General features: G+C 48.5%; 42 protein-coding genes and 1 CRISPR repeat array (1 of these 43 only partly in view). Of the genes, 16 read left to right on the plus strand and 26 right to left on the minus strand.

Translation table 11 applies throughout. From position 1 onward, the window contains the following. A CRISPR array of direct repeats spans nt 1-4005; the repeat unit is 32 nt; unit sequence GTCGCGCCCCCTGCGGGCGCGTGGATTGAAAC (it extends 2325 nt beyond the left edge of the window). Between the two features lie 226 nt (nt 4006-4231). Continuing rightward, complete coding sequence (locus AC56AD_RS08395; protein WP_012508388.1) at nt 4232-5686, plus strand: DUF4403 family protein; 1455 nt, start codon at nt 4232-4234, stop codon at nt 5684-5686. 89 nt (nt 5687-5775) lie between these two features. Here the strand turns inward: AC56AD_RS08395 and AC56AD_RS08400 are convergent, their stop codons facing one another. Then, nucleotides 5776-6879 carry an IS5 family transposase gene (locus AC56AD_RS08400; protein WP_012508389.1) on the minus strand — a complete coding sequence of 368 codons (1104 nt, stop codon included), beginning with the start codon at nt 6877-6879 and terminating at the stop codon, nt 5776-5778. 69 nt (nt 6880-6948) lie between these two features. Between AC56AD_RS08400 and AC56AD_RS08405 the strand changes: the two genes are divergently transcribed. Continuing rightward, on the plus strand, nt 6949-8595 hold the full coding sequence (locus AC56AD_RS08405) for an IS1634-like element ISPph1 family transposase (protein WP_012508390.1): 1647 nt from the start codon (nt 6949-6951) through the stop codon (nt 8593-8595). A 406-nt stretch (nt 8596-9001) separates the two neighbouring features. On the opposite strand, the gene AC56AD_RS08410 is transcribed toward AC56AD_RS08405, so the two are convergent. The 15 genes from AC56AD_RS08410 to AC56AD_RS08480 all read right to left on the minus strand — a co-directional run bounded on the left by AC56AD_RS08410 (nt 9002) and on the right by AC56AD_RS08480 (nt 26937). Next, nucleotides 9002-12157, minus strand: coding sequence for a PAS domain S-box protein (locus tag AC56AD_RS08410; RefSeq protein ID WP_012508391.1), 3156 nt, complete (start codon nt 12155-12157; stop codon nt 9002-9004). A 36-nt stretch (nt 12158-12193) separates the two neighbouring features. Further along, the gene (locus AC56AD_RS08415) at nt 12194-12952 is read right to left on the minus strand and encodes an SDR family NAD(P)-dependent oxidoreductase (RefSeq protein WP_012508392.1); all 759 of its coding nucleotides are present in this window, start codon (nt 12950-12952) and stop codon (nt 12194-12196) included. A gap of 19 nt (nt 12953-12971) precedes the next feature. Next, nucleotides 12972-13544 (minus strand): 3'-5' exonuclease, encoded by a 573-nt coding sequence (locus tag AC56AD_RS08420; protein WP_012508393.1) that lies wholly within the window; start codon nt 13542-13544, stop codon nt 12972-12974. A 21-nt stretch (nt 13545-13565) separates the two neighbouring features. Further along, complete coding sequence (locus AC56AD_RS08425) at nt 13566-13931, minus strand: DUF3127 domain-containing protein (protein ID WP_012508394.1); 366 nt, start codon at nt 13929-13931, stop codon at nt 13566-13568. A gap of 63 nt (nt 13932-13994) precedes the next feature. Continuing rightward, on the minus strand, nt 13995-14864 hold the full coding sequence (locus AC56AD_RS08430; protein ID WP_012508395.1) for a glycosyltransferase family 2 protein: 870 nt from the start codon (nt 14862-14864) through the stop codon (nt 13995-13997). Nucleotides 14865-14886: 22 nt separating this feature from the next. Beyond that, entirely contained in the window at nt 14887-16158 is a 1272-nt protein-coding gene (locus AC56AD_RS08435; protein WP_012508396.1) for a hypothetical protein, read from the minus strand. Further along, nucleotides 16159-16557 carry a DoxX-like family protein gene (locus tag AC56AD_RS08440; RefSeq protein WP_012508397.1) on the minus strand — a complete coding sequence of 133 codons (399 nt, stop codon included), beginning with the start codon at nt 16555-16557 and terminating at the stop codon, nt 16159-16161. 49 nt (nt 16558-16606) lie between these two features. Beyond that, nucleotides 16607-19711 carry an efflux RND transporter permease subunit gene (locus AC56AD_RS08445; RefSeq protein WP_012508398.1) on the minus strand — a complete coding sequence of 1035 codons (3105 nt, stop codon included), beginning with the start codon at nt 19709-19711 and terminating at the stop codon, nt 16607-16609. Beyond that, nucleotides 19708-20811 (minus strand): efflux RND transporter periplasmic adaptor subunit, encoded by a 1104-nt coding sequence (locus tag AC56AD_RS08450; RefSeq protein ID WP_012508399.1) that lies wholly within the window; start codon nt 20809-20811, stop codon nt 19708-19710. Before AC56AD_RS08450 ends, AC56AD_RS08445 begins: the two co-directional genes overlap by 4 nt. 94 nt (nt 20812-20905) lie before the next feature. Next, a complete protein-coding gene (locus tag AC56AD_RS08455; protein WP_012508400.1) occupies nt 20906-21637 on the minus strand; it encodes a PhoU domain-containing protein in 732 nt (243 codons plus the stop codon). A gap of 154 nt (nt 21638-21791) precedes the next feature. Continuing rightward, nucleotides 21792-22451 (minus strand): phosphate signaling complex protein PhoU, encoded by a 660-nt coding sequence (phoU, locus tag AC56AD_RS08460; RefSeq protein ID WP_012508401.1) that lies wholly within the window; start codon nt 22449-22451, stop codon nt 21792-21794. An 18-nt stretch (nt 22452-22469) separates the two neighbouring features. Further along, on the minus strand, nt 22470-23330 hold the full coding sequence (gene pstB / locus AC56AD_RS08465; RefSeq protein ID WP_012508402.1) for a phosphate ABC transporter ATP-binding protein PstB: 861 nt from the start codon (nt 23328-23330) through the stop codon (nt 22470-22472). An 11-nt stretch (nt 23331-23341) separates the two neighbouring features. Further along, a complete protein-coding gene (pstA, locus tag AC56AD_RS08470; protein ID WP_012508403.1) occupies nt 23342-24688 on the minus strand; it encodes a phosphate ABC transporter permease PstA in 1347 nt (448 codons plus the stop codon). Between the two features lie 52 nt (nt 24689-24740). Further along, nucleotides 24741-25904, minus strand: a complete 1164-nt coding sequence (locus AC56AD_RS08475; RefSeq protein ID WP_012508404.1) for a PstC family ABC transporter permease — start codon at nt 25902-25904, stop codon at nt 24741-24743. A 220-nt stretch (nt 25905-26124) separates the two neighbouring features. Continuing rightward, nucleotides 26125-26937, minus strand: a complete 813-nt coding sequence (locus AC56AD_RS08480) for a phosphate ABC transporter substrate-binding protein (RefSeq protein WP_041526790.1) — start codon at nt 26935-26937, stop codon at nt 26125-26127. A gap of 254 nt (nt 26938-27191) precedes the next feature. On the opposite strand from AC56AD_RS08480, the gene AC56AD_RS08485 reads away from it, so the two are divergent. Together AC56AD_RS08485 and AC56AD_RS08490 are read left to right on the plus strand one after the other, a co-directional pair. Further along, nucleotides 27192-27416 (plus strand): hypothetical protein, encoded by a 225-nt coding sequence (locus AC56AD_RS08485; protein ID WP_012508406.1) that lies wholly within the window; start codon nt 27192-27194, stop codon nt 27414-27416. A gap of 118 nt (nt 27417-27534) precedes the next feature. After that, a complete protein-coding gene (locus tag AC56AD_RS08490; protein WP_012508407.1) occupies nt 27535-28197 on the plus strand; it encodes an HAD family hydrolase in 663 nt (220 codons plus the stop codon). Nucleotides 28198-28347: 150 nt separating this feature from the next. On the opposite strand, the gene AC56AD_RS08495 is transcribed toward AC56AD_RS08490, so the two are convergent. The 4 genes from AC56AD_RS08495 to AC56AD_RS08510 all read right to left on the minus strand — a co-directional run bounded on the left by AC56AD_RS08495 (nt 28348) and on the right by AC56AD_RS08510 (nt 38952). Beyond that, nucleotides 28348-36783, minus strand: coding sequence for a choice-of-anchor I domain-containing protein (locus tag AC56AD_RS08495; protein ID WP_190273981.1), 8436 nt, complete (start codon nt 36781-36783; stop codon nt 28348-28350). A 353-nt stretch (nt 36784-37136) separates the two neighbouring features. Then, entirely contained in the window at nt 37137-37400 is a 264-nt protein-coding gene (locus tag AC56AD_RS08500) for a hypothetical protein (RefSeq protein ID WP_012508409.1), read from the minus strand. Between the two features lie 72 nt (nt 37401-37472). After that, nucleotides 37473-38135, minus strand: coding sequence for a GNAT family N-acetyltransferase (locus tag AC56AD_RS08505; protein WP_012508410.1), 663 nt, complete (start codon nt 38133-38135; stop codon nt 37473-37475). Between the two features lie 25 nt (nt 38136-38160). Further along, a complete protein-coding gene (locus tag AC56AD_RS08510; protein WP_041526488.1) occupies nt 38161-38952 on the minus strand; it encodes a lysophospholipid acyltransferase family protein in 792 nt (263 codons plus the stop codon). A 199-nt stretch (nt 38953-39151) separates the two neighbouring features. Here AC56AD_RS08510 and AC56AD_RS08515 point away from each other — a divergent pair, with 199 nt between their 5' ends. Then, complete coding sequence (locus AC56AD_RS08515; RefSeq protein WP_012508412.1) at nt 39152-40612, plus strand: SLC13 family permease; 1461 nt, start codon at nt 39152-39154, stop codon at nt 40610-40612. A 116-nt stretch (nt 40613-40728) separates the two neighbouring features. Here the strand turns inward: AC56AD_RS08515 and AC56AD_RS08520 are convergent, their stop codons facing one another. Beyond that, nucleotides 40729-41802 carry a metallophosphoesterase gene (locus tag AC56AD_RS08520; protein WP_041526489.1) on the minus strand — a complete coding sequence of 358 codons (1074 nt, stop codon included), beginning with the start codon at nt 41800-41802 and terminating at the stop codon, nt 40729-40731. Between the two features lie 502 nt (nt 41803-42304). Here AC56AD_RS08520 and AC56AD_RS08525 point away from each other — a divergent pair. From AC56AD_RS08525 to AC56AD_RS08535, 3 genes are all read left to right on the plus strand, one after another. Next, entirely contained in the window at nt 42305-42664 is a 360-nt protein-coding gene (locus AC56AD_RS08525; RefSeq protein WP_012508414.1) for a hypothetical protein, read from the plus strand. A 206-nt stretch (nt 42665-42870) separates the two neighbouring features. After that, entirely contained in the window at nt 42871-43188 is a 318-nt protein-coding gene (locus AC56AD_RS08530) for a DUF6794 domain-containing protein (RefSeq protein ID WP_012508415.1), read from the plus strand. Nucleotides 43189-43431: 243 nt separating this feature from the next. Further along, nucleotides 43432-44013 carry a helix-turn-helix domain-containing protein gene (locus AC56AD_RS08535; RefSeq protein ID WP_012508416.1) on the plus strand — a complete coding sequence of 194 codons (582 nt, stop codon included), beginning with the start codon at nt 43432-43434 and terminating at the stop codon, nt 44011-44013. 169 nt (nt 44014-44182) lie between these two features. Here the strand turns inward: AC56AD_RS08535 and AC56AD_RS08540 are convergent, their stop codons facing one another. Continuing rightward, on the minus strand, nt 44183-45235 hold the full coding sequence (locus tag AC56AD_RS08540) for an NEL-type E3 ubiquitin ligase domain-containing protein (protein ID WP_012508417.1): 1053 nt from the start codon (nt 45233-45235) through the stop codon (nt 44183-44185). A 174-nt stretch (nt 45236-45409) separates the two neighbouring features. Further along, a complete protein-coding gene (locus tag AC56AD_RS08545) occupies nt 45410-45955 on the minus strand; it encodes a pyruvoyl-dependent arginine decarboxylase (RefSeq protein ID WP_041526792.1) in 546 nt (181 codons plus the stop codon). Nucleotides 45956-46351: 396 nt separating this feature from the next. On the opposite strand from AC56AD_RS08545, the gene AC56AD_RS08550 reads away from it, so the two are divergent. Then, nucleotides 46352-47506 carry a hypothetical protein gene (locus tag AC56AD_RS08550; RefSeq protein WP_012508419.1) on the plus strand — a complete coding sequence of 385 codons (1155 nt, stop codon included), beginning with the start codon at nt 46352-46354 and terminating at the stop codon, nt 47504-47506. 72 nt (nt 47507-47578) lie between these two features. Here AC56AD_RS08550 and AC56AD_RS08555 read toward each other — a convergent pair whose 3' ends face one another. Continuing rightward, a complete protein-coding gene (locus AC56AD_RS08555; protein ID WP_012508420.1) occupies nt 47579-47731 on the minus strand; it encodes a DUF2934 domain-containing protein in 153 nt (50 codons plus the stop codon). A gap of 310 nt (nt 47732-48041) precedes the next feature. Here AC56AD_RS08555 and AC56AD_RS08560 point away from each other — a divergent pair, with 310 nt between their 5' ends. The 7 genes from AC56AD_RS08560 (at nt 48042) to AC56AD_RS08590 (ending at nt 56959) form a co-directional block, all read left to right on the plus strand. Then, complete coding sequence (locus tag AC56AD_RS08560; RefSeq protein ID WP_012508421.1) at nt 48042-49613, plus strand: CHAD domain-containing protein; 1572 nt, start codon at nt 48042-48044, stop codon at nt 49611-49613. Further along, on the plus strand, nt 49610-50359 hold the full coding sequence (locus AC56AD_RS08565; RefSeq protein ID WP_012508422.1) for a ParA family protein: 750 nt from the start codon (nt 49610-49612) through the stop codon (nt 50357-50359). Before AC56AD_RS08560 ends, AC56AD_RS08565 begins: the two co-directional genes overlap by 4 nt. A 156-nt stretch (nt 50360-50515) precedes the next feature. Further along, entirely contained in the window at nt 50516-51988 is a 1473-nt protein-coding gene (locus AC56AD_RS08570) for an alkaline phosphatase (protein WP_012508423.1), read from the plus strand. Between the two features lie 70 nt (nt 51989-52058). Then, a complete protein-coding gene (locus tag AC56AD_RS08575) occupies nt 52059-52769 on the plus strand; it encodes a response regulator transcription factor (RefSeq protein ID WP_012508424.1) in 711 nt (236 codons plus the stop codon). Beyond that, a complete protein-coding gene (locus AC56AD_RS08580; RefSeq protein ID WP_012508425.1) occupies nt 52759-54585 on the plus strand; it encodes a sensor histidine kinase in 1827 nt (608 codons plus the stop codon). Before AC56AD_RS08575 ends, AC56AD_RS08580 begins: the two co-directional genes overlap by 11 nt. A gap of 82 nt (nt 54586-54667) precedes the next feature. Then, nucleotides 54668-55729, plus strand: coding sequence for a glycosyltransferase family 2 protein (locus tag AC56AD_RS08585; RefSeq protein WP_012508426.1), 1062 nt, complete (start codon nt 54668-54670; stop codon nt 55727-55729). Between the two features lie 33 nt (nt 55730-55762). Continuing rightward, nucleotides 55763-56959, plus strand: coding sequence for a glycosyltransferase family 2 protein (locus AC56AD_RS08590; protein ID WP_012508427.1), 1197 nt, complete (start codon nt 55763-55765; stop codon nt 56957-56959). A 6-nt stretch (nt 56960-56965) separates the two neighbouring features. Here AC56AD_RS08590 and AC56AD_RS08595 read toward each other — a convergent pair whose 3' ends face one another. Together AC56AD_RS08595 and AC56AD_RS08600 are read right to left on the minus strand one after the other, a co-directional pair. After that, nucleotides 56966-57259: a type II toxin-antitoxin system RelE/ParE family toxin gene (locus AC56AD_RS08595; protein WP_012508428.1), complete on the minus strand. Its 294-nt coding sequence runs from the start codon at nt 57257-57259 to the stop codon at nt 56966-56968. Further along, complete coding sequence (locus AC56AD_RS08600; RefSeq protein WP_012508429.1) at nt 57256-57462, minus strand: addiction module protein; 207 nt, start codon at nt 57460-57462, stop codon at nt 57256-57258. Before AC56AD_RS08600 ends, AC56AD_RS08595 begins: the two co-directional genes overlap by 4 nt. Nucleotides 57463-57671: the final 209 nt, after the last annotated feature.

Raw genomic sequence — 57671 nt, forward strand, 5'->3', positions numbered from 1 at the left:
CGCGCCCCCTGCGGGCGCGTGGATTGAAACTGCCTTCTGTGCGGGAAAATGGCAACAATGGTGTGTCGCGCCCCCTGCGGGCGCGTGGATTGAAACCGGTACATACTTTTTGAGTGTATCGACCTGCAATGGTCGCGCCCCCTGCGGGCGCGTGGATTGAAACAAATAACATTATCTGTTCTGTATACAGACCTTTAGTCGCGCCCCCTGCGGGCGCGTGGATTGAAACTGCATCAATCACACCGGCATAATAAAGAGGTCTAGTCGCGCCCCCTGCGGGCGCGTGGATTGAAACACCGCTCTCATATCTCTATGAACTAAGCAAAGGAAGTCGCGCCCCCTGCGGGCGCGTGGATTGAAACATATTTGGCTTTGCCGGTGTATGGTTTTGCATAGTCGCGCCCCCTGCGGGCGCGTGGATTGAAACATCTTTTGCCGACGAGGAGCAGACGTCCCCTGCGTCGCGCCCCCTGCGGGCGCGTGGATTGAAACTTCCACATGTGCGACGACGGAAAAGCCTCTCTATGTCGCGCCCCCTGCGGGCGCGTGGATTGAAACACCTGCGGGCATTCTCATGCAACAAAAGGATTTGTCGCGCCCCCTGCGGGCGCGTGGATTGAAACGCGTTCAGCCCTACCATCTTTGCGCTGGAATGCAATGTCGCGCCCCCTGCGGGCGCGTGGATTGAAACCGCGCGTCATCCCAACTCTCCTGCATGTCATCAAGTCGCGCCCCCTGCGGGCGCGTGGATTGAAACGCAATGGTTACCAAGCTCCATATAGTCGTTTGGTGGTCGCGCCCCCTGCGGGCGCGTGGATTGAAACGTGTGTGGTCATAATGCCGTTTTCCATCAACCACGTCGCGCCCCCTGCGGGCGCGTGGATTGAAACAGCACTTCCGCTGCCCGTTCAATTGTCATCTCACTGTCGCGCCCCCTGCGGGCGCGTGGATTGAAACTTGCTGATGGTGAGGGCGCACCAGAAGTTTACAGGTCGCGCCCCCTGCGGGCGCGTGGATTGAAACCATAATCACTCCTGTTTGATTTTTGCCATTCTGATAGTCGCGCCCCCTGCGGGCGCGTGGATTGAAACAAAATACGGGGCCTTGGTTATGATCCTTGGGGTTCGTCGCGCCCCCTGCGGGCGCGTGGATTGAAACTTGCCGAGTATGATGCAAAACGGGGAGGTACAGGTCGCACCCCCTGCGGGCGCGTGGATTGAAACTGCTTGGATTGTCGTAACTGACCCATCAGGAAAGTCGCGCCCCCTGCGGGCGCGTGGATTGAAACACAAAAGACAAGGGCACTCTTGTATCATTCCTACGTCGCGCCCCCTGCGGGCGCGTGGATTGAAACCAAAAGATATGTTTCGGCAACTCGCAATAATGCAGGTCGCGCCCCCTGCGGGCGCGTGGATTGAAACCTCATAGCCGCATACGTGAGGAGTGCTGTTATCGTCGCGCCCCCTGCGGGCGCGTGGATTGAAACGAGTGCTGATTGGTGCTTTATAATCGGCGTCATGGTCGCGCCCCCTGCGGGCGCGTGGATTGAAACAACTCTCTTTCAAGGGCGTCTATAGTTGCCATTGTCGCGCCCCCTGCGGGCGCGTGGATTGAAACCCCGGTATCATACGGCTTATCACCTCACTGTAAAAGTCGCGCCCCCTGCGGGCGCGTGGATTGAAACACCCGTTCCCGTGCATCAGCCATTGGTCTCCTCGTCGCGCCCCCTGCGGGCGCGTGGATTGAAACAACAAAATTCCAACGGATTCTCAATTTGCAGCGAGTCGCGCCCCCTGCGGGCGCGTGGATTGAAACAGGATTTGCCCTATGGAATCATGGGAGTGGCAAGTCGCGCCCCCTGCGGGCGCGTGGATTGAAACAGTCACAATCGACGACTCGCTTATTGCCCTAAAGTCGCGCCCCCTGCGGGCGCGTGGATTGAAACCACCGCTGCATACGATGATGCTCTAAAAGCTAAGTCGCGCCCCCTGCGGGCGCGTGGATTGAAACAAAGCAATATTGTCAGGCCCTGTGCTTAATGATGAGTCGCGCCCCCTGCGGGCGCGTGGATTGAAACCATAACAGGGAATTATGCTGAGATGCAACGTCAAAGTCGCGCCCCCTGCGGGCGCGTGGATTGAAACTGGCTACATACACCCTTGCAGCATCTTACAAGAGTCGCGCCCCCTGCGGGCGCGTGGATTGAAACTCGTGAATGTTCATTGCTTAACACTTTGCATTTTGTCGCGCCCCCTGCGGGCGCGTGGATTGAAACTGTCCTGACAAAATCCATAGCACCAATTACAACCCGTCGCGCCCCCTGCGGGCGCGTGGATTGAAACTTGAAGAGATCATCACATCGACAGACCCGTCAAAGTCGCGCCCCCTGCGGGCGCGTGGATTGAAACCTGCATATTTCACCTCGCTTTTTGATTTAATTTTTGTCGCGCCCCCTGCGGGCGCGTGGATTGAAACCATTGCAGGGCGTTTTGTATCTGTTCCAGAGAGAAGTCGCGCCCCCTGCGGGCGCGTGGATTGAAACAATCTTCCCCATCAAAAGATTGTGCGTGATGCCGTGTCGCGCCCCCTGCGGGCGCGTGGATTGAAACTGCAGAGATATTTCGCTCTATGCATAATGCACTGAGTCGCGCCCCCTGCGGGCGCGTGGATTGAAACAAAACTATCGTCCTTGTGATGATGGTCCTCTTTGGGTCGCGCCCCCTGCGGGCGCGTGGATTGAAACCAGTTTTTGCGGTTTGCTGTAGACCAGATATTCTCAGTCGCGCCCCCTGCGGGCGCGTGGATTGAAACCGCTTCATGACGCCGATTATAAAGCACCAATCAGCACGTCGCGCCCCCTGCGGGCGCGTGGATTGAAACGATTGCTGGATTAAAGCGAATCCGAATATCGGAGTGTCGCGCCCCCTGCGGGCGCGTGGATTGAAACCTGAGAGGGGAAATACCATCAATATTCCCGCAAGTCGCGCCCCCTGCGGGCGCGTGGATTGAAACAGTCGAAGATTGGGAGTCTTTTGCTGTACTCGTGAGTCGCGCCCCCTGCGGGCGCGTGGATTGAAACAACAAACAGCGCCTCGATGAAATCACCGGCGATAGTCGCGCCCCCTGCGGGCGCGTGGATTGAAACATCCACATAGACAGCAAGATGCTCAGCGGATTCACGTCGCGCCCCCTGCGGGCGCGTGGATTGAAACCGAGATATTGCGCGTCGTTTGGGGATATGCTCAACTGGTCGCGCCCCCTGCGGGCGCGTGGATTGAAACAGGAGTCGCTGATCAAGAATCGAATACTCTCTTGTCGCGCCCCCTGCGGGCGCGTGGATTGAAACTGTTGATTGGGCAAGGGATTATTTTTCGACCGCCGTCGCGCCCCCTGCGGGCGCGTGGATTGAAACCCCTATCAACGACACACTTCCTCCTATCCATGTCGCGCCCCCTGCGGGCGCGTGGATTGAAACTGCCGGGAGGTGGCCGCATGAACGAGTCGCAGGTCGCGCCCCCTGCGGGCGCGTGGATTGAAACCAATCCTCTTTTGATGCAGCATTGATTCGCCGAAGTCGCGCCCCCTGCGGGCGCGTGGATTGAAACAGTCTGACCGCTTTGCGAACGGTATCTACATTAGTCGCGCCCCCTGCGGGCGCGTGGATTGAAACACGATCTCCGTCTTTGCCCTCTCACGGCTAAACCCGTCGCGCCCCCTGCGGGCGCGTGGATTGAAACTATTTGAGTGTCCATTTGTTTGTATTGCATTGCTGTGTCGCGCCCCCTGCGGGCGCGTGGATTGAAACATGGCGATTTCTTCGGCTTGCTTGCCGTGCGCTGTCGCGCCCCCTGCGGGCGCGTGGATTGAAACCCGTTGGCGGCAAATTAAGCATCGTAAACCCGTAAGTCGCGCCCCCTGCGGGCGCGTGGATTGAAACCGGGAGTTGTGCGGCCTTGAGCGTAGAGCGCGTTCTGTCGCGCCCCCCGCAGGCGCGTGGATTGAACTTTACCTTTCAAAAACAGATACAATTTAGGACAACAATCCTCATGAGAGGAGGGAACACCACTGCGATAAGAAGGAAAAATTATTTGGAGGGTCAAACATTCCTTTACACTGCTTCAATTCCGCTTCGTTATGCGTTTTGCAATCTATTGGCATGAAATATCGTTACGCATGGTAGTCCGCTTTTTCTGCAGGCAGCATTTCAGGAATAGGCAAACAACCGAGCGCAATGAAAAAGCCAATCATCATAACTGCGGTTGTTGTTGCGCTGCTTGCCGCCAGCTTCTATTTTTTATTGAGGAAGAGTTCTGCCATTCCACCCGTGGCGATAACAGAAACGGTGAATATCGATATCCCTCAGTCCACCTTTAATATTCCGATCCGACTTGAAATCAAAAGCCTTTCTGATTACCTGAACGCCAAAATCACCGGTCAATTCCTGAACACAACTCTCTTTCTTCAGGAATCAAGAAAAGAAAAAATTGCCCTGACGCTCACGAAAACAGGGCAGATTACCATCAGATCAAAAGGCCGTGAGTTGGTTTGCACCCTTCCCTTGACTGTTAACGCAACGCTTCTCGACAGCCGATTTGGAAAAACACTCTCAAAACTGGTTAAACCATTTCGCACGACTATTATCCTGACTCTCTCAACACCAATAGCTCTTGACCGGGACTGGAAACTGAAAACCAATTTCAAAATTAGACACTATCGATGGGCAAGCGAACCGGTGCTCAAAATCGGGCCTTTCAGAAAAAACCTGAGGGAAACACTCGATAATGCCATCAGGCAGAACAACCACCGCTTGACTTCCATGGTCGATAAAGAGATCAACAAGGCTGCATCATTAGAGAAGACGGTTGCCGGTGTCTGGCATGACCTGCAAGAACCCATTCTTATTTACAGGAACCCTGCGCCAATATGGATGCGCTTTTCCTGCAATGATATCAAGGGGGATATATCGCTGCAGCAGCAGGATATCATCTGCCTTGCCAGTGTAAAAGCGAAAATGCTGATTGTCACCGATACCACAACAGTGCTAAAACAGCACCCCTTGCCTGATTTCAAAAAAATACCGGTGGAAGAGCTGCAGCGGAAGTCCGATGTTTTTATCTATGCCAACACCTCTTTTCATGAAATTAATCAGCAACTGAACGAACTGCTGAAAGAAGCAGAGATTTCTTCAAAGGGCTATACCATCACCATCAAGGCAATAGAAGCCTATGCTTCCACAGAGGGACTCAGCGTGGCTGTTGACACGGAGGGTGATCTCAAGGGGCGATTTTTTCTGACTGGCCATCCCGTATTTGACCTCGCAACCAAGAGACTGAATATTGTGGATTTTGACTTTGCAGTCAACAGCAACAGCATTCTTGTGAACAGGGGGGATGAGATACTGCATGATCTTCTCAAAAAACGAATCGCGTCGAAGCTGAATCTTGGCATGGAAACGCTGATAGCGAAATTACCCTTCATCGTTCATCAAGCCATTGCCAAGGAGAAGACAGGCAAAACAATCGACCTTATCATGAACAATCTGGAGATCAAACAGTGCGATATTCTTATGGGTAAAGAGGGAGTGCACTTTATCATCAATGCGAGCACTGAAACAACTCTGACACTCAAGGGCACCTCTAAAAACTGCTTTTTGATATATCATCTGAACCAGCAATCCCTGCATTGATCAACGAAATGGTTATCTGATCAAAAGATTACTGTTCTTTGTTAAGTTTTGAACGTAAACAGCCTTGATTTGCTTACAATTGGGCGCAGTTATCCCATGACCTTCGCATACTGGTCATTTAAAAATACGGCATAAACCGTTTTCTTGAGCTGTACACAACGCATCATGTTATAGGTCAAATTCGTCAAGCCGATTTTTGCTGCTGCTCTAAAAAGACCGATTGTACGAACATGCATGGCATCCATACTGTTCGTCATAAAGCCGAAAATATGCTCAACGCGAGCTCTTGTCTTTGATTTCTGGCGATTGGACGCTTTCTGTTCATCCGTTAGCGGGTGATTTTTGAAACCTTTTTCATTGATCTGCCCTGACATGCCACACCACGAAATACTTTCGTCCTGACCGATATAAGCGCTGTCTGCATACAGTATCTGACCGGCATCCTCTTTATCAATCAAGGTTTCAAGTTCTTGGGAGTCATGAGGTGAAGCACTGCTTACGGCATATGTTGTTATGAGTTTTGTTGCGCTGTCGATTTTAACATGATTTTTGTAACCATAAAAAACGATGTGGTTCTTTTTGACCCAGCGAGCATCGACATCTTTCTGCCGTAGTTTATGGGGTTTTTCTTTCCAAACTTCAGGAGTTATTCCTGCTTTTATCTCTTTGTTTTCCTCACGGGTATTGCGTTGCCGGGGAGCCTCGACAAAGCTGGCATCAACAATCTGGCCTGTGTTAGCAAAAATACTTTGGTCATCAAGCGCTTGATTGAAACGATAGAACAGTGGTGCAATAACCTCTTCCAGAATAAGGGTTTCACGAAACTTCCAGATGGTCTTGCTATCAGGTACTCTATCACTGGATTTCAGGCCAAGAAAGCGTTTGAAAGTGAGTCTGTCAGTGATCTGATATTCCATTTGGTCATCCGAGAGGTTATACAGACTCTGCAAAATAAGAAGTTTAAACATCATGATTCGATCAAATGGGGGCCGACCTTTATGCGTGCTATTCTGAGTCTTATTGAAGACAACATCAAGAAGAGGTTCGAATATCTTCCAATCGATATGTGCTTCAAGTTTGACCAAGGGATCTTTGAGTTTTGTAAGTTTTTCAACGGAAGTTCCAGGCCTATTTTTCGTTAACTCCTTATAAGCAGTATTATTACAAGGAAAAGATGCGGAAATTGTAGTCACTAAAATATTTGGAATATTATTTTTTATATCATATATTTAAGCGTTTAGCAAACCTATGATATAGTCACAATGTACGTAGATTCCAGCAAGACCACCATTAATGGCAAAACCTACCAGCGCCATCTTTTTCGTGAATCCTATCGTGAAGATGGGAAGGTGAAAAATCGCACGTTGGGCAAGATCTCAAAATGTTCGGAAGGAGAGATTGCCGCCATTAAACTTGCCCTGAAGTACAAAGACAATTTGGCAGCCCTGTTGCATATTGAGGATGTTGAACTACATGAGGGGCTTCGTGTTGGTGTGGTATATGCACTCAAAACGCTTGCCGAGAGGCTTGGTATCAGCAAGACGCTTGGTAATACCCGCCAGGGAAAGCTTGCATTGTGGCAGATTATGGCTCGATTGATCGGGCAGGGTTCACGCCTCGGTGCGGTCAGGATGGCAGCACGTTATGGCGCCTGTGATGTCCTTGAATTAGAACGCTTTACAGAAGATGACCTCTATGCCAACCTGGCTTGGCTGACGGAGCATCAGGAGCGCATTGAGCAGCAGTTATTCAAGCACAATTCAGCGGGTGCTGGCCCGGAATTGCTGCTCTATGATGTTACCTCATCATATCTTGAAGGGATGGAGAATGTGCTTGCTGCTTTTGGTTACAACCGGGATGGCAAAAAGGGGAAGAAGCAAATCGTTATTGGCTTGTTGTGTACCGCAGATGGCGATCCGGTTGCCGTCCGGGTCTTTGCAGGCAATACCGGCGACAAGTCAACCGTTGCAGAGCAGATTCGCACCATTGCCAACACTTTCGGCATTGAAGAGGTAACGATGGTTGGCGACAAGGGTATGATCAAAACGCCGCAGGCCAAAGAGTTGACCGATGCGGGATTTCATTACATCACCTCACTCTCGAAACCCGAAATCAGAACCCTGCTGAAGGCAGAGGTACTGCAAATGGATTTTTTCGATTCAGAGCTGTATGAGGTTGAAAATAAAACCGATGGCGTTCGATATGTGCTGAGAAGAAATCCGGTTCGCGAGGCCGAGATGGCAAAGAATCGCCAGGAACGGGTGAAAAAAATCCAGCGTTATGTGGACGAGAAAAACAGCTATCTCGCTGGTTCCCTCAAGCGCGACAAGGATGTTGCAGAACGCTCTCTTCAGAAAAAGATCAGCCAGTACAAGCTCAATGATGTGCTGGAACTGACCCATCAGGAGAGGGTGTTCACGGTAACGGTCAATGAAGAAATCCTGAAAGGAGTCGCTCTGCTGGACGGCTGTTATGTGATCAAAACCGATGTCAAGAAAGAGCTGCTTTCGACTGAACAAGTCCATGATCGGTACAAAGATCTGGCCAAAGTGGAGCATGCATTTCGGACGTTCAAGCAAAGTCATCTTGAAATCAGACCGGTTCATGTGCGAACCGAAGCGAGCACTCGTGGCCATGTCTTTGCCGTTATGCTTGCCTATAAAATCGAGAGGCAGTTATCAGAACTCTGGAAAAAATGTGAATGCACGGTACCGGAAGGAATTGATGAACTTGGCGCAATACGCAGCACAATCGTCACCCTCAAAGGATCAAGCTGTCAGAAAATTCCCCAGTCGAAAGGATTGGCTGCTGAGTTACTTGCCGCTGCCGGGATTACCCTTCCTTCGATTATTGATGCCAAAAATGTTGATGTAGTCACAAGGAAAAAACTGGCCCCGAAGCGTAAATAAAATTGAAATAAGGCGTTATAGGGATTTCTCGTTCTTTTATTGCTGGAACTTCCGTTTCAAGCAAAAAATGCTCGTCAAACATACCTAACGGGTTGATGTTTTTCATGATAAAGGGCAAGTTGATATTATTGCTCTAATATACGAAATATTGCACTCATCTCATGACGCTAACACTATATATTTTATAAAGATATATCATTCATGATTAAATAGAGGTGCCCTTTTGTCATCCCTTGCTTATGAAAACAATGAGTATGGCAATCGCTCCCTTGATGCCCTGGTTCATCGGTTGCGCCTTAAAAAAAACGGTCTCAAATTCACCCTGCCTGTTAAAACCATCCATGGTTCGGGGTACTGCTTTTCGGCTTCAATAAAGGTCATATGAGCCTTCCCTCTCTTGCCTCCTTCACTCAGCAAGCGGCCTGGTAGTAGCCCCCGAAGGCTCGCATTCGTCGGGATTGAGGATGGTATCGACGATGGTAATCAGCGATTTCATGGTAAAGGGTTTCTGGATAAAATTGACGCCACTGTCAAGAAGCGTGTTGTGGATAATGACGTCGTCCGTGTAGCCTGACATAAAGAGCGTTTTGAGTTCAGGACGAAGAGCCTGAAGCTGTCTGGAGAGTTCGGAGCCATTCATTTCCGGCATGATTACGTCCGTCAGCAACAAGTCAAGAGTTCCCTTATAGTTTGCCTCCTTCCGAAGCGCTTCTGCAGGTGACTCCGCTGTAAGTACAGCATAGCCGTTACGTTCAAGCATGGATTTGCAGAGCTTGAGAATAGCCGGTTGATCTTCTACAAGCAGAATGGTTTGATGGCCATGATGCCTGAATTGCTCCGCTTGTGTCTGCTGCTCCACCTGCGGCTGAAGGTTGTAGCGGGGCAATTGAATGGTGAAGATGGTTCCTTGTCCCGGTTCGCTCTGGCATTCAATCGTGCCATTGTTTTGTTTGACAATCCCGTAGACCGTTGACAGACCAAGACCGGTACCTTTTCCCTGCTCTTTGGTGGTGAAAAAGGGCTCAAAAATGTGATGAAGATCGTCTTTGTCAATACCTCCACCGTCATCACGTATGGAGAGCCTCACATAGTCAACAGGCGACTCCCCGGAATTTCGGGCATTCCTTCCGATATCGGGAAGAGCGAGGCACTCGGTTTTCAGTGTTATGGTACCGTTACCAGTTATGGCGTCACGAGCGTTGACACAGAGATTGACAAGAATCTGGTCGATCTGTGACGGATCCATCTTCAAATGGGAGTTTTTACAGTCCGGAATCCATACAAGCGCAATATTTTCCCCGATAAGGCGCCGCAGCATGGGCAGCATATGCTCAATGACACTGTTCAGCTCAAGAATTTTTGGAATGACGATTTGCTTGCGTGCAAAGGCGAGGAGTTGACGGGTCAGATCGGCAGAACGGGCTCCCGCCTGTCGGATGGCCTCAAGATCAGCATAGGCTTGCTGGGAGGGGTCAAACAGTTCAATGGCCATTTCAGAGTGACCGAGAATCACCGTAAGCATATTGTTGAAATCATGGGCAATCCCTCCGGCAAGCCGTCCTATCATCTCCATTTTTTGGGACTGCTGAAGCTGAACTTCAAGTTGTGCTCTCTCCTCTTCGGCCAGGCGACGTTCCGAAATATCAATGCTGGTACCAATAATTCTACAGATCGTGCCGCTCTCATTGCGGACAGGGTTCAGCACGGTCTCCCACAACGTCTCTTTACCTTTGAAGGGCAGCAACTCTTCATACCGAATCGGATGACCCTCTCGAATGCACTCATCATAGTGGCGCATAACCAATTCGGCAAAATGAGGAGAAAGAATCTCTTCCGGTTTTTTCCCGCTGATCTGCTCACTCTTGATACCTGTCAGTTTTTCATGCATCGGGTTAATGCCCTTGAAGAGGTAAGAACGGTCGGGCAAAACATCGACAACAAAAATAGAGTAATTGACATCGTCATAGATCGTTTTGAGAAACTGCCTGCTTTCGAGTAACTCCTGTTGATATGCTTTGCGCTCCGAAATATCACGAATCAAACCAATCATTCCGGAAGAGTCCTGATCCCGGTAAGAGCGTACATGAACTTCCCCGTAAAAAAGGGATCCGTTTTTTTTTCTGAACCGTCCTTCGAATACCTGATCGGTAAAATAATCCCGCAATGTATTGGCTAATATGGCCAAGGCTCTCGAAACTTCCTCTTCAGCAAGATATTCAGTAAAAAGATGCCGGATCACCTCACTGGCGCTGTAACCAAATATCTTTTCAACAACAGGCGAAACATACGTTAAGGCTCCTTTATCGTCGGTAACAAAAACCATCTCGGCGATTTGTTCTGTAATGGAACGGAACTTTTTTTCGCTGTCACGCAGGGCATGTTCGATCTGCGTTCGCTCGGTAATATCGTTAATGATTGAATAAATCAGGGGTTTGCCATGATATGGAATGGCGCAACTGAACACCTCCACGTCGCGGATTGATCCATCGGCTAAAATATGACGATGACAATGGTGAAAAGAGCCTTGCTCTTTCTCTGCCGCCCTGAACCTTTCAAGATTACGTTTCACCGTTTCAGGCGAGCTCATTGTGACCCGCCGGAAAGGCATCTGCCTCAGTTTTTCAAGCGGCCACCCATAAAATGTCGCAGCCGCCTGATTGGCATCAACAATCTGGCTTGTATCGGGATCAAGAACCAGTATGACCGAGGAGTGTTTCTCAAAGAGATTCCGGAAGCGATTTTCGCTTTCCTGCAGTGCCTCTTCCTGTACCTTGCGATCAGTAATGTCAAGAACGATTCCAGCATAGCGCAACACCTTGCCGTCAGCATCTTTAAAGGGAGTTCCCTTGGCCATAAGCCAGCGTATTGCTCCATCAGGATCACGAACCCGCCATATGTTATTGAATTCGACGCCATTTCTTATATCTTCCCCGGTGATTTGCGCAATCCTTTCCCGGTCTTCAGGGATGATGGTGTTCAGCCAGTTTTCATGGGTTGCCTCACAGCTATAGGGCTCAAGGCCGTACATTCGCCATAACTTATCTGGCCAGAAGTTGGTATCCGTGATGACATCATACTCCCAGATGCTGGTATTGGTTGCAGCCATAATGAGGTGCATCCGTTCATTGCTTGCCAGAAGTGCATGGTTGAGTTTGTGCAGATCGTGCTCTCTCTTTTTTTTATCGGTGATATCGACAATCGTACCGATAAGGTGCGAAACCGTGCCATCTTCATCATGCTCAACTTTTCTGCATCGGCATTCAATCCAGTGCATAACGCCATCTTTTGAAATCATCCGGTATTCGATCGTTAAGCTCTCTTCTCTTCCCTGATGCAGCGCTTCCAGGGCATGAAAAAAAAGCTGATGATCATCGGGGTGGATAATCAGTTTCATGAAGGCGGTGTCGAACAGGGTGTCGATTGGGGAGTAGCCAGTAACCTCGCAATATCTGGGGCTCAGGTAAAGCTGGTCTGTTTTCAGATTCCAGTCCCAAAAGCCTTCACGTGCAACACTTAAAACGAGGTTCAGTCTCTCCCGATCCTGGCTCATATCCTGGCTCATATCTTCTCTCTTGTCTAAACTGTATATGATATCCGTTTAAAGCCTTGCGCCTCCGGAAATTTCAAGAATCTGGCCGGTAATGAAGTCGGCATCAGCGGAAGCAAGAAAGAGGGCGCAGCGAGCGACGTCGTCTGGCGTTGCGACCCTGCCCAGCGGGTAGCGTTGTGCGCACTCCCGGCGAAGCATCTCCCACCGTTCGGGGCCCAATGCCGCAACAAAGGCTGGCACCTCAACAAGGGCTGGCGCAAGGGCATTGGCCGTTATACCGTAGCGCCCAAGCGACAGGGCAAGCGAACGGGTAAAGGCGTAAATACCACCTTTGGCTGCTGCATAGGAGAACTGGTTCGGACTCCCCCGGTAGACCAGTGAGCTCATGTTGACGATTTTGCCGAAACCTTGGGGCTTCATCAACCGGGCAGCTTCACGGCAGGAGATGATGCATGATTTAAGGTTCAGGTCGAGATTGGCGCTCATTCTGAGGTAGTCAATCCCTTCTACATCGGCTGCCGGTTCGCAGTCTCCACCGGCAATGTTCACCACAATATCAAGCCTCCCGTAGCGTTCTCCTGTCTGGCGGTAGAGCGCCAGAATTTCTTCCTCCTGCGTTACATCCGCTATCACCGACATGCCGCTTCCACCTTTGCGTTCAAGCTGTTCAAGGGTTTCTGCGCATCCGGTCGCATTGATGTCGCTGACAATCACAACTGCGCCTTCCCCTGCAAAACAGAGTGCCACTGCCCTGCCAATTCCTCCTGCGGCTCCCGTGACGAGCGCAATTTTCTCAAAAAGTCGCATAATCTTTGCCGTTTATCGGTTACCGGATAACTCCCCTTCTTTTCAATTCCCAGAAACATTTCGCCGTGGCCTGAATATCACTGGCTGCATTATGTGCTTCGTTAAATACGGTACCGAAAAGTTGGAAGTAGAGTTCAGAGAGTTTGGGCCATTTGTTGCCATACGGCCCTTTGATGGCACAAAAATCGGTCGTACTCTCCATCGTACATATTTTTCTTTTTGAGGGGAGGCTGTTTGGCATCCCGGCCCTTATCAATTCACTGCCCACAATCTTCTCATCAAAACTGATATTGTGGGCCACAAGCACCTCGGCATCGGCGACAAGTTCATAGAAAGATTGCAGCACCTGCCCGAGCGGTTTTCCTTCAAGCAGGGCTCTCTGTGTTGATATACCATGAATCTGTACGGCGCTTGATGGAATGACAAAGCCTTCCGGTTTAATGATTGCGTCACCGGAAAAGAGCTGATTGCCTTCAGCATCGAAGGATAAATAAGCCAACTGCACCAGCCTTGGCCAGTTGTCGACGTCGGTCACCGGTGCACGCCAGTTACGCGGCAGACCTGTTGTTTCGGTATCGAAAAAGAGATACATGGAGTTGATGCTGTCTGAAGTTCAAAAGGGACAATCGTCATTGGAGATAACGCTCTCTCCTTCCCGCTCGTAAGCCGGGGGTGCATAAGAGGGCGCATCCTGAGCATAGGAGGCTCCCCCGTCATTGACACCCTCAACCTTCCATCCTTTGACATCGGTATACCACTTCCCGTTGAACTCACGACTCTCGATATCGAAGGAAATCGTGAGCCTGGATCCCACCTTGAGGAGGTTTCTGTCGTACTTCTCCCCCCAAAGGGAGATGCAGATTTTCTTCGGATACTGCCCGTCAGTTTCGACAATAATATCCTGTTTTTTCCAGGTTCCATTTTTTCCTGTACCGCTCTGTTCAGGAAGAATTGCCGCCAGCTTTGCTGTGAGTTGCATAAATGTTCGTATTGATAAAAATCGTTAGTGTAAATACCTTGCTCTCTCTTTTTCCTCCGTCGTTCAGGATGCATTCCGCATATTTTTTCGCTCGGAGGCTGAAGAGGCAAAAAGTTTGAAACCCATGAGACTGGTCATCGACTGTACAGCACAATTGATTTTTCCGATAAACAGATCGAGATCCGTAACGCCGTGGCTTTCGTCGGCTGCAGCCTGCTCCATGAACTCCATGAACTGCTGATAACGAAGATCTCCTATCCTTGACGACCATGAGAGATCGGAGATACGGAAAGCACACAAGGATTCGTCAATAACAAACAGGTCGCCATGCCGGAGCATCTGTATCCAGAAATCGAGATCAATGGTGTAGGGAACAACCGCACTGTAACCGCTGATTTTGGCAATCAGCTCGGCGGGATAAAGGCCGCAGACTGGTTCACCGATAATGTTGGTTCCCATACGAACCATTTTCCGGATTACCTCTACCTTATCCATGCGACCTCCATCAACAAAATTGACCTTTTTGATGAGGGTCTTTCCTGAAGGATCAATAATGGTCCTCTGACTGCTGACCAGGCTTACCCCGGCATTACGGGGATCGTCAAAAACCGCTACCTGCTTTTCAAGACAGTGCGGAAAAAGGATATCGTCCCCGCAGACCAGTTTGACATACTTCCCCCTGACCTGGCTGATTGCTTGGTTCCAGTTTGCCTCCGGCCCGATGTTTTCAGAATTTCTGAAAAGCTTGATTCGGGAATCGGCCAATGAAGCTGCGATATCATAGGAGCCGTCGGTCGAGTGATCATCATAAATTAAAAGCTCAAAATCGGTAAACGTCTGTGACAATATCGATTGTATGGTCTCGCCAATAAAACTGGCGCTATTGTACATCGGTATTGTTACCGTTACATATGGTCGATTCAAAAAACCCATACTGTTCTCCTCCACCAAGAGATTATGTTATTTCCTGCCGAAGGTTGATTGAAAGATAAGAGACCGTGCATCCATAGAGTGTGCCGGCAACACCGAGCAAAAGGTTGTTTTCCAGAAAAAAGGCAAGAAGAATTGCCGTTGCGGAGAGCAGGAGCAGTGTGAGCTGGGTGAAGGCTCTTTTCATGACAGGCTCACCCAGCAGCGCTGAGAGTGCACGCTCGCTTCTGAGGGTTTCAAGTGAATTGGAACGGATAATTGAGGGTATGACAATGTAGATCATGCCTATGAAAGAGAAGGTTATCCATCCGAGCAGTGCCGCATGGGTATGGGAGTGATAGATCCACATCCTGTCGAAACGCAGGGGTGGGATGGTGCCAAAATGAATCCCCTTGAGAAAGAAGATATTCATGATACCATAGGCGCTTGTCGCAAAAAGAAGGGCAAGACCGCTCAACAAAAAGGCAAGTGCCGGATGGGGAAAATTTTTATGGAAAAAGTTGTACAGGTAGAGGGTGAAACCGCCGAAGAGCGCCATGACACCAAAGAGCAGAATATGGCTGATCAGCATCATACCCAGATAATATTCGGCAAGAATAACAATCAGAAAGAGCAGAACTCCACCAACAAAAACATAAAACCAGAGGCTGAAAAGGCGTTTGACCAGCTCCCGTTTGGATGAGCGACTCCAGGCATAGGTATAGAGAAAGCCCATTACACTGATGCTGAGAGGAAAAGAGGAGCCAAGAAAATAGGAGGACTGGGTTACGAAAAACGGAATGAGCCATTGATCGGGAAAAGCCTCTTTGAGACCAAGGGTGAAGAGTCCAATATTGGCAACAAGCAGAAAAAGAACATCAAAAATATAGTAACGCACCGAAACCTCTTTCCATATTTTCGAAACCGAAAGGGTGGTGAAAATTTCCCTGAGCGGTGCAACCACCGCAATGATCAGCACCAACCCGGTGAGTGCTTTCAGCAATGGCCACTCCATGGCGATGGCAACCGTAATCATGACAAGAGCGATCAGAATCAGAATGATATAACGCAGTTGCCTGAAGGGATCGACCTTCAGTTCGGGATAGATTGCTGCTGTGAGGTAGCGATTGAGAATCAGAATGGCAAGATTGCCGAATCCGATAAAGAAGATATAGGGGTGGAGCTTCAGAAGGAAGAGATTGGCCATCAGAGCGCCTGCCGCACCAAAAAGAGAGGCGAGGGCGATGACCGTTACTGAAACAGAGAGAAAAAGCCGGGCAACAGTATTTAACTCTCCATCAAAATGGCGCAGATTCATTCAGGTGAGATGGTTTAATTTTTTTAGCTCCAGCAAGGCAATCGCCGAGAGTGCAAGCAAGGAAATATTCAGTGTCAGGGGATTGAACGGCAAGGTGAACAGCTCCGGTTCAAACAGGGCAACAAAAAGAAGAAGCCCTGTCAGCGCTGCAATATTGAGCAAGAAAACCCATTGCGAGCGAGCAACAAGCAGAAAAAGTCCGAAGAGAATTTCAGCAGCCCCTATCCAGAAAACAGCCTCACAGGCCCACTGATAAACAGGAATCAGGTGACCAAGCAGATCAATTTCACCCTTGCTCTGACAGGCAATTTTTGGCACAGCACCCTGATAGACCCATGAAAAGGCAAGAGCCAGACGGCAAATCAACAGTGACGGTGTCTGGTTTACAAAAAAGCGCATTGCTTCCCCCTTTCATCAACGGAATTATACATATACATAAATACTACATTCACGGCTTGCGTTTCAGTCTGGCTAACTTCCGGCTCATTCGGTCAAACCAGACATAGACTACAGGAATCACCAACAGGGTAAGAAACATCGAGCTGGCCAAACCGCCGACAAGAGCAACAGCAAGACCGGATTTCCATTCAGAGCCGGAACTTCCCGAAAGTGCAATCGGCAGAAGTCCAAAAATCAGGGTCAGGGTGGTCATGAGAATCGGGCGTAACCGCTCCCTGGCAGCTTCAATAATCGCCACAGAAAGCTCCATACCCTCAAGACGGAATTTATTGATAAAATCGACCAGAAGTATTGCATTTTTTCCTACAAGTCCTACCAGCATAATAATACCGAGAATCGTGAAGATACTGAGCGATTTGCCGGTAAGGGCAAGGGCAAAAAGGGCTCCGATAAGGGCCAGCGGAATGGAAAACATGACCACCATCGGCCAGATCCAGGAATCATAGAGCGCTACCATGATAAGATAAACAAAGATAATTGCAACAAGAAAGGAGAGCAGAAGAGTTGAATTCGACTCTCCCTGCCGTTTCAAATCAGATTCATAGGCGTAGGAAACCGTTGAGGGCATGAAACCACTTTTTTTCATATTCCCCATAATGCGCTCAATCTCCTTGCCGATGCTGCCAACAGGACGCCCGATAACCTGTGCCTTTACCCAAACGGCATTGTTGCGATCCTTACGCTGCAACTGGGTATAACCCCGATCCTGCTCAAAGGAGACAAACTGTCCAAGACGAACCAGATCGCCCTCGGGCGTACGGAAGGTAATTTCGGAAAGGGTGGCGGTACCTTGACGGTAGTATTTGTCGAGCATAACCCTGATATCATATTCGTCACCTCCATCCCGGAATTTACCAGCTTCATCTCCGGCATAGGCTGTGCGGAGGGCTGCTCCAACATCGGCAATGGTGAGGCCGAATGATGCCATTTTTTCGCGGTCAACGACGATGCGCATCTCCGGACTCCCTACCTGTGAGGTAAGCTTGACGTCGGCTGTGCCTGCAATCGTTTTGACGCTGTCTCGCAACGCTTCAGCCACCCGTGTTACCTGACTTCTGAGGGGCCCGCTGAGAATAACAGCAACTGGTGTCTCATTGGCGGTTCCGAAGATACCAATCGGGTTGATGCTTGCCTTGAGCCCCGCAATATCCTGCAGGTTGATGCGGATTGCCTGCATGATGGCATCGGTCGATCGGCTTCGTTCCTCCTTGGGGGAGAGCCTGACGTTGATTTCTGAAATATTGTCTGCACTCTGGTTGAAAAACCCTTCGTTCGACGCACCAACATTGACCATCACTTTTTTAACTTCGGCCATTGCGGTAAGACGACGTTCCACACTTCTTGTCACCCGATTGGTCTCTTCAAGGGGTGTCCCTGGTTCAAGTTCCAGCATGACAGCAAATTCTCCACGGTCGGAGACGGAGATAAACTCTCCTCCGATAAAGCCGAAAAAGGGAAGAAGAAAAGAGGAAAAAAGCAGAATGATTGCGCTGAAAAAAACTTTCCGTGGATTGCGGAGACTCCATTGCAGAAGATTGAGATAGCCCTCCCTCAATCGCTGGAAGCTGTTTTCAAAAGCGATGGCGAAACGTTCGAAGATGTTCTTGCCTGAAAACTTTTCAACTTTGGAGAAGCGTGATGCAAGCAGTGGCGTCAGGGTGAAGGAGACAAAAAGACTGACGAGGGTTGATATGACCATGACTACGGAAAACTCGCGCAGGATATTGCCGACAATACCGCTTACCAGTGAAAGCGGAAGAAAAACGACCACATCGACAAGGGTGATGGAGAGTGCGGTAAAGCCAATCTCGTTTCTGCCGGTAAGGGCTGCATGGCGTGGCTCTTCACCGCGTTCAAGATGGCGATAAATATTTTCAAGTACGACAATGGAGTCGTCCACCAGAACTCCCACTACCAGCGAAAGGGAGAGGAGGGTCATGAGATTGAGGGAAAATCCGAAAGCATACATCCCGATAAAGGTGGTCACCAGCGATGTCGGAATGGAGACAAGGACAATCAGGGAGTTGCGCAGACTGTGCAGAAAGAGCATCATGACCAGTGCAACAAGAAGAATGGCGAGCATCAGGTCATGCTGTACGGCAGTAACGGCCTCAAGCGTAAAGGTAGAGGCATCCTGTGCAATATCGAACGAAAGGTTCTTGCTGTGGTAGAGCGCTGTAAGGCGGGAGAGCGTTGCCCTTGTCAGGCGGCTGACATCAACCGTGTTGGCATCGCTCTGTTTCATGACCATAATGCCGACAGCACTGCGTCCGTTCACCCTGGTAAGGGTTGTAATCTCCTTGAAGCCATCCTCGACTTCGGCAACATCACGAAGTGTCACGGTTCCGGTAGAGGAGGAGCGGAGCACCAATGCTCCCAGCTCTTCAAGGCTCGTGAATTTACCGGCAAGCCTCACCACAAATTGCTTGTCGCTATCATCAATTTTACCGGTTGGGAAATCAATATTGGCCTTTCCGACCTCTTTAAGCACATCGGGAATGGTGAGACTGTAACTTTGAAGCCGTTCAAGATCGATATTGACCTTGATTTCACGCTCACGTCCTCCGAGCAGATAAACCTGGCCTACTCCCGCTATGCTTGCAAGCTGGGGCTTGATATCATCCTTGAGGAGTTGATAAAAATCGGTATCCGGTAACGATGAGGTTGCTCCGATACGCAGTACCGGAACCTCATCAAGCGCAAAACGGGTAATGACCGGAGCCTTTGCCTCATCGGGAAAACTGTCGCGCACCTCGTTGATCTTGCGCTGTGCGTCCTGCAATGCCTTTTCAATATTGGCAGAGTTGGAAAACTCGATGGCAACGACCGACAGACCTTCGGTTGAGGTCGAGGTTATGGAGGAGATTTTTTCGATAGCGGAGACAGCCTCCTCAACCGGTTTGGTCAATGAGGTCTCAACTTCACCCGGCGAAGCCCCTGGATAACGGATGGATATGGTAACAACAGGTGGCGTCATTTTTGGCAGCAGTTCGTACTGCAGTTGCCTGTAGCTGAAGAGGCCGAGAATACCAAGCACGGTGAAGATAACGACAATGAGCGTCGGTCGTTTTATGGAGAGCTCTGTCAGTGTCATGGCGCTGCAGGGTTCTTCTTCTGGTCAATAACAACCACTTCAGAGCCGTCATGAAGCTCGTTCTGGCCGCTGATGACCACACTCTCGCCCACCGAGAGTCCACCAAGAACCTCAAGCTGCTTCTGCAACTCCATTCCTGCAACAAAAGGGGTCAAAAAAGCCTTGCCGTTGCGGACAACAAAGAGTTCGGGTTTTCTGATTCCGGAAACAAGTGCAACACGCGGAACAAGAATGGCCTGACGCTCACCCGTGCCTTTCAGGAGTACCCTGGCAAACATGCCGGACCTGAACATGCTCTCTGCAGAGTTCTGCAGCACAACTTCAACCCTGAAGGTGTGGTCACGACCCGCCTTGTCGCTCACTGAACTTACTTTGCCACTGAAAACTTTCCCTCGATAAAGATCGCTGGTAACGGTCAGCAGTGTGCCTGGCACAAATTTGATGATCTCCCGCTCAGGCACAAAAATAATGACCTTGAGTTTCGAGAGGTCTACCATCTGTGCAACCTTCTTTCCCTCTTGAACCAACTCCCCTTGCTCAATAAATCGAGCAGTTACCACACCTGAAAAAGGGGCTTTCACTCGGGTATCGCTCTGTTTTCGGGTGGCCGCTATAAACTCGGCTTCCGCCTCTTCGAGTTGCAACTGCACGCTTTCATAGGCTGAAAGTGCTACAGCGCCTTCACTGTAGAGATTTTTGTAACGTTCAACGTCTCGCTTCGCCTGACGGTAGTGTGCATCGGCTTTCCTTTGCCGGGCGGTGGTTAGTTCATCATCAAGAGTAAACAAAGCCTCTCCGGCCTTTTTCGAGCTCCCCGGTTCAGCCGAAACCTTGCGAACGAGACCTGCAGATTCAGAAAAGATATCAGCCTCTCTGAGGGCCTCAACGGTACCGACCGTACTGAAACTGTCCTGGACTGCCGCTTTGGTGATGAGGGCAACCGAAACAGGAATACGTTCATCCGCTCTTTTTGCTGCTCCTTTTGATGGTTCGCGATGCTGAGAGTACCAGAAAAGTGCCAGAAAAAGAGTGGCAAGGAGAACGACTGCAGCGAGTTTGTGCTGTTTCAGCATACCGGCTATCGTTATCGGGTTTTTCATGGATAAATATTCATCGGATAATCAAGGACAACATGCACGATAAAAAAAAGCGAACCGAAGCACGCTTTTTTTTATCGCTGAAAAGAGAGGCATTTCAGCAGAAATGGCTCGCAATGGAACAGGAGATATCCGCAGATGTCTTGACATGTTCAACAATGGAAAGGATACCGGTCAGATTCGTAATATTCTGGTCGTTAACCGATGCTTTGATTTTTGCGACAGCCGCATCGTAAAGAGTCTGAATCTCCTGCATCATCATCAGGGTTTCGCTGGCATGTTTTGAGTTGCTGCTGACATAGGCCTCAACTGCTTTCTTGATCATTTCAGCCGTAATATCACCCATCGGTTTGAGTCCATACTCATCCTTGTGCAGCTCCTGAACATTGGCAAACTCCACATAACCGGTTTTGTCGGCAATATTGAGTGCGAGCTGGGCCAGTTTTTCAAGCTCCCGAAGGATCATCCGGGCATAGTTGACCGCCTTGAGATCTTCTGCACCAAGATTCTGGAATGAAGCATAAGCCAGCGTCAGGTATTCAACCTCGAACTTCCCTTTCCGGATATAGGCTTCATCAAACTTGAATGCTGAAGCAGCAAGCTCGATATTTGCTTTTGTTGATGCCCGTATACTGAGCATCAGGTTGTTTTCGACATTTGAAGAGAGTTTGGTCAGCTTCTGCTTGAGTGATTCAAGCTGCACATGAACCGTCCCCTGCGGTTTCATGGAAAGAGCAAACTTCAGAGGATCAATCTGGATGGTAAAAGCTTTCGGGGTTTCTGCTGTTTTCGGTGAATCGCCGAAAAATTTGCCTAACAGGTTCGCCATAGGGTTCAAACACCATGCTTATGTTTAAAAAATACAAGGTGTCGTTAATTTAGCAGACCTGCAAGATTAAATGCAAGAAAAAAAACTAAAACCCGCGGTATCTCATCATCGGCACCTCGCCTCCTGATCTCTTTGTGAGCCACAGAAGTGACTTTTAATAAAATCCTCCCCTGTGGCGAACAATTTCACCCGTCACCAAAAATATCACCTCATTGGCTATGCGACTTGCATGGTCTGCCATGCGTTCGATATACCTTGATATGCTTAACGCCGCTATGAGCTGGTCAACATCAGAGTCTGGCCCTTTCATCAAGGCAATCACTTTTTTAAAGACGGAGCGATGCATCACATCGACCTCTTCATCAAGAGCGCACACATGGCCTGCAAGTATACGGTCTTTGGAGACAAAAGCTTCAATTGAATTTTTAACCATCTCGCCGGCGCGCATACCCATCTGCTCAAATTTAAATAATTCGAGCATCTCCGGACTGATTTCCGGCATCCGTTCAATAATATGAACTGCGAGGTCACCGATACGCTCAAGATCATCGTTGATTTTAATAATGGTAACAATGGTGCGAAGGTCTCTTGCTACCGGCTGCTGCAAGGCAAGAAATGCAAGACAGCGCTCCTCAAGGTTGACCTCGGCCAAATCAATTTCATCATCTACCATCCTGATCTTGCGCGCACCCTGTTCGTCCTGATATTTTACAGCATGCAGGGCATCAAGCAAATTCCCCACTACTTTATCGGAGAGTTGAACAAGAACCTGGGAGAGTTCTTTGATAAGCTCATGGACCGGACGTTCTGACATGATCGTGTAATGGTTTCGTTAGCTGAATCTTCCGGTTATATAGTCTTCTGTCATCGAATCTTTCGGATTGGTAAAGAGCTGCGCGGTCGAAGCATGTTCAACAAGAACACCCTCATAGAAAAACATGGTGGAATCCGAAACCCGCGAGGCCTGCTGCATGTTGTGCGTGACGATCATGATGGTATAACTGCCGCGTAACTCCTGAATAAGATCCTCGATTTTGGCTGTGGCTTTGGGATCAAGAGCCGAGGTCGGCTCGTCAAGCAAAAGCACCTCCGGCTCAACAGCAAGCGTACGGGCAACACAGAGTCTCTGCTGCTGGCCGCCGCTCAGACCAAGTGCATTTTTGTCGAGACGGTCACAGACCTCATCCCAGATCGCCGCTTTTCTCAGGCTGCGCTCGACAATTTCCATCAGTTTTTTTTTGTCGGTCACACCATGCAGACGAGGGCCATAGGCGATGTTGTCAAAAATAGACTTGGGAAAGGGGTTTGGTTTCTGAAACACCATACCGACCTTCTTGCGAAGCAAAACCTCGTCGGTGAATTTTCCATATATTTCTTCACCATCAAAAAGCAAGGCTCCGGTTGTGTGGCAACTCGGTATAAGATCGTTCATCCGGTTTATGGCGCGTAAAAATGTACTCTTGCCGCAACCGCTCGGGCCGATGATTGCGGTAACATATTTCGACATAATATCGGCGCTGACCTTCTTTACGGCCTCGAACTCACTGTAATAAATGGAAAATTCCTTGGCCGAGATATGAATAGTATCTTCCCCGGATATTTTTTTTCGTTCCGGGGGAAGATAGATTTCTCGTGTTGCCTTCTGCAGCGGCAAACTCCCGGAAGTCTCTTTGGCATCAACTGTCATGAGCATTGATATTTTGTTTAGCCTTTTAATTTTTTGGAAATACGAGCCCGAAGCACAATTGCCGACAAGTTCAGTAACAGAACAATACTGACCAGCGCAAGCACCATTCCGTACTGCACGTGCCGTATCTGACTGGCAGCCTCATGTTCACTGGCAAGATTATAAATGTTCCAGGAGAGTGCGGGGGTTGGAGAAGATAACACATCTGCAAGCCCTATAGCCGAACCAACACTGACGGCTGCGGTAAAGATAATCGGAGCTGTCTCACCAGCAGCCCTGCCGAGGCTGATAACACCTCCGGTCAGAATGCCGGGAAGTGCGGCAGGCAGAATAACCGTCGCAATGGTATTCCATTTTGTAGAGCCGAGGCTGAGCGATGCCTCCCTGTAGGTTTTGGGTACGGCGAGGATTGCCTCTTCGGCTGCACGGATAATGGTAGGCAGAATCATGATTGCCAACGTCAACGCACCGGCGAGCACACTTTTTGATTCAGAAACCTTCATCGTGTTGATGAAAAAAGCGAGACCAAACATACCAAAAACAATACTTGGCACACCGGCAAGGGTGCTGTTGGCGCTGCGCAGCATACTGTTTAAAAAACCGGGCTTGGCATATTCAGTAAAATAGACTGCCGCAATAACACCAAGGGGAAAGGCAAAAAGCATGGCTCCAATAGCGAGAAAAAAAGTACCCTGAATTTCCGGCCAGATACCTCCGAAAAAATGCGAGTCAACAGAGCTATCGGTGATAAATCCCCAATACACGGTAAACTCGGGAAGGAGGATCTTCTCAAGATTCTCCTTTACATAAGGAAACAGTTTGACGAGAGAGGTACCCTCAAAGCCAATGGCACGGCTTACAAAGTACTCCTTGGACATAACATTGGGGTTGGAGTTGTCCCATTTCGATTCATAGAGGAGATCATGCAGCTTCTCCTCCGCCTTTTCCCATCGGGTCTGACCATACTTGAACCTTGTCAGCATAGGTGCAGAATCTCCCGGAAGAGGTCCAAGCAGGGCTTGAAGGGCTGTTCTGACCTGAGCATATTTCCCCGTGTATTCCCTCTTTTTTTCAGGCTCCATCGTCTCAAGTTCAGTCTCAAACACAGCGAGCATATCGTAGACCTTTGCACGATAACGCTCCGAGGAGGCAACCTCACTGGAAAGGCTCTGATTATCTCCCCGACTGAACTCATTGTGCAGCATTTTGCGATGTTCAACCGTACCGGTAAAAAATACCGCGCCGATACCGTTAGTAACAATCGGCACAACAACAATCATCAAAGCCATCGCCATAACAATGATAGAGCCGAAACCAACAGCGGTGAACGAACGATCAAGTATTTTCCTGGTTCCGATATTCATGACAACAGGGTTAAATGAAAAAATAGAGAGAACTCAATTTCAAGCACAAAAATCAGTGGCCAGAAAGAATTTTACGCTGGCGAACAACAATTCTCTCGCTGACAAGGTTACTGACAAAACTGATGACAAGTAAAAGCAAACCCATTGCGAATAACACATGAAAACGGGCCGATCCGGTCACCTGGTCAGCTTCGCCCATATCTCCGGCAATGGTTGCTGTGAGTGTCCTGATTGCTTCGAGATAGTTGAACCAGGGCTCGGGAATGTGAGAAGAGTTGCCCGAAGCCATCCAGACCACCATTGTTTCACCGAGTGCACGCATAACACCAAGAATGACCGCAGCAAGAATACCACTGCTGGCAGCAGGAAGAACCGTTTTTATGATGGTTTCAGCTCTGGTGGCGCCAAGAGCATAACTGCCTTCACGAAGTTCGCGCCCGACAGCCTGAAGAGCATCTTCAGAGACGCTGACAATAGTCGGCAACGCCATAAAGCTGAGAATGATAGAGACATTCAGCGCATTGGTACCAGTCAGAATCTGAATCCCGTACAGGATGGTGCCAACCTTGAACAAGAGGAGAACCGAGAGTGTACCAAAAAGGATCAGAAAAAGGATCTGCAGTTGCTGACGACGTCTCTGCTCCTTGATCTTCGTGGTCAAAAGATCGGAAATAACGATAACAGCAAGCAGCATAAAGGGTGAAACGAGTATCCACCACGCCCACATCAGCATGGGTCCCCCATTATTTTGCAGGAGAGGGGCGAAAACGACAAGAGCAAAAAATCCGAAAGCAACAGAGGGGATGGCTGCAAGCATTTCAATGATCGGCTTGGCATATTGGCGGATCGAAAAAGGTAAAATATCACTCAGGCATATTGCCGCTGCCACACCCATCGGTACGGCAATCAAGGCAGAACCGAGTGTCACCATCAAACTGCCATAGATAATGGCCAAAGCGCCAAACTCAGCAGGTTCGCTTGCCGGATACCAGTTTGAACTGGTAAAAAACTCACTGAACCCCCTGATCTGGAAAAAGGGAACAGCATCACGTGCTACAAAATAAAAAATGAACAGGACGATAACGGCCACAAAAGAGGCAACAGCGAAAAGCATACCCTCCCCCACTGTTTTTGCAACCTTCTGCATGGTGCGTTTACGGGCACTCAAGACAAATGCATTCGTCCGATTGCGCTCCCCTAAACTCTCTTCAGCCATAACTTTAAATGTTATTTTTTACAACAGCTACCGGATACCCGACCTCTTTACTCTCCCGGTGATTTATCGATGTGCCTAATCTATGAGCTTTCCGCACAGAATACAATGACGATTCTGTTACAAGTATGAAAACATTGACAGAAAAGTTCAAAAACAAAAAAGCCGGATTACTGGTTAACCGGCTTTATGCAAAAAAGTACTGTCGAGATAAAAAACGATCTCAGCGAGTGATAAAACCAAGCTCCGTGATCATCCTTTTTCCATCCGCTGTTTTCGGCAGCTCAATAAACTGTTTGACCGACCCCGCAGGCTGGCCATTCGTATAGAAGAAGAGAGGCCTTGTTACCGGATAGGTACCATTTTTCACCATTGATAACGTGGGAAGAACCCCGTTGACTGCAACAACTTTTACCGAACGATCCACGAAACCAAGACCAACAAAGCCTATGGCTGAAAGGGTCGTGCTTACCCTGCTCTTTACCGAACCATTACTGGACTGGGTTTCAGCACTCCCTGTTATCTGTACCCCTTTTCCGGAAACCAGCTCTTTGAAGGATTCCTGGGTACCACTGTTGGATTCACGCTGGATAACAACAATGCGTGCGTTGGGGCCTCCAACCTCTCTCCAGTTGGTAATGGTTCCACGATAGATATTGCTGATCTGGGCTTTCGAAAGTGAACGAACCGGATTTGCCGGATGAACAATCATGGCAAGACCGTCAAGTGCAACAACATGAGCAACAGGATTGACCCCTTTTGTCCTCGCCGCTGCTATTTCAGCCGCTTTCATGGCACGAGACATGGCTGCAATGGTACAGGAACCATTGATCAGGCTTTTGGCGCCATTGCCACTGCCCGACTCGCTCACGGTAACACGAACTCCATATTTTTTAGTGAAATATGAAGCAAAAGTCTTTGCAAGAGGGCCGACGGTTGTTGAACCGTCAAGGACAATGGAGTTGCTGGCAGCAGTTGCTGTCGTAGTGGCGGTAACTGCAAGTAAAACAACAAACAGCAGAAATTTAGGTATCATGGTTTCATCCTGGTTCATTTAAAAGTTATAGGCAAGATACGCACCTGCAAGGTAACTTTGAAATTTCTTCTAAGCTTGTATCAGCAGTTGATTGCTCCCCAACGTGTTACATACGCAGTTTTATGTTGGCTTCTATAGATTAAATTTGTTAACTTGGTGCAGAGTTCAGCGATTTTTGTTAAAATGCATAAATGCTGTAACAAAAACATTTTGACCTGTATATTCTTCTTCATAACCCCAAAATAGTAACTGCTATGGCAAACGAAACGAATGAATTGTCAAACGCCCTCAACAACCTTCTGGATACGGCAAGCAAACTCGTCCAGCAGTCGGCTGACCTCCTGGGCAGCGGAGTTAAAGTTGTTGTAGGGATTGTAGAGCCTCTGGGAAAAACAGCGATTGATCTTGTTGGCAGTGCAGCAAACACTGCTGGTCAGGTGTTGCAGAATGTAACATCAGCGATTGCTCCTAAAAAGTAGGCTGCTCTTTTTATTTTCAGAAAGCACCTTGTGCCAGTTTTGCATGAGGTGCTTTTTTTTATTGCACGACAACCACCTGTGGCTTACCGAAACCAATGCAAAACCAGATAATTACCCTATGACCTTCAAAGCAGTTATTTTCGACCTTGACGGCACCTTGCTCAACACCCTGCAGGATATTGTCAACACCCTCAATACGGTGCTTGCCCAGCACGATTACCCCATACATACCCTGGATGAGTGCCGCTTTCTTGTTGGGCACGGTATGAGAGAGCTGGTCAAAAAAGCGCTCCCCGAAGAGGCCGGAACCGAGGAGATAATTGATCTGATGCTCAAGGATCTGATGATGCACTATGCCGACAACTGGAACCGTTACTCACGCCCCTATCCCGGTATCAGCACCCTGCTCGACAAGCTTACCGAACGGGGAATAAAAAAGGCCATCCTTTCAAACAAAGCCAATCACTTCACCCGTCTTTGCGCAGAGGAGCTGCTGAAAGAGTGGAATTTCGATGTTGTGATGGGCCATCACAGCGGCATAGCACACAAACCTGACCCCGAAGGGGCCCTGCTTGTTGCCCGGATGCTCAACGAAGAGCCCGGCTCAATTCTCTATGTCGGTGACAGCGGCATTGACATGCTCACCGCTACAAGGGCCGGTATGTACCCCCTCGGCGTCCTCTGGGGATTCAGACCGGAAAGCGAGCTTTTGGAGTTTGGGGCAAAAACAGTGGTGCAGCACCCCGAGGAGATTATCACATTGCTTGAAGAAATCCTGTAAGTAACAGGTATCCAGTCAGACCTCTCTGATGTTTATGCCAACGCAGCTCCCGGTCAAAGCGTTTTTCTCCCATATTCATCATAATCGGACAACAAGGGAGCCCGAACGAACGTTCGCAGCAATGTGCCCAGGCTCCCTTCTTGCCTCAAATCAAAAAATCAGCCATGCGAGGATTCCAAGCGCACCAACTCCAGCCAAAACTGTGCCTGTGCTTGTACCACCATTGTTGTCAGCAAAGGGATCTGCGCCGGTTGTAAAGTCGTAAGCCGTGCCTCCTGCGTAGTGATTGCCTGAATTGTCATAAATGGAACCTTCTCCAAAGGTGACATAATATTGCGTTTGATATTTCAGATCTGCCGTCGGATTGATCGTCAACATCGTGCCTGAAATTGTCAGATTGGCACTTGTCGCCGCATTATAGCTTTCCACAACTGCTCCACCTGGTGAGCCACTGTGGATTTCTATCGTGCCACTTCCCTTCTGAATTGCTTCGCTGAAAATAAGCTCAATGTTGCTGCCAATGGCAACTCCTGCTGCACCATCCACAGGAGTGAACGTCACGACCGCAGGCGCCGTAGTATCCGTCACGGTCAGGGTGAACATATCGCTTGCTGTAGCTCCACTTTCATCGGTGGCCGTCACCTTCACCTCAATAGAACCGACATTGGAGTGAGTTGGTGTGCCACTGAAGGTCATCGCCACCGGATACGGGGTATCACCACCCTGTTCAGGATCGTAGCCGATCAGCGGATCGTACGTTGCCGAATCGTAGCTGGCAACACCGTTCAGGGCGGCGTAGGTGTTGTACGAACTGACGTCCCAGGTGGTCGCGTAGCCCGTCCAGCCATCTTCCAGTGTTCCCCAGTCATCCCACGACAGGCCAAAGTCTTCGCCGTACAGGTAGCGGCTCGCTGCGATTTCGTGCTCCACATTCATACCGTCGCCGATCATCAGGATGATGTGCTCGGCTCCCGCGTTCTCGGCAGCGTTCATCATCGCCGTGTAGATCTGCGTATTGTCGATGATCTCTGTGCCATCGTAAATCTGGCCCGCAAGCTCGCCGAAGTACGTCGCTCCCGCGCCACGCGCCGTGACCGTCACCAGTTCGTTGGTGTGGCCACCCGATGCGTAGGTCACGTCTGTACCCACTACACCAAGATTGCCGACGCCCAGCACGCTCTCGTTGCGCATGTAGCTGTTCGAGTGGTCGCTGGTTACAATCACGAGTGTGTTCGACCAGTCGATGCCATTGGAGCCCAGATCAACAAAGCTTTCCACTTCCGTCACCGCCAGATCAAGGTCATAGACGCCGCCAATCATGGCTTCGTAGTCATTGGCGTGGTTGCTCCAGTCGATGTCGCCCTGCTCGAACATCACGAAGAAGCCGTCGGCATCCTGGTTCAGCACACTCAGCGCCGCGTTGGCCATTTCAGCCATCGTCGGGTCTTCGTCAATCGCCGGAGTGCCGTCGCCCGTGCTGCGCGTAATGCTTACCGTGCCCGGCGTATCCTCGACATTGTAATACTCGAAGTTGCCGCCTGAGGTACCGAACAGGCCAAAGAGCCTCTCGCCGGATGAAAGATCAACGGTTGCTGCTTCTGCCGCCAGCGCGTCGCCGCCGTCAACTCCCGCTTTGCGCTCCACGAACTCCACCTTTTCGGTGTAAGGTTTCACCGTGCCATTGTGAAAGGCATCGTACTCGTCGTTGAAGCCGTTGTTGTCTGCATCCGAGTCGGTATCTGTCGGCGTCTTCGACACCCCCGCCTTTGCGAAATAACTGTCCAGGCCTGCTCCAATAACCACTTCCGGTTTCGTCTCCGTCAGTATCTCATGCGAAATAGCCCAGGTATTGCCACGATTCACATTGTGACTTACCACCCCTGCTGGCGTGGCATGTGAGAACTCCACCGTGCTGGCTACACCAATGGCGAAGCCGTAGTCCGCACGAAACGTTTCGGCGATAGTCGTCAACGCTCCGCCCACAGGATCCCCCGTCGTCCACGAGAGGTTGCCCGCGTCGGTCTTCTCGCCTGTCACCATCGCGGTAATTGCCGAAGCTGAGTCAGTCGAACGTTTTTCTGAACCGCCTGTCAGGAAGTACGCTTCCATCGTCTCCTTATCGTGGTGCGATGCACTGAAGGTCAGCCATGAAGGCAGCGCAGATCCATCCGCCAGCGTCGCCGTATAGGTCAGGCTGTCATTCTCATCAACATCCGTGAACGCATCGGCCAGAACTCTGTAATCAAGAGTTCCATCTTCCGAAACCGTTACGTTTTCAATTTCCCTACCAGTATCTGGATTGAGCACTGCTTCCTCCCTTTCGTTTAGATTTTGAATACGAAGATCTTCCGATGCCGATGTATCAGCCTGGTCATACGCCTTATCGGCGGTCGCATGGAATGTTTCCATATATGTTTCAAATGCAGCCTGTTCACCTACTACCGTCGCACCACCCGGAACGTTTGCCGGAACTGTGAAATCGAGGCTTTCATCAACAGCAGCGCTCAGCGTATAGCTGCCATCATCTTCAACGGTGATGTAGCGGAAATTGCTGCCGTTAGCCTTCATCGGATAGCCGTCGCCGCCATTGGCAAGGAAACTCAGAGTCACGAGCGAGATGGTGTCCGGTACATCGCGGAGCAGCTCCCCGTCATTGTAAAGGTTGATGTGATAATCATCGCCGACCAGCGAAATGTCGCTGACCCTTGAGCCTGCCGGATAATCGGGGTCCCAGGAGAAGGAAACGCCACCGATCTGCGGGAAACGCCCCTGAAGGGTGCCTGCTGCAACTCCATGTTCGAGAATAGCTTTGAGTCCTTCCGCAGTCGTATCGAATATCATCAACTGGTTGTTAAATCGCAGCGAGTTCTCGACATCGAGTTGGGAAACCGAGCCATCGGTCGGTGGCAGTTTATCGACTGTACCGTCAACCGGATCGGGCGCGGAGATCGTACCGATCTGGGCCCTGATGCCGCCTCCATTCTTGAGCGAAACAACAAAAGTATCCGCAGCGGCTTCACCCATCGCCAGTTCAGCAGCATAGGCGTTGGCATCGGCAGAAAGATCGCCAAGGTTGCTCTCTTCGGATCGGACCGTTGCCCGTTCACCTTCGAGATAGACATCGGAGTAACCGTACACATTGGCATCCTTGACGTTGATCACCTCCTGCACTGCCGTAACCAGACTTTCGACAGCATCTCCCCTGGTACCTTCAGCAAACGCAGTGGTGTCGAGTTCTTCGACGGTAACACCCCATGCTTCAGCCACATTCACATCGGTGGCCGCATAAGCACCGTTGATGGAAATGTTCTCAGCAAGGCTGCTGGTGATGATGTGGCCATCGGCGTCGAAATCGACCACAAGGCGACCGAGGTAGGTGAACTCGTTGTCGGTGTTGACGATCAGGGTGGTGTTGCCATCCTTGTCGCTCATTTGGAGCGGATAGGTATCGGCGAAGGTTGCGGCATGGCCCTCAAAGGCGACCGCTTGGTCATCGGCATCACCGAGGCGGGTATTTGATCCGGCAGCAAGAATGATGTCCACGCCTGAGAGTTTACCCGCAAGGCTCTTCTCGTTGGCGATTACCTGAAGATGCGAGATGAGGATAATCTTGTTTACCCCCTGTGCAATGAGATCGTCAATCACCGGCTGCAAGGCCGCCGCAAGAAGGTCCATGTTATCGGAACCGGTGCTGCCATCATCAACCACAGTACCGGAGGGTGAAGAGATGACCCGAAGCAACTGGGTTGTTGCGCCCACAAGTCCAATCTTTTCACCGTTCTCGGTGATAACCGCCGATGGAACGATCTTGCCGTTCAGGGTCGATGCTTCCTCCAGACCGTCGATTGCCGTGGTATCGACAAAGGTGCTTCTCAGGTCGCTGTCACCCGAAAAGTCGAGGTTTGCGGAAATGAAGGGGAAATCAGCTCCGGTCGAAGCGGGGGTAACGGCGTCTTTCAGCACTCTCGAACCGAGATCGAACTCGTGGTTACCGATTGCCGATGCCTCGACACCGATGGCGTTGTGAATGGCAATATCCACCGCGCCAATCGGCACCGTAGCCGTCGGAGCGAGACTGGAGCCGTTAGCCTCGTTCAGTTCGTCGATGACGCTGCTGTCGGTACCGGCGGCAAGGAAGGGGCCGGGAATGAAGTTGTCGCCACCGGCCAGCGTGATGCTGTTGGCGTATTCGTCTTCAAATTTATCAACCAGAGCGGCAAGGTTCGGCGCTGTTTCGGAGGCAAGCAGACCCGCCTCGGCATCGGCAAAGTGGAGAAGCTGAAGGGTATAGGTCGGAATCGCATATTCCGGAAGAGAATAAATCGCAAGACCAGGCGTCGTTTCACTGGAAACAATAAGCATTCCGTCGCCGGTGGTCAGCCCTTCAGGAGCCACAAATCCGGTATCTCCTTCGACATCAATAAGGTCGAGATAGCTGACATTGTAAGGGTTGGTGACATCGAAAACCACCACACTATTGGCACGCTCAAGACCGACATAAGCATAAACATGACCTTCAACTTCGGCAAGTGTGACATTTTCAGGCTCTGTACCCTTGTCATCCGAACGGCCATCATCATAGACACCGGCAGCAATTGCCGCCTGTTCGATCAAGTCGCCACTGTCATAGACAAGGTTCCCCTTGCTGTCCATGATAGAGATCGAGCGCCCACCGAAACCAATGACCTGTTCGGGAGCTTCGTCTGCAGCAGATTCATCAGAGAGATAGACCTCCGTATTGACCGTCTTGAGGCGACCGATCTCCCCGCTCTTGGTTGCTTCATCCTGCAGGTACTGATTCAGTTTCGTAAGATCGTCGTAATCGACAAGGCGCGTTTCATCTGACCAGAAAGCATCATTCGACAGCCAACCGTACTTCAGTGTCAGGAAAAATTCATCATCCGTTTTCACATAATGGGCAGCGGGGTCACTATTGTCTGAAAGAGTGATAAAAAGGGATTCGCCAGTCAGTGGATCGATAATGGTGTCGACCAGCGTAGCCCCTTCAGGAAGCGTCTTCGTAATGGTGAGATATTTCTTGTTATAGGCTGACTCAACGGTGAAATTCGCCACGTCGGAACGTATGCGGCCATCACCTTCGTTGGCCATGATCACGAAGGTCTCGCCGTTGAACTCGTAAGAATCAACGCCATCAGGCATACGCATACCGTAGAATGAACGGTAACCAGGATCGATGCCGCCATCCTTGTCCGAGGTATCAACAGCGAGTGTGTTATACCCGATCTCGACAAGAATGTTGTCGGCCCGTCCCTCCACATGCAGAAAATCGTTATCAAAGGCTACCACCAGTGAGCCATCCGCCTTGAGCGCCAGACCTTCGCTCTTGTCGAAGCGCGCATCGATACCCAGCGAAGGAATGTTCAGCAGCTCGTTTTTGTGTACAAAGGTTACCTCTCCGGCAAGCGCATCAGCAAGACTCTCGGTATGAGCAAGCTCGGGCTGAGTCACCCCGTCGCCAAGCAGCTCTTCCCAACTGTGACCATCCTGCCCAATGGTGTAAGCGAGCGTATCGGTCGCACCGGTAAGATCAACTTCGAAAATCGATTTGTTCGCATTCGACGTTGCCCCTGAATCGCGCTCGATCACATAAAAGAGATCACGTTCGGCATCATAGACCGCATCACCGATCTTGTCCTGCCCCTTCTCGCCGCTCAGTGCGTAGAGATATTCGTGAACGGCCTCACCGCTAACCGGATTGACCGCCACAATGCGAATGACCTCCTGATTGTCATAACCGGCCTGATGCAACGGGCTCTGAATAAAGGTGTAGAGCAATCCATCCTTGCTGTTGTACGCCATCGCCTCGAAACCACGATTGTTGTTGATCGTACTGTAAATGGAGGGCAGCGTCTGAAGCGTGTATTCCGGTATGTCAGCATAGCCGATGTTGGTTGCTGCAGAAAAAACGATACCGGCTGGCACAATACGTTTAACCAGATTGCCGGTAGCAACATCGAACAAGGCAATCTGCGGACCGTATTCGTCTGCCACAGCAAAAACAGGATTACCGCCGTTCAGGCCAGCGATCGTCAGGTGCAGGATCGATTCGGTATCAAGGCCGAACTGGTCTTTGGCGAGCAACTCATAGGTGTTATAACCATCGGCATCTTTGCCGATAAGCTGGTATGCCGCATCGTTTCGGTCAAGCTCACTGAGACCAGTGGCATTTCTGAAACCACCCGCACCATCAGGCACCTTCAGGGTTGTGCTGCCAAGCGTGACCACTTCGCCATTGACCTGACCCAACTTGTACACCGTGATGGGGAAATCCGGATCGTCGAAAATTTTACCCCCTTTTGCCGGGTCGGCAGGATTGTCACCTGCACGATCACCGATACTGGCCGCCTGCGGGCCGCGATCGGTGATGGTATAATAGATATCATACGCCGTCCCGTCGATCGTCTCCTTGCCATCATACCAAAGACCCGAAAGGCCACCTGCAGTCACCTCTCCATTATCGACAACACCATCATGATCGAAGTCCGGCCTTTCCCCAGGGTAGGTAATGTCAAATTCAAAGGTCGTCGCTTCGGGGGTGCCACGATCCCAGTCCTTGAGCCCAACAGGATTGATTGCGGTAATCACTTTTTTAACCAGATCGACCACGGCGATGGCATTGTTCTCCTGAAGCGTCACATAGGCTTTGGAACCGGAAATGGTGACATATTCAGGCTCCATATCTTGCGACACCAGATTTCCGATCACTCCATCGGCAGCATCATCACCGGAAAAGCGAACCCCTTTGTTACGCAACTGCTCGAGCTGATCGTTCCATGCGTCAAACCCGAGGGTCGTCACGACCGACGATGATGGAGTCACCGGGTTAACCTCGATAATCGAGATGGTACCGACCGGATCCATCGAGTCATCATCGGTACCGTAGAACAAGTTCGGTTCACCTTCATTGGCAGTCACGAGCAGTGTGCCTGAGGCGTTGAACGTAATCGAGTCTGGCAGAGAACCTACCGTCACCTGACCTGCGGAGTGTATGCCGGTAGCATCTGTCGTAAAAAACTGCACCAGACCGTTGGCATGGTAGGTGGCGGTACTCCCGGCAACCGTGGCTAACTGATCCACGGCAACCGCAATTAGCCCGTCAGCATTGACTGCAACGCTCTGGGCATTACCAGCCAGCGTTATGGTCCTTACACGTATAGGCCTCGAGGGATCGGCAAGGCTGACAACGTACAACTCGTTGCTGCCACCAATGACGAACGCCGTTTTACTTCCCGAATGGTAGGCGGTGATTTCAGAACCCGGAAGCTCTATTGATCCGATGAGAACATGTTCTCCGATAGTGATACCCATTGCATCTCCGTAAAGTTGGTAATGTTGAAAAGGGGTGAGCCCGTACTCCACTGCGAGCATCTCTCCGAGATCATCGCTCGTCATCTCTTCCCAAAAATCTGGAATGGAAATGGTGGTGTTATTGTCAGCCGTCATACTGTCCATCCAGAGCGATTGCAGTGCTCCAGCAAGCTGAATCTTCATGGCATCACCGGAAGCGGCCAACCCCTGTATGGTGGCCAGGGTTGTTGCATCAGGCTCTTCGTCTCCCATATAATGCGCGGCCATGGCAGCGGCAAAAAGCGGTGCCACCTGGGCGGCACTCTCCTGTGTGATGCCGAAGGTGGTCATGAGATAGTATGTCGCCAATTGCACAAGACCGGTATGCAGAAAATTGGTGGCGTAGGCCTTGAAGGTGTCGAATTCGCCAAGATCGTAATTAATCTCTGACACTGACGTTGAGGAGACCTCCACACTTCCATCCCCGTTGATTGTCACCGTCCGGACAGGGCTCGGCCTGGTGACCAGCGAACCAGTCTCGATTTCATAAAGCCCGCTATCGGTAACCTGCACAATATCGTTGGCATGGTAGTGGCCGGTAAAAATCATGCTGAGGCCCGCTTCGGCAAAATCATTCGCCAGATTCACGCTGTCGTCGATCACATAGTCACCGAACAACTCATCCTGCAGCGAATAGTGCTCTACAAGGTTATGATGCATCATACCGATGACGGTAATCCCCTGAAGCTTAGCCTCGGCAAGCTTTTCGAGCACCCAGGCCTTCGTCGCCGCGCTCAGGCTGCCATCGGTCTCGGGCGCACCGTCGGCGATATTGGTGTCGTATTCGCAACTGTCGATACCGAGGATCCAGAGTTTATCTGATGCCTCGGCGACATAGCTCAGGGAGTTCGGATCGCGGTAGAGGGCTTCACCGTAGCCGAAATCGTCGTAGATGGAGGCAAACTGTTCGGGAGTTACCGATGCAACCGGAGTGGAGCTATCGCCACTGTAACTCATGGCGTCAGGATTGTTGATATCATGGTTCCCTGGAATGACGTAAACCTTGGTACCTGTGGCTTCGATGCCAGCAAGATATGCGGCGAATGCTTCATGGCTTAATTTTTCGCCGTCCTTTGTAAGGTCACCAGAGATGAGAAGGATATTCGGTTTTTCAGTTTTGATACTATTTATAGCGGATTGAAGAATTGCGTCGCTTTCCGCGATCATTTTACGGTCACCGGCGAGATATGCTTCAAAGGCGGACCCTTCCGTACCCAAAGATGGTGAGTAATAATGAGGGTCTGATATAACCGAAATAACGGTTTTGGAGGATGAGGAAGACTGAAGATTTACAAGGAGATTCTGAAGGTAATTCTCTTCATTAAAACCGCTTAAGCCCATTGCCTACTCCAGTTGAGAGATTTATTATAAAATTCAGAGCATTTATTTTTGAAATAAATACCACTTTATACGCTTAGATATATTGAGTTATCGTAACAGTATCGTTGCGATTATGTTAAATGAGCTATCCCGAATACAAGACGACGAGTGACATGATGGAACATACCCCCGCGCGCCCACTATATACTTGTAGAATACAGTGCACACTAAACACTCCCAATGCGGATGTTCTACTCTTTATTCAAGTCAGTTACAATAACAGCGCCATGAAAGCGTCTGTCAGGAAAGACCACCCGACCCTTGGAATTGATGACGATATGGGGGTACGATGCGTTTTCCAGCAGGCGAAGAAGCTTTATCAAATCTTTTTTTCCGGCAGGTTTGATAATGATATCTGCCAGAGCCTCGACTTTTTTGACATCATGATTTTTCAGCTCTTCCTGCAAAAAAAACTCACCTTTTATTTCGGCCCTCAATTCATCAAGACGCAACATGACACACTCCGTTTAATTAATGACGCATACAAGCGTTCATCCTATGGGCCGGAAACATCGGCAATTCTGTTTTTACCCTCTCGTCATCTGTGAAAGAGCAGCCTTACGCTCAAAAATCCCCCTGAGACCATCGGTCAGTTCACGGTAAATCCTGCTTCTGCTATCTTTGATGCGGCTGTAAAGCTTGATAATATCGAGCATCAGAATGATACGAGTTGAACTGCAGTTCAACTCACCAAACACATGCGTTCCAACTACCTCAAAACCGAGCACTCTTGTATGAAAATTCAGGGGAGAGTGCACCTCACCAGCAAACACATCGGTAATAAAATGGGTATAATCACGCTCGATAACCTCTTCTGTAGCCGCCCGCATAAGCTGAAGAGCTACCCCTGGTTTTCTTCGAAACTCTTCAAGAATCATGAACCTGCCAATTTCTGCATATCGACCTGCACTTTTCAACTTTTCGATGGTCATACCCGGCATAAACTTAACGTCGTACTCTTCAGGCAGATCAAATGAGGGGTCATAAAGCAACCGAAGCACACCCGCAGGACGACCATCAATTTTTGCCAGAAACCATGAAAAACCTCTATTCCCTGCAAACTCTTCAGGAATCTGGTTCTGAACCGAACTGATCCATTTTTTTTCTTCACAAAAAACTTGCCTGATAACTTCGAGAGCGCTGGCACGATCGGCAGCACTTTCAATCCTGATGACGGTTACACTGGACATAGAGGCTCCTTTTTTTTTTGGTTCTCTAAGAAAAGCTGCGTCTGTTCCGGGGAAAAGGTTCTTGATAAAGTTTGCCGGAGAGTTCTGCAATGCAATGCATAATCTCATGGGTAACCTCAGCGGCCATCTGGTTCAGTTCAGAGCGCTGAGTGCTGCAACCCGAAAGAGAGGAGATCATGGCACGGTATCTCTCCGTCCGCTGCTGAAACACAATCGGCTGACCAATCCTGACGATGGTTCTGCCGAGCACCGGAATTTTTCCTTTTGTAATTCTGCAGTTGAAATCAATTCCAACGGGAACAACAGGTGATCCGCTCTGCAAGGCTATATGACCCACACCCGATTTTCCCCTGAGCAGCGTTTTCGAATCCCTATTACGTTTTCCTTCCGGAAAAATCCCTATGCTGCGACCTGCCCGAAGTTTCTCCGTACAACGCTCTATGGCATCAGCGGAAGGCGCTGTAGGCCTTATGGACTCTATACTGGAGAGGGTGGATCGTTTGTGATAGACATAGACAGGATCGAACAGATTCATCAAAAAGCCAAGAATAGGCACTTTGCCATACATCCAATCAATAACAAAACTGATGCTCCTGCCACCGAGATGATACATGAGCAGCGCCGGTACCATCAAGACTTCGAAAGAATTATTGTGGTTGAAAACATAAATGCTCGCGCATTCAGCTTTGGCAAGATTCTCCACTCCATAGACCCTGGTTAACAGAAAATTGGGAAGCATAAAAATCCTCAACAAAAGAGCCCTGCTTCGAGACAAGAAGGGAAGCGGCTTGAAAAAACGGTTACAGTTGTTTTTCAAAAGAGTCTTTCATTTACCAGTAGAATGACCTAAGAGAACGGTGAACTACACAATTGTAAAAAACAAAAATAGTGTTGGGGAAGAGTTACGGTACTGCAACGATTCCGGAAACTCTTTTTTGGCTCCTTGCAATGGCAGAACTAACCGGTACTATGAGAAAACAACGTAGTAGTATGATGAAGTAAAAAGAGTTGCAACGATGAATCTGCTTCAGAACAGCACTATTATACTGACCGGATTTCTGCTTTCGGAAATGCTTGTGGCTGCGAGGATGCATCACCGTCTGATTCATTTTCTTCTCCGCCACTCCGGCAAAAACCTGGGCACCCTTTTGACGGCGATTCTTTTGATCTCCTATACACTTTCGATCTTTATCTCCCATACCATCGTCCTGATATCCATGATTCCCATCATCAACCGTATGCTTTCGCTTGTAGAGCATAACGATGAGAGGAGGGTTGCAGCATCGTTGTTTTACCTTGCACTCACTTTCGGTTCCAATACCGGAGGAATGGCTTCCCTTACCGGAAGTCCGCAAAACATGTTAGCCATTACCCTGGCAGAATTCTTTACTTTTGAGGGCCGAAACATCATCACTTTTTTTTCATGGCTTGGAGTCGGAGTTCCGGCAACACTGATTCTTCTTTTTTGTGGATGGGTTATCATTCTTGTCACGGCAAAACCATTCTGCATTCCATCACTCTTTTCCGAAAGCAGCGACAAGCTGGCTGTTTTACCTCATAAGCCTCTGCTCTTCCTCATAGGCAACCTTCTGCTGATCAGCACATTGAGCGCCCTGCAATTTTTGTATACACCAGCACCAATTTTCTTCACTCTCAACACCATCGACCTTGGCTTTCTGCTCTACGGAACCGCATTTCTCTTTGTTGCCTTAATCCTGCCAAAAACAAAGATCAGCCTGAGAGCGCTTTTCATGAACACCATCTTTCTTCTGCTGCATCTTTTTCTATTTCCTCTGATCTTTATCAGCCGACTCTGCCGCGAACTGGAATCCCGCATGGGAGTGCCGATGAAAAACAGTTACGGGGCAATCGATAACTTGATTCTGCAAATAGTTCAAAGGGTCTGGACCCGTTGCTTTCGTGAGCCGATAGCAAACCTTGATAGCCCTAATGCAAACTCAATGCTTTCAATCAACCTCATCATGAAGGATCTTCCCTATTTTGGAATATTCCTGCTCAGTATCGTGGGGATGATTTTGTTTGGCTTGCTCAAGGCATGGGATAATCCAGCAACTCCGGAGCTTGACAGCTCTCTGCTGACGTTGACAAAATCAACGATACTCAAGACAATTCCACCAGTCAGCAATCATTTTCTCCAGTTGCTCTCCCTGATAATCGTCATTATTTTTTCTTCTGAACTGTTGAGCAATACGGCTCTGATACTCATATTTACGCCATTGAGCAGCGACCTTGCCCTGCTGACCTCCCTGTCACCAATTATGATGCTGCTGACCATAACCATTGCCGCTTCGAGCGCTTTCATGACGCCGGTTGCAACTGCGGCAAATACGCTTGCATTCGGTGGAATTGAGCATGTTTCACTCAAAATGATTCTGCTACCCGGTTTGTTTATGAACCTTGTCGCTGCACTCTGGACAGCCCTTCTCTTTTCTCTCCTTACAGGGCTTCTGTCATGATATGCACCTGCAACAAGCTCCTCGTTTTATCAGAAAAGCTTGTGAGCGGTAATCGACGACCAGATTGAGGATGAATCATCCGTATGCAAGCCTCTGAACCATTTTGCTGTGGCGCTTCAGGCAAGAAGATGAAGGCGGGAAAATACATAATCGAGAGAGTCCTCGTTCAGCACAATCCTCGAGAAACCGGTCGAAGCGAGTTCCATGGGCCGATTGTCCCTCTCACTGATAAACTTCCTGTTCTGCTTGCCGTTATACCAGTAAACAAGCCGAATGGTACTGCCCTCAATTTCAAGGGCAGTGATGCCCCGTTTTCCAATGGTGCAGCCGGAATTAAAGACACTTGGAATAGTGATATTATTGTAAATACCGCTGCGGAGTCCGATTACTTTACCCTTTTTATAACAGCCATCAAGCTCAGCTTTCAACTCGACGATTTTCTGCTTGATTGTTGTGCGTTTTTCATTGTCAGCGGAGGAGTATGCCCTGCAGAGCTCTTCAATCCTGTAATTTAAAAAATCAGCTTTTGAAAGTGATTCAAACAAGGGCCGATGAGTATGACCAATAATTGAAACAATCCTGGAGTGGTTTGAAAACTCATAAATTGATTGCTCAATAGCAAACCTTTTTCGACTGTTATAGGCAACAGAGGTGTTCCTTATTCCGAGAGGTTTAGCTAAATAGCGCAGAAAAAATATAATCGTACGGCTGAGTATGGAACAGGTTTGCCACAAAAATAACGCCGCCTGATGGCCATGAAAGAGTAGAAGTGTATCATGGCCATAATGAAATTTAACGGATTCGACAAGCGATGAAGCAAGTCGATACTCTTTTTTGTCAAGAAGTGCTGCATCATGGTTTCCCCAGGTTTTCAGGAAAAAACCATGGCGTTCAAATTTGAGAAAAAGATCATAAAATTCATTCCACTGCGATGCAATACTTTCAAGAGAGAACTTGAACAACTCCTCAACATCACCATTAAGGACAAGACTGAATTTTTCAGGTAAATAATATCTCTCAAGCATGGCTTTAACCAGTCCTGAATTTTGCCGGAATTCATCGAGCCTCCCGCCATTTCCCATGTGCAGATCACTGAGGACAAGCACTTTCGACGAATGATCAAGGGTAACCGGTTTTGCTCTTTTGAGCAGACTGTCAAGATGAGGATGTTTTTTTATTTGAGGGATCATGGCATTGAATGCATTACAAAAACAGCACATCGAGATATGAAATCAAAACATTGAAGTCTGTTTTAGTTTGCATCCTCGTAGCACAGAAAAAAACAAAAACTGATTATTTTTATTATTTTTTTTTGAATAGACAAGTTCTTGTTGTTTACAGTAACTTCCCATTAACTGATTATACAATAAGGAGTTTACGTTATTGAATTATACACGGCTTATTTTTTGGCATTTCAAACGCTGATTATTTTTTCCATAAATTAATCACTGTATTATTAAGAATACGTAAATTTTGTAATAGTATACTATTTCACAATACTATACTATTTTTTGTCACAACAATGTAAAATCAGGATCCAACAATTGGATTTAAAAAATTATTATTGTTTTTTATTTTGTGTAATTATACATGTTACTCATTGCAACCTAAAGGGAAATCAAGTTGGGCTGAGCACACAATAATAGCACAATATTAGTATTCCATCAGTTTTATCTGCTAAAAAAAAGAACAATGAGCGACATTAAACCCTATAAGATCGTCATAGAGTGGTGCGGTGAAGAAGATTTTTATTTCAGTTGCGATTCCACTCGTTCTGATATTGAAAAAACGGGGAATAGTCCGATTACCAATGAGGCTAAAACGTTTCCCTTCATGGCACAGGCTATGGGCAATGTCCTTAGAAAACTGCGAAAAGAGCACATTTCTTTTCCTTTTTTTCTTGTCGCTCTCGCTATTAACCATCGCAATCTACTCCATGAAATAGACCAACTGCTGCATCTTCTTCACCATCACCTCGAAAAAGAGCAGGTTCCTGGAACTTTTTTCTGCCATATCTCTTCATCAAAACCGAAACTATCTTCAATCTCCTGATTAAAAAGCTGATAGTCAGCATTGTATGGCAATATCTATCTACTTGCAGGCGTTTCAACCGCTCTGTTAATTCTTTGAAAACAACAAGGAGATGAAAACAGACTTGCTCATTGTTTTCATATATTCGTCTCGAAATTTACTGGCATGTCATAGAGTGACAATGATATGCAACAATAAAAAAAACTATCGCAATCCTTTTTCTGATTATGCATAATAGATTACCGTGGCCACAAACAATCAATGATGCTGCAGAACGGATCATTGCCATCATGAATGAGCATGAGAGAACAAAAGTCAGAGCTATTTCAGAAGATAAGTTGAAAAAACTCTGTTTCAGTCTCGGGATATACGTCCGTCATGAACTCGGATTATTCGAGGGTAATGACGCCTTGATAAAAGCATGCGCCATTTCAGAGCATGGTGATTTTGAAAGTTTTCATTTTCTTAACGATCCCGATACAGCATCAGGAGTTATCCTTGAAGCGATCTGGAACAGGCTTCATACGCTGACACCTGACAGATAACTGTTGACACATATGCATCTGTACTGGATTCAAAACAAAGAGCTTATTATAACAGCAATAACATAACATGATACTGGAAGAACTTGTAACAGCTCATCAGTCTTACGACGTCTTTCTTATAACGGTGGGAGATGATATCTTCTTAAGCAAAGTATATTTTCTTTTTTAATGAGCATTTACAAGAGTTCTAATCAATTCACGAATGGATTTCGAACGTAAAAAAATTGTTACTTCAATCTGTATATGAAAGATATTTTATCGCATAACGACTCGCTTGAATTTTTGGTACAAGAGCTTAAAACTGCGAGACTGGAAAAAAATCTTTCTATAGACGATGTGAGCCGGTTGACCAACATCAAAAAAAATTACCTTGAAAATATCGAAAATGGCAATTTCAGTTTTCTCCCAAAAAGCTACGTCTTTGCTTGTATCAAATCATACATGAAGGAGATCGGACTTGAGGGCTTCGAAGCGCTTGAGCAATGCAAAAAGGATCTCCAATTGCACAAACAACTCAACAAGGAAGAGATTGCAAAATCAGGTTCCGAACTTTGCGAAACGAAACCGCAAGAGCAAATAAACCGCAACAACTCGCAGCCAGTAAAGTCCATACTGACTCTGAGCATCGGTATCTTGGTGGGGGTTCTTACAGGCGTCGGATTAAGTTACAGAAACCAGAGTGTGGAAGCGCCGGTTCATCGTCTGCCTGCTACAACTGCAAGGCCATCAGTCAACCCGGTTGATACAAATGACAGAATAAAGCAGCGTTCTGATTCCACAGCAAAAATACAAAGAAAAAAAAGTTTACACGCCCTCATCCCCTGATCAGCGCTGACGGACTCCTCCACAGCACCGATCCTCTCTCCCGGACTTTAATCCTGCACTTCTGCCTCTGTGTCCGATACCAGGAAATAAGACAACAGCCAACTTTGGAAGAGCCATTGCCTTATTCTTTATGATGCGTTACGTTACCTGTACAAAGCAAACAAGGCAGTTACAAGAAACAGTTGCCCTTGAGATTGACAAGCGCGCGAACTTCTTCTTCATGAAAGAGTTGGTCATTCTCCCTGCAAATAAAATCTCCGGAAACTTTCTTCAATGAACCCTCGAGGGTTGTCAAGAGGTTTCCTGAACAGTCGAAATTACCCTTGACCTTTTTCGGAGCGCCATCAAGTGTCACGAGCTGATTCCAGGCACAGTCGAAATTACCCTTGACCTTTTCAGGAGCCCACTTGAGAGAAATCAGTTGATTATTTGAACAATTAAGAGCATCAACTCCCTGAGAAGCGCCTTTCAGGGATGTCAGTTTATTGCTTGAACAATCAAATGTCCCGGCTCGCCTGGGAGCCCCTTTAAGGGTGGTCAGATGATTGCCGGAACAATCGAAGGTGCGATACACTTCCCTGGGACCACCTTTAAGCGATGCCAACTGGTTGCCACTGCAAGAGAAATTTCCCCTGATATCATCGGGAGAGCCTGCCAACGAGTCAAGTTGATTGGCGGAACAATCAAAATCGCCTTGAACTTTTTTCGGCGCACCGAGGAGTGTTGTCAACTGATTTTTTGAACAATTAAAATCGCCACCCACAATCAGAGGCGCCCCTTCAAGTGAGCTGATCAGGTTACCGGAACAGTTAAAATCTCCCTCAACGATGTCCGGGCAAGCCGCGATTACAGTTGTCGTATGAACAACAATCTCTCCTTTAAACAAGGACAACTGGTTTCCGCTACAACAAAAATCACCCATAATAAAAGCCGGACAACCCGCAAGAGAGATCAGTTTATTGTCGGAACAATCAAAATCCCCTTTAACCTCCTCAGGCCCACCTTCGAGTGAAATCAACTGGTTCCCTGAGCAATTAAAATCCCCCTTAATTTTTTTGGGACTCCCGTCAAGTGTTGTGAGCTTATTGCCTGAACAGTTAAAATCCCCCCTGACTTTCTCCGGACACCCGTCAAGCGTCGTTAATCCCTTATTTGAACAATCGATATCACTTTTTCCATCAAGCACTCCCATGACATCGGCAAACGTTACTTCCCTGGTCATATTCTCTCCTCCATTAAAAAAACGATTTATTAAAACCAGAATAACTTATTATCCCCTGGAGATTATTTACACTTTTTATACAGCGCGTTCTTTATAAATGATTTTATAGGTCGCAAAAAAAACGTCCCGCTGGATAATCGTTCTGAAAAAAAACGGGCTAAACCTGCAATAAAACTACGGAAGAAGGACTGCGCAAGAGATAACAGTTGTCCAAAGCCCATTCTCACCCTCTGCGGTTGCCGTAATATTGTAAGAGTTAATGATCTTGTGACTCATTTTGTAAATACCCTCACGCTCATCCCAGTCCTTGTTGGGGTCAAACTCAATACCGAGAGTGGTTGCAAGCATGGTAGCCGCCAAATCTTCAGCATATTCCCCGGATTGCTCAGCGGACTCCCCATAGGGATGGTGTTCCGACAGATAACCATACTGAGTCTCATCAGCCGGAATGGCAACACCAACCGATGCTGCAATCAGGCGGTTATACTCATTGGTTGAATTGCGGGCCATAACGGTAAAGGTGATCTGACCGGGAGTGAGCAGTGTCAGCCCCTCTTCTACACTGATACGTTCACAATGGGGCGGGAAAATACTCGATACGGTAACAAGGTTACATTTCTCGATTTTGGCGTCTCTCAGGGCAAGCTCAAATGAAGAGAGATATTCCTTGTGTCGCCCCACGCCTTTAGTGAAGAATACTTTTGCTGGAACAAATGACAATGCCATGCCTCCGGAATAATTTATGTAACGAATTCGATCTCGTGACTTAACAATAGTTCATACCCGAAAACCGCGTTTATCATACCGCCACAGTAACCTTAGGATATTGTACAATTACACGGAGCTTTTTTACCATCGAATCCTATCATCCCCGTAAAACAAAAACTCATGCAATGACCCTAATCTATGGGCTTTGAAGTTAGGAAGCAATTGTCATTTGTTACAAGTATGAAAACAAATACTCCGCAGGTCAAAAATGTTAAAGTACTCCCAACGGAAGATATATATTAAAATTCTTTGACTCTGACAAGCTGATACCGAATGTAATTCGTTTTTATCATGCAGTTGGAACAAGTCGATCTCGCATAATTCATTTACCTTATTGAAATTAAAACAATGACAACAACCGTAACAAAAGTACTCTTCGCCGATATTATGGGCCATCTTGATGGAAAGGGGGATATAGATTGTTCAAACAGGGGATTAACCTCACTTGAGGGCTGTCCGGGAATCGTAGCAGGGAATTTCAATTGTTCCGGCAACCAACTGACCTCACTTGAAAGTGGCCCTCACAACGTAGGTGGTGATTTTTCTTGTTCGAATAACAAATTGACAACACTTGAGGCTGGCCCTGAAGAAGTTCTTTGGGATTATGATTGTTCCGGTAATCAACTGAACTCGCTCACAGGCGCTCCAAAAAAAGTTCATGGTAACTTCGATTGTTCAACAAATCAGCTCACAACACTCCAGGGCAGTCTGAAAAAAGTCGGTAATGATTTTTCGTGTTCAAATAACCTGCTGACATCACTCAAAGGCGCACCTCATAAGGTTGGTGGCGATTTTTCCTGTTCGGATAACCAGTTGACTACACTTGAGGGCGTTCCTCACGAAGTTGGTGATTTTGACTGTTCCAACAATCAATTAGCCACACTCGACGGAAGCCCGGAAGAGGTTCATGGAGATTTTGACTGCTCACACAATCAGCTTGCTTCACTCGCTGGCGCTCCCCACTTTGTTATTGGCAACTTTTTTTGTGCCGGGAACCCGCTGACATCACTCAAAGGTGGACCAAATTTTGTTTACGGCAACTTTGATTGTTCAAACCATCAGCTCGTTTCACTCAAGGGAGCCCCTAAAGAGGTTGAGGGAAATTTCAATTGTTCAGAAAATCAACTGAGTTCACTTGCTGGGGCTCCTCAGGAAGTTCGTGATTTTGATTGTTCCGGCAATCAGTTGACAACACTCGAAAGTGCTCCTCATAAAGTTAGCGGGAACTTCTCCTGTTCAGCAAACCAATTGACATCGCTCACAGGGGCTCCAAAAAAGGTAAAAGGCTCTTTTAATTGCTCGAATAACCAATTGAGTTCTCTTGATGGGGCTCCAAAAAAAGTCAAAGGGGATTTCGATTGCTCTGGAAACCAACTGACTACTCTTGATGGTACTCTTAAAAAGGTTGGTGGCGATTTTATCTGTGGGGGAAATACCGGATTATTCAGCGAAGATCAGGCTCGGGTAATTTGCTCCATTAAAGGCAACTGCATAACTGTATAACTATTTGAATTGAGATTAAAAAGGCCACCTCTTAAGAGTGGCCTTTTTAAGTGATTAAATAACGAAGAGAGTTTAATCGTTAAGAGACTCTTCCGCTTCAAGCCAGTCTTCAGTATCGGATCCGTGGTTTTCGCCCTTCTCTTTCCAAAGATAATATGCAGCGAGCCGGATCTCTTCCTCACGCAATTCCTGGTTTTCAACAATTGTTTCGTCGTTTTTTTCCATGGTCGTAGTGATTTATAATTATGGCTAATATTCTGTATCAAAAGCGCCCTGATTCTCTCTTTTTGTACCGCAGGAAAAGTTTACCGATTTCTTTCCGCCCTGACAAGTAACACCCTGTTACGTTTCTGATAATTTCTTTTCCCTTTTTCTGGAGCAACTAAAAAAATGTTTACAATAAATTGATGGATTTTCTTTCTTTTTGAATACATATACATAGGAAGCAGAATTAATCTATTTTATTCCGGAACAGTTTTCGTAACCGCATGGAGCTCCCGCTCGTTCGGGCTCTTCCATTTTAAGCAAGAGACGGATGCACACCACCCCGAGAACGGTATATCTGATACTGAATCAGAGCGCTGGCAGTGAGCTGCTGCCTGAAAACCTGCTTCCATCAGGATGGAGCATCAGGGCTGGTTTGTCGCGAAAAGAAGTACGCGAATTCTATGATACGTTTGAGTGGCAAGCGTTCAATGAAGGGATTGCTGTTGTCAAAAAAAGAAGAACCCTTTTGCTTGCTGATCTCAATACCGGCAAGGAAACATCCTCTCTCCCTTTCGCCGGAAGCCCCTCCTCCTTTTTCTCTGACACCCTTCCCTCAAGCCATCTGAAAGAAATACTCACGTCACTAACGACTATCAGGGCGTTCGTCAAGCTTTGTTCCATAGAGGCAATCAGCACCTCATACCGCATTCTGGACGATAACCAAAAGACGATTGCCACACTGACTTCGGAGGTGTTATCTCTTGCAAACAAAGAGAAGCAGGAGCCCTTCGCACATATCTTTTCCCTCTTTCCGCTCAAGGGATTTGGTGATGAGATGGAGCTGCTTGAAAAGTCGTTGTCGAGCAATCACCATGAGGTCAGGGAGCTTTGTTTCAGGGAGCTGTTTGTGCTGAACATGCATGCTGCCGGACGAAACATTCAGGACTACTCCTCTAAAATCCAGCTTGACCTTGATAGCGATGCTCCTGTTCATAACAGTGTCCGCCAGTTGCTTCAATCCACCTTTTCCGTCATGTGTGCCAACGAAGAGGGGATTAAACGGCAGATCGATTCTGAATTTCTGCACGATTATCGTGTCGCCATACGCCGCACCCGTTCAATCCTGAAGCAACTCAAGGGTGTTTTCGATCCCGAGGAAACCACGTATTATCTCAATTTTTTCAGAGAACTCGGAAAACAAACCAGTGCATTGCGCGATCAGGATGTCTATCTTCTCCGACAGGCAACCTATTTCGACTATCTCCCCCCCTTTCTCCAACTATCGCTCCGACCTTTTTTCACTGATATTGCTCTATCCCGCAAAAAACTGCACAAAACGCTCTGCCGCTATCTTGCGTCAAGCGAATACCGGTCATTTCTTGGTGAGTGGGATGCATTTGCCCATAGGCAATCAACTCCTGACCCTGAACGCTCCCCGAACGCTTCACTCTCCACCGGAGATGTGGCCTTGCATACCATAAAAAAAGCATGGAAAAAAGTAATCCGCCACGGCCGTCAGATCAGCAGGGAAACAACTGACGCCGAACTTCATGCGCTGCGCATCGACTGTAAAAAACTCCGTTATCTGCTTGAATTCTTCTCCTCAATTTTTCCTCATAAGAGCGTTGCTCCTGTTATAGGGCAACTGAAAGAACTCCAGGATAATCTCGGTGATTTTGTAGATTATGCCGTTCAACTGCACTTTCTGCGCGAACGGTTGAGCGCACTCTCGCCCGGCAAAGAGGAGCTTTTGCTGGCGGCATCAACGGGCGCTCTCATAGCGACCCTTTTTCAAAAACAGGAAGAGGTGCGCAGTAAATTCCATAAAACCTTCGCATCATTTGACCATGAAAAAACCAGCGAACTGTTTGACGATCTTCTGAACGAAAACCCGAAATGAAAACAATAGCGCTTTACAGTATCAAGGGTGGGGTGGGCAAAACCGCTACAGCGGTTAATCTCTCCTACCTTTCCTCCCTTCTCTCTCCACCAACCCTGATCTGCGATCTTGATCCGCAGGGGGCGAGTTCGTACTATTTCAGGATTACCGCATCTAAAAAATATAACAGCGACAAGTTTCTCAAGGGAAACAAAAAAATCTATCGCAACATCAAGGCCACAGACTATGAAAACCTTGACCTGCTCCCCTCGGACTTTTCGTACCGCAATCTTGACATTGAACTCTCTGAAGAGAAAAAACCTCAAAAAAAACTCAAAAAAAACCTTGAGGAGCTGAGCGATGAGTACCAGTTTATCTTTTTCGACTGCCCGCCAAACCTGACACTCCTCTCGGAAAGTGTTTTTGCAGCCTCCGATGTGATTCTTGTACCCTTGATTCCAACAACGCTTTCGATTCGCACCTATATCCAGTTGCTTGATTTTTTTAAAGCAGGCAAACTCGACAGCACAAAAATTCGTCCCTTTTTCACCCTGGTGGAAAAACAGAAAAAGTTACACAGGGACATCATTGAGGAATTCCGTGATACTCCGGGATTTCTCACCCAGAGCATCCCCTATAATTCCGAGGTTGAAAAAATGGGCATCTACCGAGCACCACTCAATGCCATACTTCCCAATGCCCTGGCTTCAAAAGCCTACCGCAAACTCTGGGAGGAGCTTCACTCAGTGCTTGAAAAAAACAACTGAGACGGTTACTCGGCTTCTTTAATCCCGTTGCATACTCACCTCCCTTTCAGTTTTCACGCTTCCGTAACATTGCCTCTCTGGATTAAAACGCAGATAATGAGTATATAGAAGAACAAGAAAATTGAACTTATCAACCACCCATCAGAAGAAAAATTGATGAAGGAATGGTATCAAAAGGATTGCATGGTATGCACAAGGCTAAAAATTGTACTGCTGCTGATCGTCACGGTATCGGTTTCGGCCTGTTATTTTGCACTCCAGACTCTGCAGGCAGCTCCAAAGGGAAATGCCGCAGTCCCTCGCTATATCTTTCTTTTCATAGGAGATGGCATGGGAGCTGCACAGGTGGAACTCTCCAGCGCACTGCTTCATGACGCTCAATCCTTCACCATGACCTCTCTCCCCGTACTCGGCATGGCAACCACCCATGCTGCAGACCGCTTTATTACCGATTCCGCAGCGGCTGGTACAGCGCTTGCAACCGGCTGGAAAACCACCGTCGGTACCATTTCCATGGAAGGGAACCACCTCGATACGCTAAGAACCATTGCTGAAATGGCAAAAGCGAAGGGGATGAAAGTTGGTATTGTCTCAAGTGTCGGAATTGATGACGCAACCCCGGCATGTTTCTATGCCCACAATGCCACACGTAAAAACGTATACGATATTGCCGTCCAGATGGCTTCAAGCGGATTCGACTACTTCGGAGGAGGGTACAGTGTCGGGAACTTTCCTGAAAACCAGGCAAAAACCAAAGTATTCAGGGGAGATATAGCCGATCTCATGCACTCTTCTCACTATGTTATCGCCCGTAACACAACTGAACTCAAGGCTGTAAAGCCGGGAACACCCTGCTGGGCATACACCGATTATGATGCCAAAGGTGCACTGAGCTTTGCCATGGATCGCCGTAACGAAGAGATTGATCTTGCAGAGTTTACCCGTGAGGGTATCCGGTTGCTCTACAACCCCAAAGGATTTTTCATGATGGTTGAAGGCGGCAAAATCGACTGGGCCTGCCATGCAAACGATGCCACTGCCGCAGCACACGATATCAAAGCGTTTGAAAAAGCCATAGGAGAGGCGTTTGCTTTTTACCAGCGTCATCCCGGAGAAACACTTCTTGTCGTCACTGCCGATCACGAATGCGGTGGACTTACGCTTGGCCGGAGAGCAAACGGATACGAAACCCGTCTTGACCTTCTGCACCACCAGAATGTTTCGCAACAGCGATTTTCTGAAAAAGTCTCTGCATGGAAGAAGCAGGGCGCCGTTACCTTTCCCATGGCCCTCGACAGTGTCAAAGTCTATTTTGGACCAGGAAATGTGGAGGCCGACTCATCGCTCGCCCTCTCTGAGGCTGATCGCAACATGCTGCAGGAGGCCTACACGGCGACCATGAGAGCTGATTTTTCTGGAACACAACATATTGATGCGTTCACTCCCGCAGTATCAGCTTTACTGAACAATCGGGCTGGAATTGGATGGAACAGCAACGCTCATACCGCAGTCCCGGTTCAGGTGTTCGCCATTGGCCGGGGCGCTGAGGCTTTCACGGGCTTTTACGACAATACCGATATTGCAAATAAAATCATGCAGATCGCAAAGCTGAAGAGGCCTGCGAGATAGAACGCTCTCATTCACTGAAACTCTCTCCCCGTTCCGGGCTCATGCAAAAGAGTTTACTAATGCAAATACCATGCAGGAACCATTGATTCTTGTTGTTGAAGATGATCCAAATCTTGCAAAATTGCTGGAATACAATCTCAACAGGGCTGGCTATAAATCTCATCTTTCCGGCACAGCCGAAGATGCTCTTGAGCAACTGTCACGAAAAAGCTTTGACCTGGTGCTTCTTGACGTCATGCTGCCGGGAATGGACGGTTTCGAGCTCTGCCGGATCATCCGACAGCATCAACTCTACAAGGATCTTCCAATCATCATGGTGACGGCCAAAGGTGAAGAGATAGATCGAATCCTTGGCTTTGAGCTCGGCATTGACGACTATGTTGTAAAACCCTTCAGCCCCCGTGAACTGAACCTTCGTATACGGGCAATCCTTAAGCGGGATCGCCGTCAAGGAGGTAAAATAGAAGAGCTGCTCAAAGCCGGAGATCTTGAAATCGATCTGGTACGGCACATCGTGACGCTTGATGGCAAGGAGCTGGTGGTCACCCTTATGGAGTTCAAACTTCTGGTTGCGCTCCTCAAAAGAAAGGGCGAAGCGCAATCAAGGGAGAGGCTGCTCAGCGATGTCTGGGATGTCGACAAAAGTATCAACACCAGAACCATCGACACACACATTACGAGAATCCGCGAAAAGCTTGGCGAAACTGGCCGTATGATTAAAACGGTGCGGGGACTTGGTTATAAATTTGAGGAAAAAGAGAGTGACGATCATGCTGAATAAGCTCTCTGTAAAGCTCGCTCTTGTTATCGGAATGATTGTTTTTTGTTCTGTTGTCGTCAGCTATCTCACCGCCAGGCATCAGGTAACGGAGAGTGTGGTCATGGCAACAAAACAAGGGCTCTACAGAGATCTTCTGCTCAACAAAGAGATGATTGAGCAGAAACCTCGACAATGGCAGACAAGCGAACAGGTTAACATCTGGGCAAAACAGGTTGCGCGTACACTTGAGGTCAGGGTAACCCTGATTGATCTTGATGGAATGGTTATTTCCGACTCCTCCCTCCCGCCGAGCAAGATTGCCTTGATGGAAAACCACAAGGAGAGACCGGAAGTCAAGAACGCACTTGAAAATGGTTACGGCGAAAATACCCGATACAGTCAGACAGTGAAAGAGTACCAGCTCTATATGGCCGTTCCCGTCGGATTGCCGAAACCTTACGCCATTCTTCGATTCAGCAAGCCACTCTACGATATCGGTTTTTTCGATACCGGAATTCGACAGGAAATAACGCCGAGCCTCTTTCTGGCTCTTTTTTTATCCCTTATCGCAGGTTTTCTTGCAGCGTTTTTTCTTGCCCGTCCGATCCGAACTCTTGCATTCACCGCTCAGAAACGGATTCATGGCGACATTTCAGGCTCCATAACACTCCATCGCAAAGATGAAACAGGAGTGATTGCACGCGCACTGAATGTCATGACGGATGAAATCAGAAAACTACAACACCGCGAAGAGTGGCTCAGGGCTGTTTTTTCCGGTATCCGTGAGGCTATCATTGTCACTGATGCGACCGGTGATATCACTATGGTCAATCCTGCAGCTTCAAGAATGTTCCGCATTAATGGCTCCATGTTCAAGCCACGCCCACTCAGCCACCTGTCAGACAGCAAGCTTCAGGAGCTTTTTGCAAGGGTTCACAGCACCCGAGTCACCTTGCACAAGGAAGAGTTATCGCTCATGACCACAAAAGGAGCCCGCATAATGCAGATCAGCTCCATGCCGCTCACAAAAGAGGAGTTGTTCACAGGAACGGTGTTTGTTCTGAACGACATCACCAAACTTCGTAACCTTGAAAAAATACGACGGGATTTCGTGGCCAGTGTTTCACACGAGTTGCGTACGCCGCTCACCGTCATTACAGGCTACACCGAGACACTGCTTGACGGGGCCATGCATGAGCCCGAACACGCGACTGCTTTCCTGCAAACTATTTTGCTGGCAACCGAACAGCTCACCGCACTTGTCAATGATGTGCTCGACCTCTCCAGAATTGAGTCGGGACAAATTGAATATACCTTCAGTGCGGTCGATCTGAAACGTATGGTTCAAAAATCGGTTGACCTTCTGAAACCCGCACTTGATAAAAAGCAGATCCGCCTCGACATCCATATCCCCGATGGGCTGCCAACGGTTTATGCCGATCCCCGCTATCTCGACATTGTTGTCCGCAATCTCCTCGACAACGCCATCAAATATGTTGATGACCAGAATGGAAAAATCAGAATTACAGCCTTCAAAAGTGACGACCACCTCCGGCTGGAAATCGAAGATAACGGAATCGGTATAGCAAAATCCGATCTTGGACGGATCTTTGAGCGCTTCTACCGTGTCGACAAGGCACGATCACGAGAGCGTGGAGGAACAGGTCTCGGACTTGCTATTGTCAAACATATCGTTATGGCACACAAAGGCAACATCGATGTACGATCGAGGGTTAACCTTGGCTCGGTGTTCACTCTGATGTTGAGGACTGAATGGGTGGATGAGGAGGGCTCTCCATTAAAACAGAATCCTCAGACAACTCAGGATCCTCTATGATCTCTTTTCCGTGAAACTTTTGTACCTTTCATGATAGGTTTTGTTCATAGCGCCATCAGGAACAGCATAAGTGAACCGCAGCATGAGAGAAACGTCTTGGGATATTGACTGCGTTATCATCGGAGTCAACTGCGAAAAAACAATTGAACGCTGTCTCCGCTCAATTCTCGCGAGCAGCTACCCTGGCCATCTTTTGCACATCTACTATTGTGACGGAGGTTCAACCGATTCGAGTATTGCCATTGCTCGTCGTTTTGCCCAGGTAAGGGTATTTGAACTGAATGCTGAATACCCGACTCCCGGAGCCGGACGAAATCAGGGCTGGAAAAACAGTAGCTCCCCCTTTGTTCAGTTTTTGGATTCCGATACCATTCTTGACAGCCTGTGGCTGAGCAAAGCCGCTGAAGCGATGAACGACAACCGCATCGGTGCGGTTTTTGGCCTGCGTCAGGAGATTCATCCGGAACGCTCCGTTTATAACTGGATTGGCAACCTTGAATGGAATGGACCTGCAGGAGAATCTGACTGCTTTGGAGGTGATGTTTGCATCCGCCGTTCCGCCCTTGAAAAAACAGACGGCTATGATGAAACCCTTGTCGGCGGAGAAGACCCTGAACTGAGCCGGCGGATTATCCGGGCCGGGTGGCACCTTATCCGCCTCAATGCTCCAATGACGATGCATGACCTGGCCATGACAACCGTAAAACAGTACATGCGCCGCTCATTTCGATCAGGCTATGCCTATGGGGCAGTAAGAAGCCGTGAAGCCGCAGTGAAAAGCAGCTTCTGGAAATATGACTTCCAGAAAATAGTCATTAAATCCGGCGGTTTTTTCTGTAGTACGGCTCTTTCCCTGTTGCTCATGCTATCCCCGCTACCAGTCATCGTAAAAATAGCAGCCCTGTTTTTACCTCTCATCGGACTAAGCCTGCTGCTTTCACCCCGGCTCTTCAAAGTAGAGAAGTTCATGCAGGAACACCACCTGAACAACAAAGAGGCAAAAATATATGGCTGGCACTGTTCAATGGTAGTTCTTCCCCAGTTTTTCGGAATCATTCGTTTTTATGTCGGGAAACTTTTCAATAAACCCCTTAAAAACAAGCGCCGCAATCTCAAAACAGCTCTTTCAACTGCCGGAAGCTGATCAATTTTATCTACCAAAACGGGAGAGTGCAACATGATAATCGCAGAACTCATTCTGAAAGGCATGCTTGTCGTTCTGGCTCTTCCAGCCGCTTATCTGCTGCTGAGCACGGTTGCTGCATACTTTTTTAAAAAAGAGAGCTCCCAGGAAAACCGCTTTCTCAATATCGGGGTACTGATTCCTGCCCATAACGAAGAAAATGGAATTGCCCAGGCCGTTACCGATGTCCTTGCCTCCAATTATCCGACCGAGAAGATCACCATCTTCGTTGTTGCCGACAATTGCACTGACCGCACCGCCGAAAAAGCCCGTCAAGCTGGTGCACTTGTTTTCGAGCGTTTCGACGAGGTCAGCAGGGGAAAAGGCCAGGCTCTCGACTGGTTCCTGAAAAACTGCAAAGAGAGTTATCGCCATACCGATGCCATCACCGTTATCGACGCCGATGTTTCTGCCGACAGCAATTACCTTCGTGAAATCAGCGCATCTCTCAGCCAGCCCGGCATTCAGGTCATCCAGGGATACAATGGTGTCGGCAACCCGGAGGCAGGATGGCGACCAGCCTTGATTGATGCGGCATTTAACGTCTTCAACCATCTGCGCATGGCCGGATCGGTAAAATTATCGGGAACTGCCGGACTGAAAGGCATTGGCATGGCGTTCCGTACCGAACTGCTTGCACGATACGGATGGCCCTGCCACTCGATTGTTGAAGATATGGAGTTCACCTTTCTCCTGCTTGAAGATGGTATCAGCGTGCACTACAACCCTGATGCCATTGTGCGCAGCGAGATGGTCACCGCTGGCAAAAATGCCTCAACCCAGAGAAGCCGCTGGGAGGGCGGACGATTCATGCTTGTACGGAAGATGAGCGCTCCCCTGTTCAGACTTTTTGCCACAACAAAGGATCGTCGCTACCTCTTTGCTCTTGCCGAACTCACCGTTCCGCCGCTCTCACTGCTGGTCATCCTCTTCAGCCTTGCCACGGCAGGCGCCTTTCTGCTGCTCAAGGGTGGCTGGCTCCTGCTCGCCCTCTCCTTCTGGCTGATCCTGCTCTTCTACGTTGCCTCAGGGCAGATCCAGCGCCATGCGCCACTCTCAACCTGGTTCTATCTTGCGGCCGCGCCAATCTATATCCTGTGGAAAATACCGCTCTACGCAGCAATGCTGCTCAAGAAAGGCAGCTCGGAATGGGTCAGGACAGCAAGAGAGTCGGAACAGAAGAAGAGCTGAGCCTGATTACGTCCGATCAATCCAATAATCAGGTTTTCGGTGCTGATGTGCAACCGCCACGACAACGATATGTTCTTTTTCAATAGAATAAAGCAAGTTATACGGGAACTTATGAATCAGATATTTTCTGATATCACCTCGCACCACAGGCCATGCTTCAGGGTATTCAGCAATTCTTGATATCGCCTTTTTTACCTCTTCCTTGAAGCTATGACCAAGACCAATGAATTCCATGTCATAAAAATGCGTTGCATCATCCAGTTCATGCTTCGCATATCTTAAAAAAACAACCTTTTTCATCTCGTCATGAACACTTCATCCAAAGAAATGCCTTCAATCCGTCCCTCCCTGTAAGCCTTGAGACGATTCTCTGCCTCTTCAGCCCATAGTTCATCGATCTTTGCATCAGGCTCGTCAAGACTTCGCAATAACCCATCAATAATCATCAGCCGATCTACCGGCTTGAGGGTCAGCGCCTGCTCAAGTATCTCTTTATTACCCATAAACGCCCTCCTGCTTTTTCAGCAATGGTTTATTATCTTCTTCTTCACATGGAGCGATGCTCATGATATCGCCCTTAACGTGCTTTAAAGAAAAGTTAACGAGTTTAGCGAACTTAACCCACTACAAAATTTTCCAGAGTTGCCTTTACCAAGGTGGTAACCAACCAAGTCCGCAAGCAAGGAAGAACAAATATTTTTCCGTAAAACAG

The organism is Pelodictyon clathratiforme, assembly GCF_982375515.1.

Coding starts and splice junctions, on each gene's coding strand:
- AC56AD_RS08395 (WP_012508388.1), top strand. CDS start 4,232: ATGAAAAAGCCAATCATCATAACTGCGGTTGTTGTTGCGCTGCTTGCC.
- AC56AD_RS08405 (WP_012508390.1), top strand. CDS start 6,949: ATGTACGTAGATTCCAGCAAGACCACCATTAATGGCAAAACCTACCAG.
- AC56AD_RS08410 (WP_012508391.1), bottom strand. CDS start 12,157: ATGAGCCAGGATATGAGCCAGGATCGGGAGAGACTGAACCTCGTTTTA.
- AC56AD_RS08415 (WP_012508392.1), bottom strand. CDS start 12,952: ATGCGACTTTTTGAGAAAATTGCGCTCGTCACGGGAGCCGCAGGAGGA.
- AC56AD_RS08420 (WP_012508393.1), bottom strand. CDS start 13,544: ATGTATCTCTTTTTCGATACCGAAACAACAGGTCTGCCGCGTAACTGG.
- AC56AD_RS08425 (WP_012508394.1), bottom strand. CDS start 13,931: ATGCAACTCACAGCAAAGCTGGCGGCAATTCTTCCTGAACAGAGCGGT.
- AC56AD_RS08430 (WP_012508395.1), bottom strand. CDS start 14,864: ATGGGTTTTTTGAATCGACCATATGTAACGGTAACAATACCGATGTAC.
- AC56AD_RS08435 (WP_012508396.1), bottom strand. CDS start 16,158: ATGAATCTGCGCCATTTTGATGGAGAGTTAAATACTGTTGCCCGGCTT.
- AC56AD_RS08440 (WP_012508397.1), bottom strand. CDS start 16,557: ATGCGCTTTTTTGTAAACCAGACACCGTCACTGTTGATTTGCCGTCTG.
- AC56AD_RS08445 (WP_012508398.1), bottom strand. CDS start 19,711: ATGACACTGACAGAGCTCTCCATAAAACGACCGACGCTCATTGTCGTT.
- AC56AD_RS08450 (WP_012508399.1), bottom strand. CDS start 20,811: ATGAAAAACCCGATAACGATAGCCGGTATGCTGAAACAGCACAAACTC.
- AC56AD_RS08455 (WP_012508400.1), bottom strand. CDS start 21,637: ATGGCGAACCTGTTAGGCAAATTTTTCGGCGATTCACCGAAAACAGCA.
- phoU (WP_012508401.1), bottom strand. CDS start 22,451: ATGTCAGAACGTCCGGTCCATGAGCTTATCAAAGAACTCTCCCAGGTT.
- pstB (WP_012508402.1), bottom strand. CDS start 23,330: ATGCTCATGACAGTTGATGCCAAAGAGACTTCCGGGAGTTTGCCGCTG.
- pstA (WP_012508403.1), bottom strand. CDS start 24,688: ATGAATATCGGAACCAGGAAAATACTTGATCGTTCGTTCACCGCTGTT.
- AC56AD_RS08475 (WP_012508404.1), bottom strand. CDS start 25,904: ATGGCTGAAGAGAGTTTAGGGGAGCGCAATCGGACGAATGCATTTGTC.
- AC56AD_RS08480 (WP_041526790.1), bottom strand. CDS start 26,937: ATGATACCTAAATTTCTGCTGTTTGTTGTTTTACTTGCAGTTACCGCC.
- AC56AD_RS08485 (WP_012508406.1), top strand. CDS start 27,192: ATGGCAAACGAAACGAATGAATTGTCAAACGCCCTCAACAACCTTCTG.
- AC56AD_RS08490 (WP_012508407.1), top strand. CDS start 27,535: ATGACCTTCAAAGCAGTTATTTTCGACCTTGACGGCACCTTGCTCAAC.
- AC56AD_RS08500 (WP_012508409.1), bottom strand. CDS start 37,400: ATGTTGCGTCTTGATGAATTGAGGGCCGAAATAAAAGGTGAGTTTTTT.
- AC56AD_RS08505 (WP_012508410.1), bottom strand. CDS start 38,135: ATGTCCAGTGTAACCGTCATCAGGATTGAAAGTGCTGCCGATCGTGCC.
- AC56AD_RS08515 (WP_012508412.1), top strand. CDS start 39,152: ATGAATCTGCTTCAGAACAGCACTATTATACTGACCGGATTTCTGCTT.
- AC56AD_RS08520 (WP_041526489.1), bottom strand. CDS start 41,802: ATGATCCCTCAAATAAAAAAACATCCTCATCTTGACAGTCTGCTCAAA.
- AC56AD_RS08525 (WP_012508414.1), top strand. CDS start 42,305: ATGAGCGACATTAAACCCTATAAGATCGTCATAGAGTGGTGCGGTGAA.
- AC56AD_RS08530 (WP_012508415.1), top strand. CDS start 42,871: ATGCATAATAGATTACCGTGGCCACAAACAATCAATGATGCTGCAGAA.
- AC56AD_RS08535 (WP_012508416.1), top strand. CDS start 43,432: ATGAAAGATATTTTATCGCATAACGACTCGCTTGAATTTTTGGTACAA.
- AC56AD_RS08540 (WP_012508417.1), bottom strand. CDS start 45,235: ATGACCAGGGAAGTAACGTTTGCCGATGTCATGGGAGTGCTTGATGGA.
- AC56AD_RS08550 (WP_012508419.1), top strand. CDS start 46,352: ATGACAACAACCGTAACAAAAGTACTCTTCGCCGATATTATGGGCCAT.
- AC56AD_RS08555 (WP_012508420.1), bottom strand. CDS start 47,731: ATGGAAAAAAACGACGAAACAATTGTTGAAAACCAGGAATTGCGTGAG.
- AC56AD_RS08560 (WP_012508421.1), top strand. CDS start 48,042: ATGCACACCACCCCGAGAACGGTATATCTGATACTGAATCAGAGCGCT.
- AC56AD_RS08565 (WP_012508422.1), top strand. CDS start 49,610: ATGAAAACAATAGCGCTTTACAGTATCAAGGGTGGGGTGGGCAAAACC.
- AC56AD_RS08570 (WP_012508423.1), top strand. CDS start 50,516: ATGAAGGAATGGTATCAAAAGGATTGCATGGTATGCACAAGGCTAAAA.
- AC56AD_RS08575 (WP_012508424.1), top strand. CDS start 52,059: ATGCAGGAACCATTGATTCTTGTTGTTGAAGATGATCCAAATCTTGCA.
- AC56AD_RS08580 (WP_012508425.1), top strand. CDS start 52,759: ATGCTGAATAAGCTCTCTGTAAAGCTCGCTCTTGTTATCGGAATGATT.
- AC56AD_RS08585 (WP_012508426.1), top strand. CDS start 54,668: ATGAGAGAAACGTCTTGGGATATTGACTGCGTTATCATCGGAGTCAAC.
- AC56AD_RS08590 (WP_012508427.1), top strand. CDS start 55,763: ATGATAATCGCAGAACTCATTCTGAAAGGCATGCTTGTCGTTCTGGCT.
- AC56AD_RS08595 (WP_012508428.1), bottom strand. CDS start 57,259: ATGAAAAAGGTTGTTTTTTTAAGATATGCGAAGCATGAACTGGATGAT.
- AC56AD_RS08600 (WP_012508429.1), bottom strand. CDS start 57,462: ATGGGTAATAAAGAGATACTTGAGCAGGCGCTGACCCTCAAGCCGGTA.